Source organism: Fibrobacter sp. UWH5, from assembly GCF_900142505.1.
Lineage (GTDB): Bacteria > Fibrobacterota > Fibrobacteria > Fibrobacterales > Fibrobacteraceae > Fibrobacter.
Genome location: NZ_FRBB01000003.1, coordinates 173,014 through 230,482, shown reverse-complemented (window position 1 = coordinate 230,482; position 57,469 = coordinate 173,014). Strand labels below are relative to the sequence as shown.

At 47.6% G+C, this 57,469-nt stretch carries 54 protein-coding genes (2 of these 54 running past the window's edge); 23 read left to right on the top strand and 31 right to left on the bottom strand.

Annotated elements, in window-relative coordinates; all coding sequences use genetic code 11:
- The 4 genes from BUB38_RS04995 to BUB38_RS04980 all read right to left on the bottom strand — a co-directional run.
- Positions 1-324, bottom strand: partial view of a mobile mystery protein B gene (locus BUB38_RS04995; protein ID WP_073157885.1) — the 5' portion only. 282 nt of this gene lie to the left of the window's left edge; the window shows 324 of its 606 coding nt (coding positions 1-324); its start codon is at positions 322-324; its stop codon lies beyond the left edge, outside the window.
- Positions 324-767 (bottom strand): mobile mystery protein A, encoded by a 444-nt coding sequence (locus BUB38_RS04990; RefSeq protein ID WP_073157883.1) that lies wholly within the window; start codon positions 765-767, stop codon positions 324-326. Before BUB38_RS04990 ends, BUB38_RS04995 begins: the two co-directional genes overlap by 1 nt.
- A gap of 270 nt (positions 768-1,037) precedes the next feature.
- Positions 1,038-1,442, bottom strand: coding sequence for a putative toxin-antitoxin system toxin component, PIN family (locus BUB38_RS04985; RefSeq protein ID WP_139258244.1), 405 nt, complete (start codon positions 1,440-1,442; stop codon positions 1,038-1,040).
- Between the two features lie 11 nt (positions 1,443-1,453).
- Entirely contained in the window at positions 1,454-1,696 is a 243-nt protein-coding gene (locus BUB38_RS04980; protein WP_073157877.1) for an AbrB/MazE/SpoVT family DNA-binding domain-containing protein, read from the bottom strand.
- Positions 1,697-1,749: 53 nt separating this feature from the next.
- Here BUB38_RS04980 and BUB38_RS04975 point away from each other — a divergent pair, with 53 nt between their 5' ends.
- Together BUB38_RS04975 and BUB38_RS04970 are read left to right on the top strand one after the other, a co-directional pair.
- The gene (locus BUB38_RS04975) at positions 1,750-2,727 is read left to right on the top strand and encodes a hypothetical protein (protein WP_073157873.1); all 978 of its coding nucleotides are present in this window, start codon (positions 1,750-1,752) and stop codon (positions 2,725-2,727) included.
- Positions 2,728-2,754: 27 nt separating this feature from the next.
- Entirely contained in the window at positions 2,755-3,786 is a 1,032-nt protein-coding gene (locus tag BUB38_RS04970) for an alcohol dehydrogenase (RefSeq protein ID WP_073157870.1), read from the top strand.
- Between the two features lie 5 nt (positions 3,787-3,791).
- Here the strand turns inward: BUB38_RS04970 and BUB38_RS16725 are convergent, their stop codons facing one another.
- The gene (locus BUB38_RS16725; protein WP_083539622.1) at positions 3,792-4,586 is read right to left on the bottom strand and encodes a YecA family protein; all 795 of its coding nucleotides are present in this window, start codon (positions 4,584-4,586) and stop codon (positions 3,792-3,794) included.
- Positions 4,587-4,856: 270 nt separating this feature from the next.
- Here BUB38_RS16725 and BUB38_RS04960 point away from each other — a divergent pair, with 270 nt between their 5' ends.
- Positions 4,857-6,425 (top strand): GGDEF domain-containing protein, encoded by a 1,569-nt coding sequence (locus tag BUB38_RS04960; protein ID WP_083541934.1) that lies wholly within the window; start codon positions 4,857-4,859, stop codon positions 6,423-6,425.
- An 8-nt stretch (positions 6,426-6,433) separates the two neighbouring features.
- Here the strand turns inward: BUB38_RS04960 and BUB38_RS04955 are convergent, their stop codons facing one another.
- The 4 genes from BUB38_RS04955 to BUB38_RS04940 all read right to left on the bottom strand — a co-directional run bounded on the left by BUB38_RS04955 (position 6,434) and on the right by BUB38_RS04940 (position 9,903).
- Positions 6,434-7,252, bottom strand: a complete 819-nt coding sequence (locus BUB38_RS04955; protein WP_073157865.1) for a hypothetical protein — start codon at positions 7,250-7,252, stop codon at positions 6,434-6,436.
- Positions 7,252-7,848, bottom strand: a complete 597-nt coding sequence (locus BUB38_RS15975; RefSeq protein ID WP_139258242.1) for a hypothetical protein — start codon at positions 7,846-7,848, stop codon at positions 7,252-7,254. Before BUB38_RS15975 ends, BUB38_RS04955 begins: the two co-directional genes overlap by 1 nt.
- Positions 7,849-7,967: 119 nt before the next feature.
- Positions 7,968-9,278, bottom strand: coding sequence for a nucleobase:cation symporter-2 family protein (locus BUB38_RS04945; protein ID WP_073157859.1), 1,311 nt, complete (start codon positions 9,276-9,278; stop codon positions 7,968-7,970).
- A gap of 4 nt (positions 9,279-9,282) precedes the next feature.
- Positions 9,283-9,903 carry a xanthine phosphoribosyltransferase gene (locus BUB38_RS04940; protein WP_073157856.1) on the bottom strand — a complete coding sequence of 207 codons (621 nt, stop codon included), beginning with the start codon at positions 9,901-9,903 and terminating at the stop codon, positions 9,283-9,285.
- Between the two features lie 34 nt (positions 9,904-9,937).
- Between BUB38_RS04940 and BUB38_RS04935 the strand changes: the two genes are divergently transcribed.
- Together BUB38_RS04935 and BUB38_RS15970 are read left to right on the top strand one after the other, a co-directional pair.
- Positions 9,938-11,335, top strand: a complete 1,398-nt coding sequence (locus BUB38_RS04935; protein WP_073157853.1) for a Y-family DNA polymerase — start codon at positions 9,938-9,940, stop codon at positions 11,333-11,335.
- Positions 11,307-11,762: a hypothetical protein gene (locus BUB38_RS15970; RefSeq protein ID WP_073157850.1), complete on the top strand. Its 456-nt coding sequence runs from the start codon at positions 11,307-11,309 to the stop codon at positions 11,760-11,762. The genes BUB38_RS04935 and BUB38_RS15970 overlap by 29 nt, the downstream gene beginning before the upstream one ends.
- A gap of 11 nt (positions 11,763-11,773) precedes the next feature.
- Here BUB38_RS15970 and BUB38_RS04925 read toward each other — a convergent pair whose 3' ends face one another.
- Entirely contained in the window at positions 11,774-13,489 is a 1,716-nt protein-coding gene (locus BUB38_RS04925; protein ID WP_073157847.1) for a GGDEF domain-containing protein, read from the bottom strand.
- 47 nt (positions 13,490-13,536) lie between these two features.
- Here BUB38_RS04925 and BUB38_RS04920 point away from each other — a divergent pair, with 47 nt between their 5' ends.
- On the top strand, positions 13,537-15,543 hold the full coding sequence (locus BUB38_RS04920) for a GTP-binding protein (protein WP_073157962.1): 2,007 nt from the start codon (positions 13,537-13,539) through the stop codon (positions 15,541-15,543).
- 8 nt (positions 15,544-15,551) lie between these two features.
- Here the strand turns inward: BUB38_RS04920 and BUB38_RS04915 are convergent, their stop codons facing one another.
- Positions 15,552-16,442 carry a DUF58 domain-containing protein gene (locus BUB38_RS04915; RefSeq protein ID WP_073157844.1) on the bottom strand — a complete coding sequence of 297 codons (891 nt, stop codon included), beginning with the start codon at positions 16,440-16,442 and terminating at the stop codon, positions 15,552-15,554.
- A 114-nt stretch (positions 16,443-16,556) separates the two neighbouring features.
- Between BUB38_RS04915 and BUB38_RS04910 the strand changes: the two genes are divergently transcribed.
- Positions 16,557-17,396 carry a TIGR02452 family protein gene (locus BUB38_RS04910; protein ID WP_073157841.1) on the top strand — a complete coding sequence of 280 codons (840 nt, stop codon included), beginning with the start codon at positions 16,557-16,559 and terminating at the stop codon, positions 17,394-17,396.
- A gap of 125 nt (positions 17,397-17,521) precedes the next feature.
- On the opposite strand, the gene BUB38_RS04905 is transcribed toward BUB38_RS04910, so the two are convergent.
- Positions 17,522-18,316 carry a PrsW family intramembrane metalloprotease gene (locus BUB38_RS04905; RefSeq protein ID WP_073157839.1) on the bottom strand — a complete coding sequence of 265 codons (795 nt, stop codon included), beginning with the start codon at positions 18,314-18,316 and terminating at the stop codon, positions 17,522-17,524.
- A gap of 1,181 nt (positions 18,317-19,497) precedes the next feature.
- Between BUB38_RS04905 and BUB38_RS04895 the strand changes: the two genes are divergently transcribed.
- The 5 genes from BUB38_RS04895 to BUB38_RS04875 all read left to right on the top strand — a co-directional run bounded on the left by BUB38_RS04895 (position 19,498) and on the right by BUB38_RS04875 (position 25,809).
- Positions 19,498-20,427 carry a coiled-coil domain-containing protein gene (locus tag BUB38_RS04895; protein WP_073157836.1) on the top strand — a complete coding sequence of 310 codons (930 nt, stop codon included), beginning with the start codon at positions 19,498-19,500 and terminating at the stop codon, positions 20,425-20,427.
- A 10-nt stretch (positions 20,428-20,437) separates the two neighbouring features.
- Positions 20,438-23,647, top strand: a complete 3,210-nt coding sequence (locus tag BUB38_RS04890) for an ATP-binding protein (RefSeq protein WP_139258240.1) — start codon at positions 20,438-20,440, stop codon at positions 23,645-23,647.
- 3 nt (positions 23,648-23,650) lie between these two features.
- Entirely contained in the window at positions 23,651-24,268 is a 618-nt protein-coding gene (locus BUB38_RS04885; protein ID WP_073157831.1) for a hypothetical protein, read from the top strand.
- Entirely contained in the window at positions 24,269-25,072 is an 804-nt protein-coding gene (locus BUB38_RS04880) for a YaaW family protein (protein WP_073157828.1), read from the top strand.
- 107 nt (positions 25,073-25,179) lie between these two features.
- Positions 25,180-25,809, top strand: coding sequence for a hypothetical protein (locus tag BUB38_RS04875; protein ID WP_073157826.1), 630 nt, complete (start codon positions 25,180-25,182; stop codon positions 25,807-25,809).
- A 214-nt stretch (positions 25,810-26,023) separates the two neighbouring features.
- Here the strand turns inward: BUB38_RS04875 and BUB38_RS04870 are convergent, their stop codons facing one another.
- Entirely contained in the window at positions 26,024-26,545 is a 522-nt protein-coding gene (locus BUB38_RS04870; RefSeq protein WP_139258238.1) for a hypothetical protein, read from the bottom strand.
- A gap of 728 nt (positions 26,546-27,273) precedes the next feature.
- On the opposite strand from BUB38_RS04870, the gene BUB38_RS16590 reads away from it, so the two are divergent.
- The 3 genes from BUB38_RS16590 to BUB38_RS04855 all read left to right on the top strand — a co-directional run bounded on the left by BUB38_RS16590 (position 27,274) and on the right by BUB38_RS04855 (position 29,851).
- Positions 27,274-27,567, top strand: a complete 294-nt coding sequence (locus tag BUB38_RS16590) for a hypothetical protein (protein WP_199505695.1) — start codon at positions 27,274-27,276, stop codon at positions 27,565-27,567.
- 76 nt (positions 27,568-27,643) lie between these two features.
- Entirely contained in the window at positions 27,644-28,288 is a 645-nt protein-coding gene (locus BUB38_RS04860; RefSeq protein WP_073157820.1) for a hypothetical protein, read from the top strand.
- Between the two features lie 111 nt (positions 28,289-28,399).
- Complete coding sequence (locus BUB38_RS04855) at positions 28,400-29,851, top strand: AAA family ATPase (RefSeq protein ID WP_217650863.1); 1,452 nt, start codon at positions 28,400-28,402, stop codon at positions 29,849-29,851.
- Between the two features lie 252 nt (positions 29,852-30,103).
- Here BUB38_RS04855 and BUB38_RS04850 read toward each other — a convergent pair whose 3' ends face one another.
- Positions 30,104-32,527, bottom strand: a complete 2,424-nt coding sequence (locus BUB38_RS04850) for an AAA family ATPase (RefSeq protein ID WP_073157815.1) — start codon at positions 32,525-32,527, stop codon at positions 30,104-30,106.
- A gap of 148 nt (positions 32,528-32,675) precedes the next feature.
- On the bottom strand, positions 32,676-33,692 hold the full coding sequence (locus BUB38_RS04845; RefSeq protein WP_073157813.1) for a Fic family protein: 1,017 nt from the start codon (positions 33,690-33,692) through the stop codon (positions 32,676-32,678).
- A gap of 26 nt (positions 33,693-33,718) precedes the next feature.
- Between BUB38_RS04845 and BUB38_RS04840 the strand changes: the two genes are divergently transcribed.
- Entirely contained in the window at positions 33,719-34,564 is an 846-nt protein-coding gene (locus tag BUB38_RS04840; RefSeq protein ID WP_073157810.1) for a 50S ribosomal protein L11 methyltransferase, read from the top strand.
- 97 nt (positions 34,565-34,661) lie between these two features.
- Here BUB38_RS04840 and BUB38_RS16585 read toward each other — a convergent pair whose 3' ends face one another.
- The 10 genes from BUB38_RS16585 to BUB38_RS04790 all read right to left on the bottom strand — a co-directional run bounded on the left by BUB38_RS16585 (position 34,662) and on the right by BUB38_RS04790 (position 46,688).
- Complete coding sequence (locus BUB38_RS16585; RefSeq protein ID WP_073157807.1) at positions 34,662-37,529, bottom strand: FISUMP domain-containing protein; 2,868 nt, start codon at positions 37,527-37,529, stop codon at positions 34,662-34,664.
- Positions 37,530-37,546: 17 nt separating this feature from the next.
- The gene (locus BUB38_RS16260; protein WP_073157804.1) at positions 37,547-38,491 is read right to left on the bottom strand and encodes a hypothetical protein; all 945 of its coding nucleotides are present in this window, start codon (positions 38,489-38,491) and stop codon (positions 37,547-37,549) included.
- An 8-nt stretch (positions 38,492-38,499) separates the two neighbouring features.
- A complete protein-coding gene (locus BUB38_RS04825) occupies positions 38,500-39,192 on the bottom strand; it encodes a hypothetical protein (protein WP_073157801.1) in 693 nt (230 codons plus the stop codon).
- 5 nt (positions 39,193-39,197) lie between these two features.
- The gene (locus BUB38_RS04820; RefSeq protein WP_073157798.1) at positions 39,198-40,001 is read right to left on the bottom strand and encodes a hypothetical protein; all 804 of its coding nucleotides are present in this window, start codon (positions 39,999-40,001) and stop codon (positions 39,198-39,200) included.
- 28 nt (positions 40,002-40,029) lie between these two features.
- The gene (locus BUB38_RS04815; protein WP_073157795.1) at positions 40,030-40,551 is read right to left on the bottom strand and encodes a hypothetical protein; all 522 of its coding nucleotides are present in this window, start codon (positions 40,549-40,551) and stop codon (positions 40,030-40,032) included.
- 21 nt (positions 40,552-40,572) lie between these two features.
- On the bottom strand, positions 40,573-41,100 hold the full coding sequence (locus tag BUB38_RS04810; protein WP_073157792.1) for a hypothetical protein: 528 nt from the start codon (positions 41,098-41,100) through the stop codon (positions 40,573-40,575).
- 111 nt (positions 41,101-41,211) lie between these two features.
- A complete protein-coding gene (locus BUB38_RS04805) occupies positions 41,212-43,416 on the bottom strand; it encodes a YgiQ family radical SAM protein (protein WP_073157790.1) in 2,205 nt (734 codons plus the stop codon).
- Positions 43,417-43,546: 130 nt separating this feature from the next.
- Positions 43,547-44,944 (bottom strand): sugar porter family MFS transporter, encoded by a 1,398-nt coding sequence (locus tag BUB38_RS04800; protein WP_073157787.1) that lies wholly within the window; start codon positions 44,942-44,944, stop codon positions 43,547-43,549.
- 135 nt (positions 44,945-45,079) lie between these two features.
- A complete protein-coding gene (locus BUB38_RS04795; protein ID WP_083541932.1) occupies positions 45,080-46,237 on the bottom strand; it encodes a helix-turn-helix domain-containing protein in 1,158 nt (385 codons plus the stop codon).
- Entirely contained in the window at positions 46,197-46,688 is a 492-nt protein-coding gene (locus BUB38_RS04790; protein WP_083541930.1) for a substrate-binding domain-containing protein, read from the bottom strand. Before BUB38_RS04790 ends, BUB38_RS04795 begins: the two co-directional genes overlap by 41 nt.
- A 51-nt stretch (positions 46,689-46,739) precedes the next feature.
- Between BUB38_RS04790 and BUB38_RS04785 the strand changes: the two genes are divergently transcribed.
- Together BUB38_RS04785 and BUB38_RS04780 are read left to right on the top strand one after the other, a co-directional pair.
- Positions 46,740-47,432 (top strand): AzlC family ABC transporter permease, encoded by a 693-nt coding sequence (locus tag BUB38_RS04785; protein ID WP_073157778.1) that lies wholly within the window; start codon positions 46,740-46,742, stop codon positions 47,430-47,432.
- On the top strand, positions 47,429-47,767 hold the full coding sequence (locus BUB38_RS04780; RefSeq protein WP_073157775.1) for a branched-chain amino acid transporter permease: 339 nt from the start codon (positions 47,429-47,431) through the stop codon (positions 47,765-47,767). The genes BUB38_RS04785 and BUB38_RS04780 overlap by 4 nt, the downstream gene beginning before the upstream one ends.
- Here BUB38_RS04780 and BUB38_RS04775 read toward each other — a convergent pair.
- The 4 genes from BUB38_RS04775 to BUB38_RS04760 form a co-directional block, all read right to left on the bottom strand.
- The gene (locus BUB38_RS04775; RefSeq protein ID WP_073157772.1) at positions 47,748-48,371 is read right to left on the bottom strand and encodes a flavodoxin family protein; all 624 of its coding nucleotides are present in this window, start codon (positions 48,369-48,371) and stop codon (positions 47,748-47,750) included. The genes BUB38_RS04780 and BUB38_RS04775 overlap by 20 nt on opposite strands.
- Before the next feature lie 190 nt (positions 48,372-48,561).
- Positions 48,562-49,335 carry an SDR family oxidoreductase gene (locus BUB38_RS04770; protein WP_073157769.1) on the bottom strand — a complete coding sequence of 258 codons (774 nt, stop codon included), beginning with the start codon at positions 49,333-49,335 and terminating at the stop codon, positions 48,562-48,564.
- A gap of 135 nt (positions 49,336-49,470) precedes the next feature.
- Positions 49,471-49,701, bottom strand: a complete 231-nt coding sequence (locus tag BUB38_RS04765) for a DUF167 domain-containing protein (protein ID WP_073157767.1) — start codon at positions 49,699-49,701, stop codon at positions 49,471-49,473.
- A gap of 15 nt (positions 49,702-49,716) precedes the next feature.
- Complete coding sequence (locus BUB38_RS04760; protein ID WP_083538306.1) at positions 49,717-50,256, bottom strand: DivIVA domain-containing protein; 540 nt, start codon at positions 50,254-50,256, stop codon at positions 49,717-49,719.
- A 191-nt stretch (positions 50,257-50,447) separates the two neighbouring features.
- Here BUB38_RS04760 and BUB38_RS04755 point away from each other — a divergent pair, with 191 nt between their 5' ends.
- The 5 genes from BUB38_RS04755 (at position 50,448) to yidC (ending at position 54,260) form a co-directional block, all read left to right on the top strand.
- A complete protein-coding gene (locus BUB38_RS04755; RefSeq protein WP_073157764.1) occupies positions 50,448-51,530 on the top strand; it encodes a GGDEF domain-containing protein in 1,083 nt (360 codons plus the stop codon).
- Between the two features lie 117 nt (positions 51,531-51,647).
- Positions 51,648-51,803, top strand: a complete 156-nt coding sequence (rpmH, locus tag BUB38_RS04750) for a 50S ribosomal protein L34 (protein WP_073157761.1) — start codon at positions 51,648-51,650, stop codon at positions 51,801-51,803.
- 15 nt (positions 51,804-51,818) lie between these two features.
- On the top strand, positions 51,819-52,184 hold the full coding sequence (locus BUB38_RS04745) for a ribonuclease P protein component (protein ID WP_249506433.1): 366 nt from the start codon (positions 51,819-51,821) through the stop codon (positions 52,182-52,184).
- Positions 52,156-52,425: a membrane protein insertion efficiency factor YidD gene (gene yidD / locus BUB38_RS04740; RefSeq protein WP_083541928.1), complete on the top strand. Its 270-nt coding sequence runs from the start codon at positions 52,156-52,158 to the stop codon at positions 52,423-52,425. Before BUB38_RS04745 ends, yidD begins: the two co-directional genes overlap by 29 nt.
- Complete coding sequence (gene yidC, locus BUB38_RS04735) at positions 52,422-54,260, top strand: YidC/Oxa1 family insertase periplasmic-domain containing protein (protein WP_073157755.1); 1,839 nt, start codon at positions 52,422-52,424, stop codon at positions 54,258-54,260. The genes yidD and yidC overlap by 4 nt, the downstream gene beginning before the upstream one ends.
- Before the next feature lie 95 nt (positions 54,261-54,355).
- On the opposite strand, the gene BUB38_RS04730 is transcribed toward yidC, so the two are convergent.
- Complete coding sequence (locus tag BUB38_RS04730; protein WP_073157752.1) at positions 54,356-55,288, bottom strand: rhamnan synthesis F family protein; 933 nt, start codon at positions 55,286-55,288, stop codon at positions 54,356-54,358.
- A gap of 2 nt (positions 55,289-55,290) precedes the next feature.
- On the bottom strand, positions 55,291-57,469 hold the 3' portion of the coding sequence (locus BUB38_RS04725; protein ID WP_083538299.1) for a ribonuclease R family protein. The gene runs 194 nt beyond the window's last position; the window shows 2,179 of its 2,373 coding nt (coding positions 195-2,373); its start codon lies beyond the right edge, outside the window — the gene reads right to left on this strand; its stop codon occupies positions 55,291-55,293.

Here is a 57,469-nt window from a genome sequence, read left to right as displayed (position 1 = left end):
CCAGAATGATACGTCGTCGAACAGAGCCTTTAATTTTGTAGGGATATGATACGGAGCCACACCAATATTTCTTTCTGTAGAACGGTATTCTCCAGCCCATTTCCAAACTTGACCGAACATTTTCTTATGCAACTTTCGCAAAAACGAATCATTTAAAACATCAAGTCTTTTTTGATTGGTCAACCAAGTTTCTGCTTCCAGAATATTTCTTGTTTCCAGCTCGTTCAGTTCTTTACGAGTAGTAATCCACCTGGGTTTGAGACCTTCGCGTTCTTCTGGTGACAGAGGTGTGGAGTTGTCATCAGTCGAAAAAATATCTGCCATCAATCGTCCCAAATTTGCTTGATATTTTTATTGATCATGTCATTTGTCAAATCTTCTAGAATGTGCGGGTCTTTAGCAAGCTGATCTTCGAGAGCCATGTTCGAGTTGACAATTGATAACGTTTTGGCAGCTTTCTGTTGGGCCTGGTTTTGAATCATTTTATCTAAGGGTTCTTTTGGAACAAAACCATAAACGAAATCGCAGCCCAATCCACTTGCGATTTTTTTCATTGTGGAAATTTTGAGATTGTCCTCGTTCTGCTCCATTTTTGCAATACGAGGTTGACTAACACCAAGCCTATTTGCGAGCTGCAACGCAGTCATCCCAAGAGCCTGGCGGATGGACGAAATCCAGCCCTGCTTTGGCGGAACATGATCCACGACATTAGCAAAGCCCTCTATTTTGGTTGTGAGCGAGCGAAGGAGCAATATTCTTTGATTCATTATATAACTTTTAAGTTTTATTTTTCTGTATAAAAATAACAAAAAGATTATACAAACGCAATAAGAGCATAACACTTGTGTTATATATTCATGAAATCCATTGATATTGTAAGGAATGCTGATAAAGTTCAAGAATCCATCTCCTTCCCTGCGGACATGCGAAAACGGCAGGGCATAAACCAAAGTTTGTCAAATGCACTTTTGTGCACTATAAAAATATAGTTTAGAAAATTTTGGATGTCAAGGGGCAATAAACGAAAAGATTCCGGCTCAGTCCTCACTTTGCTTCGCAACGTACTTTTCTATGTACGCCGCCGGCGTCAGGATTTCTGGTCTAGCAAGATTCAGGTCCATAAAATCCTTGTCGCCTGTGACAAGGACATCAATATTCCCAGTAAACGCGCTCAGAAGCACCGGATAGTCATTTGGATCTCGGATTGGTACCACTTGTTTGAATTTTTCCGGGATGATTACAAATTCGAAAGATATAGCCGAGATGAATCTTTCTAAAGCTTCCGTCTTTGTCGAAAACTTTTTCTTGACGACTTTACGCAATTCATCAAGCAGAAAATTTGAAATCACAAGTTCATGAAAAGAGAAAACATTTTCAAGAAGCAAGTCAAATTTCTGCCCGGGGAATAAAAGCGCGGAAAGCAAGACGTTGGTATCGAGCATTACTCGCAATACTAATCCCGTTCATCCTTGATCATCTTTGTGACATCGTATTCGCACTTTATGTCGGCGGCCATTGCCATGCCGGAAAATTCAGACTGGGCTTGACGCAGAGCCAGCATTGATGAATTCACAAGAACAATCAGGTTGCCTTGCTCAACAAAAGCCACATGGGAGCCTTCTTGAAGGCCCAGTTTTTTGCGGATTTCGATGGGAATGGTTACTTGTCCCTTTGAAGATACTTTTGCTGTCTCCATAATTCTTTACTTTCCTTACTTTCTTTACCTAAATATAATAACATTATTCGACAATGGCAACAAAGGAAAGAAAAACGTTTAACTATATTCTCCTTGACATAGCTTGGCAGAAATGCCGGGCGTTCGGTTTTAGGGTATTTGTCCTTAATCTCGCAATCGAAATCTGGAAAATAGCAGAAAAGAAAATAATGAAGAAAATCCTCCTTATTCTAATGTCCTTCGCATGGAATGTTTTTGCCTTAGATTGCCTAAACATATTCGTTCATAATGACATTGGAGGAATGTATGCCTTTCCGGGTTATGTTTTAGACAGTACATATCGAACCTACCCAATGCAAGGTTGGGATGGCGAATCTTTTTTTACGGATTATTATTACGAAACCTCAAAATTCAAATGGAATGGCAATACGCTTTCTGAATTATGCAAATCAAAAAGAGTTGCCATGGACGATAAGGTTGAAGAATCGAACTACACGTGTGCGCCATCGCCGGCTACAATTTCATACCAGCAAAAAGACGAATACTTTTCTGTTGTTGGGAATTTCCCAGATAGACCATGGCTAGACCAAAGAATATTCAAGGATTCCATCTTTATTCTCAACTACGAGTATACTGTTGATTCCATTTACAAAGTCATAAAGAATGATTCGATATTTATATACGCAAACAGGGGCCCCGATGATGATGGGGAAAGTAGAGAAGATGAAAAACTCGTTATTGTAAGGGATCCAGCAAACAGCAAGCAGTGCCTGGAATACGAATACTACTATAATGGTGGCGATTGGAAAATAGAAAACAATGTCAGCAAAACCTATACCTTGGAAGAAACCGAAAATGGGTTTGTTGTCAAAGAGACTGCAAGTGACAACGACTATACAATCGTTTATTTCGTGAAGATTGATTCAGAAAATACGACATCTATTGCACGTAACAAACGTCCATCAAATATCAAGAAATTCCAATATTTTGATTTGCTTGGACGCCCTTCTGCAAAAAGAAGAAATCGTATCACGCCTGAGATTTTTTATTAAAGTAGAGCCAAAAATAACCCTACCACTATGAAAGCCTACGTCTATAAAGAACACAAGAAGTTTGAATTGATGGAAAAGCCGAAGCCTGAATTGCAGGGGCCGAGGGATGCCATTGTCCGTGTGACCATGGGGAGCATCTGTACCAGTGACTTGCACATTAAGCATGGTTCTGTGCCGCGGGCGGTGCCGGGAATTACCGTGGGCCACGAGATGGTGGGCGTTGTGGAATCCGTCGGTGCTGACGTGAAGAACGTGAAGGTGGGCGACCGCGTGACGGTGAATGTGGAAACTTTTTGCGGGGAATGCTTTTTCTGCAAGAAGGGTTTCGTGAACAACTGCACCGATAAAAATGGTGGTTGGGCTCTGGGCTGCCGCATTGATGGCGGCCAGACGGAATTTGTGCGGGTGCCTTTTGCTGATCAGGGCCTAAACAAGATTCCTGATTCCGTCAGCGACGAGCAGGCTCTTTTTGTAGGCGATGTTTTGGCTACAGGTTTCTGGGCGACCCGCATTTCTGAAATCAAGACTGAGGATACGGTGTTGATTATTGGCGCTGGCCCTACAGGCATTTGCACGCTGCTTTGTGTGATGCTAAAGAATCCGGCGAAGATTATCGTTTGCGAAAAGGATGAAATGCGTCGCGAATTTGTGCGCAAGCATTATCCCCAGGTGATTGTGACTACGCCGGAGGAATGTGGTGCGGTGGTGCAAAGGGAAAGTGCCCACGGCGGTGCCGACGTTGTCATTGAAGTGGCCGGAACCGAAGACACTTTCCGCATGGCCTGGGAATGCGCAAGACCCAACGCCATCGTGACAGTGGTGGCCCTTTACGACAAGCCCATGACTTTGCCCTTGCCCAATATGTACGGCAAGAATCTCACTTTCAAAACCGGCGGTGTAGACGGCTGCGACTGCGCCGAAATTCTCGCCCTCATTGAGCAGGGGAAAATCGACACCACCCCGCTAATCACCCACAAGTTCCCCCTGCAGGACATTGAAGAAGCTTACCGCATTTTTGAAAATAAGCTGGACGGCGTGATTAAGGTGGCTATTGTGTAGATGCTTTAGTTCATGTTTTTGCCGCAGCACTTCTTGAATTTCAGCCCGCTGCCGCAAGGACAGGGATCATTGCGTCCGACCTTAGGACCGCTATTTTGGAAAGGAATCCCATTTGCTAATCCGAATGGATTCGCATTGCTACCTGGTCTAGGCAAGCTAAGCGGAGTGTGCCCTAGGTTTGTCCACATTCTGCAATTGTTGTTGAATTCCTGCAACGGCCTAAGCACTCTTTCAACTTCGTTGATGTCCTTTAATTCAAGGCCGAATTCCGTCCGCAGGAATTCGATTTCCCTAAATGGATTTCTTCCTCGCATGCAGGACTCCAATAGATAAGAAGCGATGTCTAATGCTGTTTCTGGGTCCTTGAATTGCTTGACGGCGTTGAATAACTTTTCGTATTCAGGAATATATGTGTTGAGGTCCGTTTCAGCAAAACCCCAATGTTCGATTTCTTCGCGGGTTGGTTGATATATCTGCTTTCCCTTTTGCCCTTCCATAATCTCCGTGATTTCATCGCCGAACTCAATTCGGTAGTCGGTAAGACCACCGTTGAAGTAATGGAAGTACTTTGATACCTGGGCGCATTTTTCGATGTGCTTACACATGTCTTTGCCGGAAAAATTTGTGCCATGATCCCGGTTCCATAAATCCGCAATATCGGATGCCGTAGCCACCCCATAAAGTTCGTCTGGCAAGTAAGCCTTAAGATTATCCGCGTCCTTGCCGTAAAGGTAGAGTAGCCCCATTTCTGCCAGATATTTATGAGATTTGGTAAGATTATGATTATATATCTTTACCAAATGTATTGTTTTTGGCAAGATTTGGTAAATATTATGCTGTTGTGATCAAAGTGCGATTGTGTAGAGTTGTTTCTTCAGCAGATTGGAGTGGCTGCCTGTACGGGTAAGCGTCAGTACAAGTGGTGCTGTTTCTGAATTAGTTTGACATCGCTTTTGAAAGAGGGTGTCTTGGCAGAAAGTGTATACATCTTGGATGAATTTTGAAAAAATATCCGAGAGGTATGATGTAAAGTCTTTTTTTGAGTTGTTTTTTTGTTAGATTAACCCTGTATGGAAAATCATCTTTATTGGATTACTGATTTAGTTTATGTTGTTGTGCTTGCCATTATTTTAAGGCATTCGTATATCTATCGCGACGAAATTTCTCCCCTGAATCGAGCCTTTAGAAAATTGCTTGCCTGGAGTGTTTTTTTCTGTTTCCAGGATGCGGTCTGGGAACTGTCTAGTTTTGAGGCGGTAGGTATCCCCTCGTTGTTCTTTGTGACATCGACGGTGTTTCATGTATGCACAATCGTATCGGCTTATTTCTGGTTAGACTTCTTGCTGACCTTCCTGCGAAAAGGGATTCAGCATCAGAAGGCTTTTCGTGTTTTTGGCGTTGTGATCGTTTCTTTGCAATTGATCCTTGTTGTTCGCAATTTCTTTTACCCGACCATATTCTCTATATCAGAAGATAACGCCTATGTCGCCGAAAGCCTGCGCTGGGTGGCCATGCTGGCCCCGCACTTGATTATTGTGGTGGCCGGTCTTGTGATGGCCTACTTCTGTATCAAGAATAGTCGCAAGGATGATGGCAGACAATTCCCTGTTCTGATGTTCGTCATCATGCCGTTTATTTTTGGAATTCTCCAGTTGCAATTCTCGGGCTGTCCGTTCAACTCGATGAGCTATTTCATTGGTTGTTGCATCGTCCATATTTTTATTGCTGCCCGTGAACACAACGAACGTATGACGGTGGAGGCGAATACCGATGGCCTTACCAAGGTGTTTAACCGCCACGCCATGGAAGAAGACGCTAAACGTTATAGGAATGAGCCGTTGGAAGATTCTGCTATTGTATATTCCATAGACATTAACGGGCTCAAACAGGTAAATGATAGCCTGGGCCAGGAAGCCGGTAATGAATTGGTGTTGGCTGCTGCGGCCTGTATTTCCAGGGCATTCGGTTCCAAAGGAAAGGTTTACCGATATGGTGGTGAAGAGTTCATGGTCTTGGCTCGTTTTGATGGCGATGGAACCTTCTTTAAAACGAGGCTTTTAAATGAAGTCTCTCGCTGGCAAGGTCAAAAGGTGAAGGAACTTGCGCTGTCCATTGGCTTTGCCGAAAAGCGGAATTTCCCCATGTCAGATGTGGTTGAGTTAAAGGCTATCGCTGACAATATGATGCGATTGGACAAGAGTAACTATTATAGGAATAAGGGTGTCGACCGTCGAAAATTGCGTGAAGCCTTCGGGGCGGTCTGTAATTCCTATACGAAAATCCTGAAGTTGAATTTGGCTACGGATACTTTTGACATTGTCCAGATGGATCCCAGCGAAAGAGACCCGCGTCGAGGCTTTTCTACGGAACATTCCAAGTGGCTTGAAAATTACGCCCGACAGGGTCGGGTGTATATAGATGATGTGAAAAACTTTTTGCAACAGACCGATCTTGAAAATCTGCGCAAGCATTTTGTGAATGGGCGGAAATCCTTCTCGTTTGTCTATCGAAAGAATACCAAGCTAGGTGTAGAAACAGCCTTGATGGAACTCTTGAGAGCGTCCGATTACACCGATGAATCCCCTAACGTTTTTCTGTATGTTAAGAGCATGAACACATCGGTGAAGAAATCGGACTAGGAACTTGCTTAAATCTTGCAATCCTTGATTGCAGTAAGGGAGCCTGCGGCGTATGCCTTTTTGATGCAGTCGGCGATGGATTCGGCTGCATCAATTACTTCCTGGGAAATGATAGTGCCGTCTGATGTATCGGAAGGCTGGGAACTTGCCTTGATGATTGAATCTGCAACGGCTTTTGCAACGGAGTCTGCGATGGCGGCTTGAATGGAGTCAGCCCTTGCAGCATCTTCGATACGTTTGTCCTTGATTTCCTGATACATCTTCTTGCTGATGCGGTCGATATTGGTCCCGTTCTTGGCGACTATTCTGATTATGCCTTCTCTGGCGGCGTAGTAGAATTTGCCTACGTTACAGGAATCACCCTTTTTTTGGGGCGTTTCAAGGATAAGGACATTTTTGTAGTACGTGTCGTTAATCGAGACAGAATCCTTGTATTCACTTTTGAAAAACGGATTGTCCTGGTCGTTTTCGTCTATCGGGCGAGAGCTGACAAAAGCGTTGACTTCTCCGCAAGTGACAAAAATGGATCCTCCGTAAGTTGTTGCGTCTATTCTTAGTCCGAGTTCAATCGGCATGGTGCTTGCGACTCCCTCGTATTTCAATGAAGGAATGTCGTCTTCGGTAAAAGAAATAGAGTGCCTTATTTCATCTGTAAAACCACGGGAGTCCTTGAAGTAAATGGAACTATCCTTGGTAAAATGTTTATGACCATCGACGTATGGGATTAATGTGTCGGAGAAATATAGATGGTCGTTGGCTGAAGACGAAGAATCCGGGCAGCCGGTAAAATACAGTGCACTCATGGCAAGGATGAGAAATCTTTTCATTAGTATCCCTCCCTTTCGTTCAAGGTGATGGAACTTTCGTCTTCTAGGTCGATTCTTATGATTCCCGATTTCTGATTGTAGTAAACCATGGCTCCACTATTGAGGGAACTAAGGTCCTTGACCACGGCTACGTCGTGATAGGTATTCTTGTTGACTTTCAGCGATTCAATCAAAGTGTCTAGATTGTTAGATGTAGACGGATCGTCTAGATAGAATTCGTGCTTGCCTATGGTAGCCTTGATCGTTCTGATAGAAGTGCTTGAGGAATCGACGGAACTGGCATTCAGCTTGATTGATAAGATGGGGTAGTCGGATTCCAGCCAAACATCTCGAAAGACCTGGCAAGACATGCTGTCTGCGTCGTTAAGCGCCTTTGTGACGGTGAGAAAGATGTCTTGTCCGTCGGAATGCTTGAATGGAATTTTTTCGTTCAGTTTGTACTTACCGAAATTTTTCTGATAGTCATTCAGTGAAGAAACGCGACTGCAGGATCTGTATGAGCCTGTGGTTGTGCTGGTGTCGTCGGCACATGCGATGAAACATGCCGAAGAAAGGGCTATAATAGCGAGATGTGTTCCTAACCTTGTATTTTTCATGAAAATAAATATAGACAAAAAGAACGGCTTTCTGAAAGTCGTTCTCTTTTTTTTGCAAAAGATGATTTAGGTCACGAACTATTGTGCCTGATTGTAAACAATAGTTTGGAATTGGAGCCTTATGCTGTTTTTGTTTTGTCCTTGGGCAGAACAAGATTTAGAATTACCGCTAACACAAAAACCACAGCCACACAATTCTCTGCAAAGATGGTCTGGATAATTTGGGGGAATTCCTTGAACATGCCGGTTGCCTGGGTGAAGCCTAGGCCTACGCTAAGGGAGAGGCTGGTAATGATCATGTTACGCTGGCTAAAACCGCTCTTGGACATCATGCCGAATCCTGCAAAAAGAATGGATCCGAACATCATGATGGTGCAGCCGCCAAGCACAGCCTGGGGGATAGTTGTAAGCAACGTTCCCACCGGCGGGAAGATACCGCCCAGCAACATGATGACTGCTCCTGTAGCGATGGTGAATCGGTTCACGACGCCGGAGAGGGAAGCCAGGCCCACGTTCTGACTGAAGGAGGTGATGGGGGTACAACCGAAGATACCGGAAATTGTGCTGACAAAACCATCGCAGGAGATGGCGCCTCCCATTTCGACTTTGTGGATTTGACGCTTGAGTGCGCCGTTCACCAGGGCGCTAGAATCGCCCACAGTTTCTGTAGCAGAAACCAGGAAGATGGCCACCACAGAAAGGATGGGGCCCAAGTGGAATTCCGGAGTGAAGGGGAGTATCTTGGGAAGGGCGATGATGCTGCAGTTGGATAGTCCCGAGAAATCTACCATGCCCATGCAGAGGGCGAGAATGTAGCCAACAATAAGGCCTACCAGTACAGAAAGGGACCTGAGAAAACCCTTGGCGAACACTTGAGTGAGCAAGCAAGTGAGCAAGGTGACGCTACCGACAATCCAGTTGTGGGTGGCGCCGAAGTCTGCAGAACCTTGGCCGCCGGCGAAGGAATTTGCACCGATAGGCAAGAGAGAAAATCCGATGGCCGTCACCACGGTTGCAGCGACGATGTGGGGGATGAGCTTAAGCCAGTATTTTGCGCAGAGACCCAGCAGACCTTCTACGATGCCACCTACGATCACGGCGCCCATGAGGGTGCCCATGCCTTGGGTGGTGGCAATGCCGATGGAAACGGAAAGGAAGGTGAAGCTGATGCCCATGACGATGGGCAATCTGGAACCGATTTTCCAGATGGGGAAAAGCTGCACCAGGGTGCCGATACCGGCGATGATCATGCAGTTCTGAACGAGGGCCGCAGTCAGTCCCTTATCCAGGTTTACAACCCCGGCAAGGATCATGATGGGGGTGATGTTTGCGACGAACATGGCTAGCACATGCTGCAGGCCGAAAGGTAACGCCTTGAGAACTGGAACGCGACCGTCCAGCTGGTAAATGTTCTCTGATGAATTGTTCATACTGTTACCCCAGTTTCAAATTTGTATTCTGCAACGGCAGTTCCGGCTGTTCGCGGAACTTGATGGTCTGAGTTTCCCAGTCCATGGATTCGACGATGGCGATGGATTCTACGCGGTAGCCTTCGGCGCGGAGTGTTGCGCCTCCCTTCTGCTGACCCTTTTCAATGGCGATGCCTAAACCAGCCACAGTGCCGCCGGCCTGATGGACCAGGTCGATGAGGGCGTGGGCTGCGGCTCCATCTGCCAGGAAGTCGTCTACGATGAGGACTTTATCGGTTGCCTTCATGTAGGGCTTGGAAATGAACACGTTGTTCATCTTCTTGTGGGTGAAGGAGTAGGCCTGGGCAACGTACTTGTCGTCGGTGCTGTTTGCGGTCTGACTCTTCTTGGCGAAAACCACGGGTACGTCGTAAAGGTGGCCCAGCAAAGTGGCGATGGCAATACCGCTGGCTTCAATAGTCAGGATCTTGTTGATTTCCACATCGCGATAGCGACGCTGGAATTCGTAGGCCATCTGGCGCATAATATCAACGTCGATCTGATGATTTAAAAAACTGTCAACCTTAAGGATGTTGCCTTCCTTAATGTTGCCGTCACGGAGAATTTTTTCTTCTAGAAAGTTCATGCGGGAAAATCTAGGAAAATCTATATTTGACCTTATGGCAAATTCTCAAAGGCGCACCTTTATAGCGATCGACTTGAAGTCCTTTTTTGCCTCTGTGGAATGTGTCCTGCAGGGGCTGGATCCGCTTAAGGCGAACCTGGTGGTGGCCGATGCCAGCCGTACTGAAAAGACCATCTGCCTGGCGGTGAGCCCGAGCCTGAAAGCCTACGGAATTCCTGGCCGAGCCCGCTTATTCGAAGTAATCCAGAAATTAAAAGAGGTGAAACGTCGTACAGGTGTGGATGTGGATTACATTGTGGCTCCGCCCCGCATGGCGAAATATGTGGAATTTTCTACCAAGGTTTATAACGTCTACCTAAAATATGTGAGTGCCGAAGACATTCACAATTACTCCATCGATGAATGTTTTTTGGACGTTACCCAGTACCTCAAACTTTATAAGAAAACGGCCCGGGAATTGGCGAAGACCATGGTCCAGGACGTACTTGAAACTACGGGTATAACCGCAACGGCGGGAATCGGCAGCAACCTTTACTTGTGCAAGATTGCCATGGATATTATGGCCAAGCATGTAGATGCCGATGAAGACGGAGTCCGCATTGCGGAACTGGACGAAATGAGTTTTCGCAGGAACCTGTGGAATCATCGTCCTCTTACCAGTTTTTGGCAGATTGGCCGCGGGATTGCGGAACGTCTGGAAAATTGTAACCTGAATCGCGGTCGTGGAATTTATACCATGGGTGACCTTGCCCGTGTAAGTATCAAGAATGCCGATGCCCTTTATAAGATGTTCGGCATTAATGCCGAAATCCTGATTGACCATGCCTGGGGCTATGAACCTTGTACCATTGCCGAAATCAAGAAGTACAAACCAAAATCCAACAGCATTGGTGGCGGCCAGGTTTTGAGCTGCCCCTACACGGCAGAAAAGGCCCGCATTGTCGTTCGCGAAATGGTAGACTCCCTGACATTGGATTTGATAGACAAGAATCTGGTGACAAACAGTCTAACCTTGATGATGGGCTATGACCGCGAAAATGTGGACAAGGGAATTTATGTAGGCCCCACGGTTATCGATAACTACGGACGGGAAATACCGAAGCCCGCTCACGGATCTGCAAATCTGGGCCGCTATACTTGTTCCCAGTCCGCTATTGCCGAGGCGGTGATGAAACTGTTCGACCGGATTGTGAATCCGAAGCTGACCTTGAAACGTCTGAATCTTGTGGCTAACGATGTGCTGGACGTGAGTTACGAGGAAGTGGACCTTTTTACCGATGTTGAAAAGCAGGAGAAGGAAAAGAAACGCTTGAAGGCGGAGCTGCTGATCAAGAAACGCTTTGGCAAGAACGCCATTATCAAGGGCATGGACTTGCAGGAAGGAGCCACTACGGTGGAACGCAATGGACAAATCGGAGGTCATCGTGCCTGATAACTACGAAGACATTATCAATTTGCCTTACCCGCGGAACGACTGGAATTTTCTCATCAAGCATCCTCGCATGTCTATTGAAAATCGTGCGAAGATTTTTGCTCCCTTTGCCGCCCTCCGCGGCCATAGCGATGCCATTGCGGAAACTGCCGAAAAGAAGCTGACCATCCGTCAGGAAGAACTGATGGAGGATTCCCGCATTGAACTGGACGAGGCGTTGGCCGCCTTGTCGGAACGTCTGCAACGTGGTGAACATCCGACAATTCGAGTCAGTTATTTTGTGCAAGACAAAATCCTTGCTGCAGGCGTAGGGACCTACAGAGAAATTGAAGGTCTTGCCGCCAAACTGGACTTGAATACGGCAACGCTCCAAATTGTAGATACAAAAATTCCACTGAATGATATCCAGTGGATTAAGTTTGCTTAAGTGGTTTTGAATTATCCCATGGAGTTGGTCACGTTCTTGGTGGCCATGACAATCTTGTCGGGGTCGCTTTTCAGTCGGTAGAAGAGGAACTGGCTGTAGCTAATGCCCTTTGTGTTGTGGAAATCCGGCGTGGTGCGGAACAGGATTGAAGTCTGTTCCATTTTTTCAAGTTTAGAACGTACATTGCTGAAGTCCATGAATGCCGTTAGACGATCCTGGTCTTCGGGAATAACATATTTCTGGATGAACCATTTGACGACGGCATCGTAGTCAAGAACCTTCATGGCTGTAGTGACATTTTCGACGAGCGAAATATTCTTGTACAGCTGAACTTTCTTGGAGGCCAGTTCAATTCGGCAGATCATGGTGTAGTTCTTGCTGAGACCTTCGATAATCTGATGTTCGAATTGCAAATCGCGAACTTGTTCCAGTCGGGCGGCACGGCCATGGTCCACCAGTTCCAGGATGAATAGTGCCTTGGACGGTTCCCCATCAATTTCTTCGATGGTTCTGAAGGTGGCCTGATGCCAGTGTCCGGCGATGGTCTTGTATTCGTAAACGAGACTCTTGTTCTTTTTCAGATCACTTTTCAGGAACTGGATGTCAAAGAACTGGGCTACGATTTCCTTGTATTCGGGATCCACCAGCTGAATGGTGTCGTTCATGATTCCGGTAAAGGTCAAGGACTTGGGGGCGTTGGATTTTGCCAAGGTTTTTAAGACCCAGTAGCTGTTCTTTTCTAGGTCGATGGTTGCCATCAGGGCGTAAGAATTGGAAAGGCTGCGAAGGATGGCGTCAATTTCGCGCTTGTAGCTCAGTTCTGCAATGCCGCGCTTGTATTCGGGATGCTTCTCGTAGAAGGCTTCCTTGTCCTTATACATCTTGGTTTCGGCATCGCGGGCCACGTCTTCGATATGCTTGGGATTCTTGCTCCAGCTGCAGCCGATGGAGGCCTGGGGAACGGGATCCTTGCTCAGGTAGGCATGGAAGTTGTCGGCCAGGAATTGAACGTCTTCCTTGTCGCTTCCGTGGATCACGATCAGAAATTCGTCGCCGCTGATTCGGTAGATGAGTTCGTGCTTGAAATTTTCGACCAGCTTGCTGGTGAAGGAACGCAAGAAGTCATTGCCGGCGGCATGACCGCGAGTGTCATTAATCAGCTTGAGACCGTTTAGGTCGGCAAAGATCACGCCGATACTTTCTGGCTCCTGCTGGCTTGCGTAATTGCGGCACTGGGTCTGATAAGAGTAAAAGTTATTCAATCCGGTTAGAGTGTCATACTTGCAGAAATGCTCCAGTTCACGCTGCACTTCCATCTCGTGGACGTAGGAATCGTGAATGTCCTGGACAAACAGCCATGTGGACTGGTTCTTGTCGGTGTAGTCATCGGCCTTGATGATTTCCATGAACACCCAGCGGAACACGCCGTCGGTCTTTCGACGGTATCTTAGGCGGAAACGGTCGTTTTCCTTAAAGAAGCTGCGGAGGGAATCCAGGGTCAGCCTTGTTCGGTAGATATTTTCGTCTGCTTCGTAGATATTTCCCCTGTCGGCGAACATCATGAACCATAGAGAAATGCTCTTGATGTCGTTTTTCTGCTCGTCGGGGGTCTCTGTAGGGAGAATTTTGACCACTTGATAGGTATCGTCCGTCAAATTGACTTTCAAGACCTTGTAGTAGGTCTTGGCCAATGCGGAGATAGCGTTTGAGATATCGATAGTGGACATATATTAAAAAATATAAATGATTTTTTTTGATTTACTACCTTTGTGATATGCAACCCATAAGAAATATTGCCATTTTGGCCCACGTCGATGCGGGAAAGACGACCCTTTCCGAGCGTATTCTTTTTGCTGCTGGCGAAGTGCGTCGCCCGGGTAAGGTGGAAGAAGGTCTTGCCACCATGGATTATCTGCCCGAAGAAAAGGAACGGGGGATTACCATTGAAAGTGGGGTGGCTCATTTCGAGTGGAAAAACACCTGGTTCAATTTTATCGACACTCCGGGCCATGTGGATTTCGGAGCCGAAGTGGATATGGCCCTTACGGCTGTGGAAGGGGCTGTGCTGGTGGTGAGTGCTGCCAGTGGAGTGGAAACTCAGACGGTTGCCGCCTTTAAAAAATTACGGGCCGCAGGTGTGCCGACCATACTGTACATAAACAAGTTGGACAATCCTGATTATTCTCTGGACGAGACCCTCATTAACGTAGAAGAGATCCTGGGTGTGCGTCCGGTGCTGATGACGGTTCCCGAATATGAGAACGGTCAGATGGTCAGTGTGCTCGATGTGCTGAGCAAGAGTCGCTTGGTCCATTCAGACCGTGGCGAAGAAGTGGTGGACTCTGCCGATGTTCTTTCTGAAGGGTCTTCCTCTGAACGAAGTGAAGGATCTAGCGGTTCCAGCGCCGATTTGCTGGCCAAGCATTATAAGGAAGCGGTAGAATTCGCTAGCAACTTCGATGATGAAGTTCTGGAATTGGCCCTTGAAGGTAAGCCGGTTCCGCCCAAGGCTTTGCTTCGCGGTCTTAAAGGTCTTGCCCTGGATTCCGACTATGCGCTTTGCTATGCGGGTTCTGCCATGGCGGGCTTTGGCGTGCGCAGTCTTGTGACAGCCTTGAGCTTTTTCTTGCCCGAGGTTCCGCAGTTTGATGAACGGGAATTAGGCCAGGTTATCCGTCTGCGTCATTTCAAGGGCGTGGGGGAGATTTCCCTGTTCCGCGCCCACTGCGACATGGAGCGGAAGGAATGGCCTGCAGGTTTTGAGTTCTCACGTTTGAAGGCCAACCTTCTGATTCCCGTAGAAGAAATCCGTGCCGGTGACATTTACGCCATGCGTACACCTTTTGAAGCGGAGTTGGGTCAGGTCATTATGCGGGATGGCCATCTTCTGCAAGACGAAGAAGATTCGAAGGGCGAAAACATCCGCGACCGTTACCAGCCCTTGTTGCAGACCCGCGTAGAATGTCTTGCTACTGACGACTACCATCATGTAGAAAAGAGCCTGAATACCTTGAGCCGCATGGATCCTAGTTTCCGCGTGGTTCATGACGATGGTGGCTTCTGGTATCTGCATACGGTTGGCGAAGTCCAGCTGGATGTTCTGCTGGCCCGTCTCCGTCGTGAATTCGGTTGTGAAGTTCAGGCCGGCGATCCCGAGGTCCGCTGGCAGGAGCGCCTGTCCCATGAAGTGGATGCTGTAGAAAATTCCTTCCAGCTTGGCCCCCATAAAATTAGCATTAAACTATCTGCGTCCCCCATTCAAAATGATGTGGTGGAAAATTCCGCAGAGCTGCCCCAGAATCACGACATTCGTCTAACCGCAGAATTTTTGGAAACGGCTCCTCGCGAGATTCTTGCCGGTGTCCGTTCCGCACTTCTGGAAACGGCTGAAATTGGTGTGCTGGGCAAGGGCCCCCTGGTGGGTGTCCGCTTCGAAGTCCTGGAATTCAGCTGGACCGAAAATGCCCTGCCGCCCATGATCAAGAAGGCTTGCGCCGATGCGGTTACCAAGCTTTTCAAGCCGTCTGACATTAAACTTTATGAACCGGTCATGGAACTTTCTTTGGAATGTCCGGTGAACTTTGCCGGTAATATTACCAGCGATATTCAGGCCCGTGAGGGAAGGGTCAAGGAAATCGGTGGCGATGGACGTACCCACTTCCTAAAGGCGGATATTCCCCTGCGGAAGATTTTTGGATACGCTACCAACGTGCGCAGCATCAGCAAGGGGACGGCGTTGTACAGCTTGAAACTGCTGGGCTATCGACCCTGTGTTGAATAACTCCGCTGTTAGCTGCGGGCCATCTTGGCGCGGCGTCTGAAGTGCTCAATGAGCGGGGCCACGGTTTCCTTGAAGTCGTCGTGGGTCTCGATGCGAACAAAGTCAATGGACATGCGCTGGAATAAATCCTTGGTCTGCTTTCCCTGACGCTTTGCCTCTCGGGCGAAGGCTTCGCGGAAGGCGACGTCTCCGGTGTCAATGAGCAAGGTTTCGCCGGTTTCGGGGTCTTCCAATTCCACAAGGCCTGCAGGGGGCAATTCCATTTCGCGGGGGTCCACCACAGAAACGGCCAACACGTCGTGACGCTTGCGCAGGATCTTGAAGGCGTTCTCGAAACCTTCATCCAAAAAGTCGCTCATCACCACCACAACGGCCTTGCGGTTCAGAATCTTGCCGGCATATTCCAGGGCTACCTGGGTATTGGTGCCGTGGTGCTGGGGCTTGAAGTAAAGAATTTCGCGAATCAGGCGCAGCACATGTTTGCGGCCTTTTTCCGGCGGAATAAAAAGTTCTACCTGGTCGGTATAAATCAGCAGGCCCACCTTGTCATTGTTCTTGATGGCTGCAAAAGCCAAAAGGGCCGTGAGGGTGGCCATGACTTCGCCCTTCATCTGCTTTCCGCTTCCGAATTCGGAACTGCTGGAGGCGTCAACCATCAGCAGCATGGTCATTTCACGTTCTTCGATGAACTTTTTTACGTAGGGGGTGCCGGTACGGGCCGTCACGTTCCAGTCAATGGTTCGCACGTCATCGCCAGGCATATATTCACGGACTTCGCTGAATTCCATACCATTTCCCTTGAAGGAACTATGGTAGGCGCCGGTCATGACCGTGTCCAGCGTGCCGCGAACGCTCAATTCAATACGGCTGACGGTTTTTAGAACTTCTTTATCAAGCATTTTAATCTCGTTTTACGGGGAGTAATATACAAAAAATCATTTTTTAGAACATTCTATTTGACATTTTCCAAGCAATCTCCGATAAATATAAAGAGATAAAAAAGGTAAAATGCAATGAATGACAAATTAATCGAGATTTTCGAAGATACCATGGCCATGATCCAGGGGAACACCTCCTTGAAGAAGATTGTGGAAAATTCCTCCCAGGGAGCAAAACTCTACCTGGAGGGACGCGATGTCCCTGGTTTTGACGACGCCTGTAACAAGGTCTCGGATTTGATCCAGGACGACGGAACCGCCCCCAAAGTGACCGTTACCAGTCACCGTACTTTTGAAGCTGCCAGGAAACTGCATGAGAAGTATCCTGATAAACGTGTGGGGGTGCTGAATTTTGCTTCCGCTACTAATCCTGGTGGAGGTGTTACGAATGGAGCTGCCGCCCAGGAAGAATGCCTGTGCCGTTGTTCCACCCTCTATCCCGTCTTGAAAAGGGATGATTTTTTCCAGAACTATTATCGTTTTCATCGCAAACGCCATGACCATATCTATACGGATGCCTGTATCTATGTGCCCCATGTGGCTGTGGTAAAAAGCGATGTGGCTGAACCGAAGCGCTTGCCCAGCAGGGACTGGTTCGCGGTGGATGTGATTACCTGCGCCGCACCCAACCTGTGGTTTGACGCCAATGGCCTCAGTGATGAGGAACAGTTGGAAATCCACCTGAAACGTGGTGAAAAAATCCTCCAGGTGGCCATTGCGAATCATGTGGAAGTTCTTGTCCTGGGGGCCTTTGGATGTGGCGCTTTCAGGAATAATCCCAAGGTCGTTGCGGAAGCCTATCGCCAGCTTCTGGAAAAGTACGGAAAGTATTTTACGGCAGTTGAGTTTGCCGTGTATTGCAGTCCCCGTCATGGCATGGGTAATTATGATGCCTTTAAGGAGACTCTAAAATAAACGTAACCGCCGCAGGTGTGTTGTGTACTGCGGGCCGTCGGGGTGTTGTTCCCCGACATTTTTTTTATCATGCTGACGTAGGCCAGCATCAGCTGTCTCGTTTTCGAACCTTTCCCCAATAGATGCTATTCCCGATGCGATTCCAGTTCCTTGGCCTGCTTGATGATGTGGGCTTCACCTTGATTGCCGTTATCATGGCGCTGGTAAAGTGAGCTTTTGGCAACCTTTGATAAAAATTTGAGGGTAAAGATGAACATGAAGCCGATTCCTGCGTACCATACCATATACAGTACCATGTACATGGGACCTACGGTGATATACTTGGCGAGTGGCATGAAGGCGTCATAAAGGCCGTGAATTAGCGCGGGAACGAAAATAGCGCTTCTGGTGAATTCCCTGGATTTCTTGAAATTTCCAAGTAATGCCATTTCCTTGGATTTGCTGTAATAGTATCCCATGTAGACGGCAAAGCAGGCGTGCCCTGGGATGGCTGTCACCATACGGTCTATCGCGCAGGAAATCCCGTATTTTGAAACGTAATCGAAGTTTTCCAAAACAGCAAAGCCAAGTGAGACGAAAACCGCATATACGATGCCAGAAAATACGCAGTCAAAATTCTTGTTTTTCCAAGTGAGGACTCGAAGCATGATGTATTTGCCAAGTTCCTCACAGAAGCCGCAGATAATAAAAAACCTAAATAGAACATCCGCCAAGAAATAATCCTTAACATCGGTGAGGACGCTACGGAGAATCTCTAGGATGATTACAAAAATTCCGGAGAGCAAGGGCGATAGCGTTCCTAATCCAAAGCTCGCCAATAGCAAGAACTTCGGTTCTTTCTTGAGAGGTTCCATCATGTAGATGAACACCATCAGAAAGATTGCTGGAAAAACGATTAAGGAATATTCAAGAAGATACATAGGGCTACGTTGACCAAATATACATTTTTGATTGTGTCAAAATTTGTCTATATATTTTTTACATAATTCATCTATATTATGTTGAAAAAAGGAAAATGTACATGGCCAAGTTTTATTGCAAATTTTGTGGACTCTCGTTTCCGAGCGTATTCGCCCTGAGCAATGCACGGTGTCTGAACCACCCTGTAAAAGGTGGAAACCATCAGGTTTATGAAGGCTCAGAGAAACCGAAATACACCTGTAAGCATTGCGGATTATCATTTCCCTCGATTTGGGCAATGACGCACATTAGCTGCCTTAGACGTTCAGACAAGGGCTCCCACGAACCTATGTTGTAGTTTTTAACCACCTTGAAGTGTAAAATTTTCGCAACAAACGGGGCGCGTGAAAAGTAATAAGGGTTTCACCGCCCGCAAATGCCGGATTTAGGACTTTTTAGAAAAAAGTGTTTTTTTTCGTTAATTTTTGGCGTTTTTATTTATTATGTTTGGGAATGACGTCAGAAAGAATTCGAATTTAACACGGAGAAAACGCAAGGAAAAGTCGAACAAATTGACATAAAAGATTTTTGAGCTATAGCTCTTATTCCTCAATCAGAAATCTGGTAAATTTTAGGTACGCAGGAATTGGAGCGGACGCTCACACCTCGCTTGGGGGTGTGAGCCGTTTGCGTCTCCGCGTACAGGTTTACCAGAACCTCTGATTGGGCGGCGCTTCGGCTCATGCCCTTTTTTTGTTGGTGATGCTATTACAAGCTGGAATGAATGATCGCGAAAAATGGTATGTAACGAAATCGGGTGAATGTATTTTGTTTGAAAAGGGGTGGAAATGGTTATTTTTAACAAGCTGAAAAAAATGGTTTTCTAGGTCTCCTAAATTGCCGTACGGCTTAGGCACTCCAGGCGAAAGGGAATGTGAGGCTTACAAACACCGCTTTGTGGTGATTTACGGAGATGTGATTGCACCTCCAGTTGCAGCTCGTTGGAAGCACTATCCTTGTCCTAAGTGTGGCTCTGATCACACTAGAGCCATTGAACTAAAGATGAAGAAAAAAAATGAAACAAATATAACTCGAGGTTTAAGAACATTTTATACAATTAAAAAAGGACTCTGTAATGATTAAGACGAAAGAAGAATTGTTGAATATATTTTATAAATAAGTAAACAAGAGGTTTGTTTTTATGGATCAAGTTGCTGTGGTATTGAAAGATGATTATTTTCAATGTTTCAAGATAGATCGAGATTGCGAAAATATAGAATCTATACCAGTTCGTGGTGAAGTTCGTCCAGAATTAAAAGAATTACAAGCGTTAAAAGATGAAGTCTTGTCGCGAGAATACAAGGACAAACCGTTTTCCATTTTTGTTTTGAATATTTCTGATGTGCCGCAAGAAAAATATTCCGACTTTAAGAATATTGATGGCTGCAAAACTTTTTGGAGTCTTTCAAAAGAGTGGTTAAACTTGATATGCTCTATTTCTAATAACGATTCTGAAAATTGTCAAGGGGAAGATCTTGTAAGGACATGTTTGAATTTTAAAAAGAATGTACACGACTTGAAGATTCAAAAAGAAAACTTGCAAAATCGGCTGTCTGATGCTCAAAAACAAATTCAAAACTTAGAATCAGACATGAAGACGTCGCAAGGGGAAAAGTCCAAATCTGAACAAATGGCTCGAAAAAAAGAAAATAATTTGAGAGACGAAAAAAATCGCTTGCAAAGTGAAATTAACGAATTGAAAAATTCATTCGGCTTAAGGAATACTTGCTTGAAAAAAAGATTTGATTTTAGTGGGGAAATTTTTGTTGAGGTATTAAAAAAATGCAACCGATGCTATCATGCGACGTTTAAAAAATGGGAAGAAATAATTTGTGAACCTGGTTACAAGAACTATAAGTGGTTGATACAATCAGAATGCATAATAAAACCGGGTGAAGCTTATATTGAGTTTGAACGTTTGGATGGTAGTAAAAATAGAGTTTCCGTTAGAAGTGGTGGAATGCTGATTTGCCATTGTGGGCGGAAGGGGTCTGGATTGATTGGTGTAATTGTCGATGTTTCCGATAATGTACAGGAAGCGAAATCTGTACTTAAAATGTTGCATGAATGATGGTCCAAGTATGAACGCTAATTTGATGTCAAAAGAAGCGAATCAATTTATTGATGCAGTTTATGACTTTCAGTGGAACGAACGAAAGTATGATGTTCTCTCTCCTTGCAACGATTTCGTTGAGGCGAAGGATTGTCATTTTTATAAAATCACTAGTGTGTCTATGGAAAGTGATTTTCCTAGTAGGGAAGCATTTGAAAATGTTCTTGCCGCTGTGGATAATCATGACTATAACTTGGTGTATATCCTTGATGGTAAAGATTCTACGGCATCCTTGTATCTGGGCGTTGTAAAAAGAGATTCTAGTAACTTGCATCCCCATGAGTACGGAAGTCAGCTAGCCTCTATGGTGAAAGGCAATTTCAATGGCTGCGAGATGCAGGAAATGAATGTGGAGGATGTAAAAGAGATTTTTGATGCCGATGGTTTGGAATATGTAGGAGCCATTGTTGGAGTACCATCTTTTAACGAAGTAAAAACAAACGATAAAATAGAATACCAAGGTGTAGATCGACTAATAAATTCCATGAATTCTGGGTCGGATGGCCGAAAATTTCATTGGAGGGTGGAAATTGTTTGCGAAGTTGTTTCTAGAGAAGAAATTGTCAAATTGATAGATGAGACTTTTGATGTCTTGGGAATTGTGAATCGGTATGACACCCGCACCACTCAGAGTATTCGAGTCAATGCTTCAAATTCCCAAAAATTCGAAAATGAAACTCGAAATTCCTCGAGTGATGAAGAATTTGCGAATTCTTCTAATCGGAATGAAAAACGATTTCAGGATGACGAATCGGTTGAGGCGCAAAAACAAAAGACCGTAAAGCACAGCGATCATAGAGGAATAGATAGACAGCTTAGTGCAAATGATTCTGAAAATTCCATTACTGATCGTGAAAACTACGATGATCGTAAGGAACGTCAATGTATTTCCTCTTGGAGTAAAACTGAAAGGAATGAATATTTAGCATCGGAAACGATGGAAAAAGGAAAACGAAGAAGTCGAACAAAAGGAAAAGAAAACCTCGAAATAAAAGAGACATCTGTCGCCTCTGATGTTCAGCGGGAGATGAGTATTGAAGAGAAGGATGAACGCCTTGAGGAAATAAAAAAGTTTATCAAGGACGGTGATGAAAGCCTTTTGAATCGTCTTAGACTAGGCTTGGCTAAAGGGATGTTTAAAACTTCCGTATACTACTCTGCCGAAAATCCGATGATGTTTGAACGGCTATGCTCAAACATAAAATCCATCTTTCAGGGGGATCAAATATCGATAAGTCCGTTAACACATGTTGGCCTAGATTCAAGAAGTGAACTTAGCCCAAGAGAAAGAAAAGAGCGGACGAAAGAAGTTTTAGGTCATTGCAAATCAGCGTTTGATGTTGCGTGCGATTATAAAAAAGAAGATTTAAAAATTTATACTTTATTTTCTAGACCTTATTCAAGGAATGGAGAACAATCTATTGCGACATATTTGAATTCACGAGAGCTATCCCTCTATATGGGATTTCCTATGAAGGAAGTTGCAGGGATAAAGGTTGTGAAGAGTGTTGATTTTGGATTGAACATCAATCCTTCAAAAAATGCTTTTGATCAGAATAGTCGTATTGACTTGGGCTGTATCGTTCAAAATGGAAATAGTGAAAAAAATCTTCCTTTTGCGATTGAAAAGAAGAGCCTGATGAAGCATGTTTTTATCGCGGGTGTGACAGGAAGTGGAAAAACAACGACTTGCCAAAATTTGTTGTTAGGCTCCGACTTGCCTTTTATTGTTGTTGAACCTGCGAAAACTGAGTATAGGGGGCTTATTGAAAACGAAAAGGTTGCTGAAATAGCGAAGGACATACTTGTCTTTACTGTGGGAAATGAAAACTTGGTGCCTTTTCGTTTAAATCCCTTTGAACTGATTAAAGGGGAAAACATTTCATCTCATGTTGATATGTTGAAGGCGACTTTCACTGCGGCTTTCCCGATGGAGGCTTCCATGCCTCAAATTTTGGAAGAGGCGATGTATAAGTGCTATAGTGATGGAGGATGGAATGTAAACACCTCCAAATATGAGGCGGATCAGGAGGTTGATCCTTATGATGGTAGCGGTAAATGCTTCCCAAGAATAAGCACGCTTATCAAAAAGTTGGGAGAGGTTGTTGAGGAAAAGGGTTTTGGTCAAGAATTAAAGCAGAATTATATAGGGTCATTGGTAAGTCGCCTGTCTAATTTGACTGTGGGATCCAAAGGAGCTATGTTTGACTGCGCTGTATCCTATGATATGGATAAACTTCTTGATAAAAAAGTTATTCTTGAATTGGAAGAACTGCGCTCTCCTGAGGATAAAGCTTTGTTTATGGGGCTTATATTGAGTCGCTTGACCATCCTTGTCCGAGAACGTTATAAAAAGAATCAGTCCTTTAGACATTTGACTTTGGTAGAAGAAGCCCATCGATTGCTGTCAAAGGTGGACTATGGCGACTCTGGTGCAAAGAAGTCGTCTGTTGAGATGTTTTCTGATATGTTGGCGGAAGTCCGAAAGTATGGCGAAGGATTGATTATTGCGGATCAAATTCCGAATAAAATGGCTGTTGAGGTTTTGAAGAATACAAATACGAAAATTATACATCGTATATTTGCCCGAGATGATAAGGATGTTGTTGGTGATACCATGATGATGGAAGATGACCAAAAAATGTTCCTTTCTAATCTTGGCGTTGGTGAAGCGGTTGTTTTTTCAGAAAATACAGATGAACCAATTCGAGTTAAGATTACAGAGTTGACTTCGACTTCTGATAATCTTATTGATGATAAAAAACTCAAATCCCGTTGGGAAGAACATAAGTCGGATTTTATAGTTTCTGAAAATTTTCTGAAACTTTGTAAGATGTTTGATTGTGAAATTCGCAAGCATTTTGTTGGCGGAAACTATTACTCGTTCAGCAGAGATGGATCTTGTTGGAAAAATTTTCAAAAGAGCTTGAGTGAATGTGCGGAAGAATTTAAATGTGATTTGTCACAAATGTGGACTAGAGTTGTAAAAACTGTTTCTGGACAAAAAGCTTCGTATGCTCGGTTTCTTGAAAATGTGAAAACAGGGGAAATCCCAAAAAATTTTTTGGATGAACAGCTTTCATGTTTCTATGAGGTTATATTAGAAAAAAATCCAGATAAATGGTTTTTGGATAAGGATTTGACAAAACTGAAAAATTTAATTTTTAACAAGGAGTAAATTATGTTTCCTGCTGTTTTAGCACCTATTTTAATTGAAGTGGGAAAGCAAGCTTTGATGCTTGCTGTTGCCGAATTTGCACCTTATGCCGTGAAGGCTGTTGGAGGGGCGATAAAGGGTGTTCTTGATGAATTTGGAATCAACTTTAAGGATGGCCAAATCGAAATGCTCGGAGAGCGCCTTCTTCAGGCTCGGGAGAAAGGTTTGAAAATGGACGGAGAAGAAAGCTTTGAAGACTATTTTAATCGTTTAGGGGAAATGAATCTTGACGACTCAATAAAGCATTCTGAAAGCGAACAGTTGGTTGCGGCTACGCAGGCTTTGGTGGGAGCTTTGGTGGAAAAAATGCCTCAAGTTGAAGATTTCCTGGAGGTTTTTCTCAAGAATCCTTTGGATGGTTTGTTGACTGTTGACACAGTACCTGTGATGTCGAACCTTTTGAAAATGTATCTCCATGATGATCGCATAGAAACCATTGGTAAATACATGAAAGGCAAGGAAAGCTCTTTAAGTAAGATAGAAGAAGCCCAGACAGCTATCGCAGAAATTGAAAAGAAAGCGAATCCTGGTCTCTCTGACGCAGAAGCTCAAAAAATTGCTTTTCAAAGAGAAGGAAAATAGATGAATTTTGACGAAAAATTCATTTTAGAACACGCTTCACGAGAAGATCTTGAACTTCTCGTGAAGTATTTGAATGAAAGTTTTACGAATAATGTCAAAAAGGTTGAGCTTAATCGTCGCCAATTTGCCGTAAAAATTTTAAATGAAATTAGGGAAATGGGGGGCAATTCCATTTGTAATTTGATTCGAAGTAAAGATGCGGATGGCTGTGATGGACCGGCTTACGACGAAGTTGTTAAGGATGTGGCTGGACGATGTAATGTAAAATTTGAAAAAAAGGATGATGTTGAGACCGTAGAGCAGAAGCTTTTGGCTCATATTATTGATGAGGCTTATAATAAAGCGAAACCTGAAGAAAAAAGAAAAATGGAGGAAGCTCTTAAAGAATTTGAACCGAGCGAGGATTTTGGTTCGCTTTTGGGAGGGGGCATGTTGTTAAGTCAAGTTCTTGTGGGGGTGATGGGTGGCCTTGCTTTTAGAACAATGGGATTTTGGGCGACATTGTCTTTGGCCAGAAAGTTGGGGATAGAATATGCGACGGCTCAGGTTCTCGGTCGTGCCGCTGGTGTTTTTCTGGGGCCAATTGGATGGGCGGCTACACTCTTATTGACTCTTACTGATTTGGCGGGACCAGCCTACCGTGTGACTATTCCATGTGTTGTGCATATAGCCTATTTGCGTCAATGTTTTAAGTCTGTTTCTGAGAACACAAAAAAAGAAAAACTTTATCGAAAAAAGGATTCTTTGAATTTTGTACGGCTTGACGAAATTGATGATGATCTGACGATTGTGACATTAAATTAGTTCGGTGATATTTTAAATCTCAGAAGTTGGGAAAATAAATAACCATGCCACTATCCACTATCGAAACTTCTTTAAACTCCATCCCCTTCTACCAGACGCATCCGTATATGAAGCCGTTTGTTGGTCGCAACTACGAGTCTGCGCTTCATAAGAAGTTGTTGCTGGTTGGCGAAAGCCACTACTTGCCTGCGGGTTCCACTGTACAGCGTGATGTTGACGGGTGGTATTCCGGTTCTCCGACTCTTACCGAGGTAGAGGAGGGGTGGTGCAATACTCGTGGGACCCGCGAGTGGCTCAGTGGTAGCTATTGCAAAACGTTGAATTCTGCGTTAAAGTCTGTTGCTCCTTTTGCAGGTGAAAACGCATTTGACGAAGTGGCTAGCTACAACTACTTTTTGCGCCCTGCGGAGGAACAGGGTGATTCCATTGCGAATGTGTTGACAGCCAAGGATCGCGAGTATGCGATTAGAAACTTCATTGATGTTCTGGAGGCTACGCATCCGGACATTGTAATCATGACTAGTCGTCTTGTGGTGAATTGCGCGGAAGTTGATGATTATCCAAAGTATTTTGGCGGGCAGCTTTGGCACTATACAGACCGTATGAATTGCAAGTATGTATATGTGAACCATCCTTCCAGCCCGCACTGGAACATGGCAGAGCGCCCGGATTATTTCAAGGGGCTTACCAGCTGTCGGTTCTTTGTGAAGTTTTTGAAGGAAAATTGGCTGAAGTAGTGCAAATTAATGTCACTTCGGCTGATGTAAACTTTTGAACTGATGGATAAAATCAGAAGTTGATGCTTGTAATCCGAGCAACCGCAATTTACTGATACCTGTTTTCAGGTATCCTTTTGACACTTAACCCCAAATAAAAGATCTACGAATAGAAAATTTCTATTTTCCGGATTGGCGAATCCACCGCACCGGAATGTTTATTGTCCCGGTATGTTCACTGTTCTAGACTTTTCATCACAAGAAAAGCCCTATGTAAATGTGTAACGAGATAGTTCGCCAGGGCTTCCAAGCTTTCTATCTCATTCCATTTTTCAGAACTCACGCTTGTCTGCAAAATCATAAAACGTGTGTTCTGCCATACCTCTTCTATCGCGTTAGGAAATGATTGCTGGATGATGTTAATGTCCTTTTGTGAAATATCCAATCGTTCGGATTTATCATTAGGATTGATTTTTATGATTCCTATTCTGATGCTCCCCCCAGCCGGAGTGGTTGGGACTTGCAGAACAAGTTTGTAATTTGTTAGGTTGAAAGAACAATAGGCATGATCGTCGGGCTTAAAACCGCGTGCAAGCCCCTTATTTTTTATGTTGCTTTTTGCGTAAAATTCACCGATACATTCCAAAGAGCCTACATCTAGTTTTTTGCTCACAAGTCTAAAAAAATTACATTGGTTTGGGTAATTGTTGAGTGATCCGTCGTGGTTATAGTAGGCATTTATGCTATTTTTCTGCATTTTATACTCCTTGTTAGATTTTGGAATTTCTATTAAGGGGTTTGATTTCAAAAAAGCCGCTTTCATGCAAAAAATGGGTCAACAAGCTAATCGTCAATGAAGAACGAATATTTATTAAACATCATCTTCGTCTATAGGCAAATCACAAATTCGATATCCTTGGCCTTTTGCATTGGAATCGTCCTCATAAATTGTATTCATTGGCAAACTGCCTATCCGATATCTGAATCCAGTAGGATTTTTTGGTTTCTTCTTTTTAACCACGCGAGTTCTTGTGGGTAAATCGCATATTCGTGTAGTATCGCCGTCCAAAACAATGGTTTTATTTGACAGTGAACTTACATTTCTCCCTCCCCCCATATTTTTAGCCTCCGTATAGATGCTCGTGTGATGCTACAACGATAGATGCTTGGTTTTGTTCTGCAATGAGCATTTTTTTATCTAGGAAGGTTTCCATGTATCGGAAGCAAGACGGTAAATTAATGAAGTTCTTGGATTCCAATTACGATTTGGCTGTTGGAGAAAAATTCTAGGAATGGAATTAGCTCGATCATAGGCAGAATTGTATTTGTCAACAATAAAAATGAAATTGAAGCTGCAAAATCATTAGTTCGTTGGCAAAATTCTAAGGCAGCAATGTCGGGTTTCGTAATGGAAATGGGAGGATTGATTACAATTCCTGTTACTATTCCTACGGATGTTGCCTGTGTAATGTTTTTCAGATTAGAATGATTGCTGCAATCGCTCATATAGAAGGCTATGATTTAAAAGATGATCGTGTTAAATCATTGGTATTTGCTTGTTTAGTTGAGAAAGGGGTTTCTAATCTTGTAAAACCTATTGGTGTGAAGCTTGCAGAAAATGTAGGAACTTCGCTAAGTTGTCGAATTCCAAGCGGCGTTATCTCAAGTGTAAACAAGGCTGTTGGACAGAAGGGACTTGTTAATCTTGTAAAATTGGTTCCGTTTTTTGGAGGCTTAGTTGGTGCTGCATTTGATAGTGTCACAACTAACATTATTTGAAACGTTGCTATTAAAACGTTTATTGACGTGAAAGAATGATTAAATACATCCTTTTCAATCTCAAGGAAATTTTACCATGTTTTCCATATCGAACGTTGCCAGTCTTTTTGCTCACGCCAAGGCTGTAAATTTCTACCCTTATGTGGGGCAGGGGTATCTTTCTGCGCCTCATAAAATTCTGGTTCTTGGCGAATCTCATTATGGCCCGGATTCCAACAACAGCTACCGGGAATGGACCATCGAGGTGGTAGAGGATTTCTATATGGGCTGTAAGTCAAGGGGAGAATCCATCCCGGATTGGGCGCGCTGTCACGACAATACGGCACGTGTGATTGCGCCTGTTGCTGATGCAAATTCCTATTTGGCTTATAAGGATGTCGCTTTCTATAATTTCTTCCAGAGATCAGTTGGCGAAGGTAACCACCGTGCAAAGGATAAGGTTACTCCAGAATTGGTTGCTTTATCCCGGCAGGCTTTGGGTGAAGTTCTGGATGTGTTGAAACCGGATTTGGTGATTGGCTGGGGCTACAGTAAATTGGAGTGGACGTGGCTTCCTGAAGACCGTAAGCAGATTTGGGAGCTTCCGAAGCGGGCACACTTGTTTACCCTGGATGGCTATCGCCAGTGCCCTATTTGGTGTATGAAACACCCATCAAGTTGTTTCCCGATTAGTGATCATCGTGAAATCTTCGAAAAGATTAAGGAATATTTGGGCTGGTAAGTCCCTAAAAAGGCTGAAATAGGAGAATAATTTCCAAAAGTGGGGTAAAATACCGAGATTTGGAAATTATTCTATAGAATTATTACCAAAACTATGTGAAATTATGTAGATTTGGAAATAATTCTCTGTGGAGGTTGTATGGCGGAGTTTATTGGCCGTATTGATGAAAAGTCAGAAATCACCAAGTGCATGGAGTCGGACCGCTCCGAATTCGTGGTCGTTTATGGCCGTCGCCGGGTTGGCAAGACTGCGCTAATTCGCAATTACTTCAACGATTCTTACGATTTCCGCTTTGTGGGGGCCAGGAATTGTTCCACAGCTGTGCAGCTGAAAAACTTCAGCGACGAGTTATCCAGATTTTCCAAAGAAACTTGTGCGGTTCCGTCTTCATGGATGGAAGCGTTTCGCTTGCTGGAGGGCTACCTTGAAAAATGCGATTCCCAAAAGAAGGTGATCTTCATTGATGAAATGCCTTGGATTGATAACAAGCAGTCCGGTTTTGTACAGGCGCTTGAGTACTTCTGGAATTCCTGGGTCGCATTCCGTGACGACATCGTCTTGATCGCATGCGGTTCGTCATCTTCATGGATGGTGAATAACCTTGTAGAAAATCAGGGAGGACTTCACAATCGAATCACAAGGCAGATCCATTTGAGTCCGTTCACATTGCATGAGTGCAAATTGTACTTACAGAGCCGCGGGTTTGACTGGGACGACTATCAGATTGTCCAGTGCTACATGACTTTTGGCGGTGTACCATTTTATCTGAGCTTATTGGATCCTGTTCTAAGTCTAGAACAGAATATCAATCAATTGATGTTTAAAAATGGTTCTAGCCTGCAGCGGGAATTTGACGAACTTTACACGGCACTTTTTAACAGTGCCGACAAGTATGTTGCAGTGGTAGAAGCTCTTGCGCAAAAAAGGAAGGGCCTGCAAAAAAAAGAAATTGCAGAAATCACGGGTGTTACAGGGGGGCGACTAACGCAAATTCTCTCAAACCTTGAGCGTTCTGATTTTGTAATGTCTGTATCCCAATTCGGAAAAAACACCAAGGATGCAACTTACAAATTGGTTGATTTCTATACGTTGTTTTACTACAAGTTTGTAAAAACAAATAACACGAAGGATGAAAATTTTTGGTTGCATCATTTTAATGACGCGTCCGTTGTTTCCTGGCGAGGGTTCTCTTTTGAACAGGTCTGCCTGCTTCACCTTAGGCAGATAAAGAAGGCTCTCGGTATTTTGGGAATGGCAACATCGGTGAGTACATGGCGCTATGCGCCGACGAACGAAAATGAGAGTGGAACTCAAATTGATTTGCTCATTGATCGAGTTGACAAGATAATCCATCTTTGCGAAATCAAGTTTACAGACGGTCAATACACAATTAGCAAGGAATATACTGAAAAATTGAGAACCCGAGCATTGGTCTTTAAGGCCGTGTCAAAAACCCGTAAAAGCCTTGTGCATACCTTTGTGACCGTTGATGGCGTCTTGAAAAACAACCATAGTTCATTGCTGCATTCCGAGGTTACTGCAAAGGACCTTTTCGAGCCTTAAAGATGTGAAAGACCCCGTAGAATTTCTTCTGCGGGGCCTTTTGCACTAGGAGGTTATATGGAGATGCGGGATCCCCGCCTTCGCGGGGATGACAATGGTCGTATCGGGGATGATAACGGTCGTGTCAGGGACGGCAATTGAGTGTCGGGGACGACAATTGAGTGCAGGGGTAACAACAGGGGCGGGGGATGACAATTGTGGATGGGGTGGCAACAGGGGGCTTGCCCCCGTGTTGTCAATGGTAGGGGTGGGTTAGAACCCCATGGTTCTTCCGGCCTTGTCGTCCTTGCAGCGCAATTCCTTGCGGAGTTCGGCTTCGATGCGGTCGGGAGTCTTGCTGCTGGTGGGGAAGTAGCGAAGGCGTCCGTTGACGGCGTTGAAGTCGCCGGGGGTGAGCATGGGAATCTGTGCCACGGAATCGGGGCAGACGGTATCCGGGAAGAAGACGTTCCAGATGTGACGTACACCGGCGGGCTTCAGGTAATCAAAACCCAGCTTCAGGGCGAAACGGCGGGAACTTGCCGGGTCCAGATGCTTTTCGAAGTTGGTGGCCGCCACAAAGATTCCCTTGAAGTTTTCCATCTGGGTCAGCAGTTCGTTGACCTTGCTGACTTCGTGGTTCTGGAATGCTCCGGCACGGTCATTCAGCAGGCTGTCTGCTTCATCGAAGAACAGAATGGACTTGGTGCGATTGGCTTCCTCGAAGGCGGCGGCAATTTGGGCTTCGGTCTGACCTACAAACATTCCAAGCAGGTCGCTGGCGCGCTTGATAATCAGGTTGCGGCCGAGGGCGCGGGCCATGTAGCGAACGAATTCTGTCTTGCCGGTTCCCGGAGGACCGTAAAGCAGGATGTTCAGGGAGTTGGGCGCGTCATCTTCTTCCAAGGTGTTCCAGACCTGATCGTAGTTGTGAACCACTTCCATAATTTCTTGAGTGGAACCTTCGATGTTCAGACCTTCCAGGGAGTAGTTGGGAGCATGGCTTTCGACGTCCTTCAAGTTTCCATTGCGGATTCCCATGAGCTGTGTATGTGCCTTGAGAATTCTGGCGACCGTCTTGTAGCTGTCTGCAGCACCGGTGGCTCCGCAGTCTATAAGACTCTTGGTGCGCTGTACGGCCAAGGTGAGGCCGCCAGCCATGGCAGGATATTCCACCACAAGTTTCAGCTTTTCTTCGTCGGTGAGCAGGCTTTCTGCTTCCTGGGCTTTCAAAACGGAATTCAAGACGCTCAGACGTTCATCTTTTGCCAAAGGCTTGAATGCCATGGAAAAGTCGAAGCGTCGGCGGGTGCTGTCTTCTACCAATCCCGTCTTGTTGGAAATCCAGATGACGGGTGTGTGCAATGTTTCAAAGAAGTGATTCAGTGAACCTTTTTCGCCAAAATTCAGCACCATGTCCGCTTCGTCTACCAGGATAATTCCAGGATTCTTTTCGCAATGCCAGTCGGCCAGGGTGACGGCACGAAGGCGGTACTGCAGAAGATTGTTGTTGCGGGAATCCAGACGGCGTCCGCCGATTTCTTCGTCATCCACGTCGATGCTCACTTCCCAAAGGGGGACCTTGAGCTCTGCGGCTAAAGCCTTTGCAAGCTCTGTCTTGCCGGTGCCGGGAACACCGTACAGCAAGACGTTCAGCGGGCTTTTTCGGTCATGGTTCTTGAGCATGGTCAACAGCAGGCGGGCATCGGGGTTTTTGCCCTGGAGCTGTTCAAAGCTGACGGTGGCCGGTTCTGCTGCAGAAAATGCCTTCATCTGGGCACCATCGCTGTAGCCGCTCAGATACTTGCAAACTTCGTTGGGCAAATCCAGGTTGTCGCTCAGCAAATTCAATCGGCTCAGGGCGCTGTTCTTTCCCAGAAGTTCCGTGATGCGCTCCGTCGAGAAACCGGTGGCGCGGGCGATGTTCATGAGGCTATTCACATTGTTGTCGTTGTCGCGGAAACGGCGGTGACGCAAAATGGAACGTTCCGATTCCTGGATTTCAAGATCCGGGCTGTCGCGGAGCCAGAGGTACAAAAGCATTTCCAACTCATCATCGTTAAGGCGATAAGTATCCTTGACTTTCTGGACCCTTACAAAAGAGGAATCGTTCTTCTTGACGCCCTTCTTGATAGTGCTCATGGCATAATTGGTGAAATGTTCGCCGATGGTACGCTGCAGTTCCTGGAAAAGAGTAGGATGCATGTCGTCGGAATCCGTATTGCTGATGACCTTCAGCAAGTTGTTTACCGCCTTGACATGACAATCGGGCTTGTCTTCATCGACGAATCGCTTGATGGCGCGGAGGAATGTTCCGCTGCAAATGTCGGTTCGGAAACCGTCATCGTCATCGTCGTCATCTGCGTCTGAATTGAGCAGGGCCTTGAGTGCTTCGGCATCGGATTTCTTCCTGGAATTCTTTGCCTTGGATCCCTTCTTCTTGAGCAACGGGATGAACATCTTGACCACGTCTTCCGTGAACTTCATGGTGTGGGATTCGTCCATGAGGCGGATGGCCACGGACGTGTTGATGCATTCGGGATTCTGCTGCAGAATTCGAATCCAGTACTCCAGAATTTTCAGTGATGAAAAGACTACCGGATCCGGGCGCTTGATTTCGCCGCCCTTTTCCAGCTTGGAATGGATGTTGTTGAAGTACTTGGTGCTGCTGATGTTGCTGTTTGTGTTGACTGTCATAAAACCCTTGATATAACCCTGTCTGAAAACCTAGAACGGGGATCCCCTCCCCACGAGAGTATATCGTTTTGAGTTTTATAATTGTATACTGGAATTGCAGTTTTTTTTGGTGTGACTGCAAAAGAAGAACGTCTAACTAAAAAGGGTATTAAAAAAGGGAATAGCGCTGGCTACGTCCGCCCTTCTTTTCGGCCTTGAAAACGCCTTTTTCTATTAGGGACTGAATGTCTCGCAAAGAGGAGTCGTGGCTTACATCTGTAAGGGCTGCGGCTTCCTTGACTGAAAAAGGAACGCTCAATGCGCCTGAAAGGGCTGCTTCAAGTAAACGCCTTTCACGGGGGGTGAAGTCCATCTGGCTGAACTTCAGACGGACCTGCATATTCTTTAATGCTGGCGCAAGTTCTGTCAGACGTCTTTCAATGGAGTCGCGCAAGTTTTTAAGGAAGAATAGAATCCATTCCGTAAGGTCGCCGTTGCCTGCCTGGGCTTGGGATAGAATGCGCCTGTATTCGTCGCGGTGTTCTGCGAAAAGTTTGTTCAGCGGGTATTGGCATCGGGCGGTTTCTTCGCTGCGGGCCAGCAGCATGGCGCTGAGGGTGCGGGCGATTCGTCCGTTGCCGTCGTCAAAAGGTCGAATGGTCAAGAACCAGAACTGGGCAATGGCTGCCTTGATGGCTCCGTCTACAGAGGCGGTCTCGAACCAGTTCAGAAAACGTTCCATTTCGTGGGGGATACGGTCTGGACTCACGCCGACGAAAGTGCGGTTCTTATCGCCGTCCTGAAAGCGGATCGAACTTTCCTTGCTGCGGAATTTGCGGACCTTGTTTTGTCCGATGGCGGCATGCCATGCGAAAAGGCGGTCTTCTGTAAGAGGCGAGTTTGCGTTCTGCAGCGCGCCCAGAATATTTCGGACGGCGTCTACGGCGCCATTTCTCTTTGCGATTTCCTGCTTTATCTGTTCTGCGTCGAGGACGTATCCATCCAGTGAAAAGTTGGCGGCAATGTCCTGTGCAAGAATGGACGTTTCTTCTTCTGATGAACTCACCAGGTCTGCGGTACCGACCAGCTTACCCTCCAAAAATCGGGTCTGGCCCAGAGCGTCGGCAACACTTTGGTGGTTGTAACGGAAGTTAGTCCAGTCGGGATATTGGTGGATGTAAAGCATTGACGAAAAAATATTAAATTTTAACCATGCAGAAAATTGATACTTGGTATAAGGCACAGGGCTACTGCCCGGTAGAAGAATATGAAATCGCAAGCTACCTGCTTTTTGAAGCCGGTGTTGCTACTCTCGAAGAATTGGATCCGGTGGAAGATGGTCGTACCGACTTCTGCTTCTATACCGGCGATAAGGAAGAACGCGACCGTATTGTGGCCGAGTTCCCCCAGTATCATTTTGAAGTCACCGAAGAAGAAGCCAAGGATTGGGACAAGTGGTGGCGTGACCGTGCCCAGCCTGTTTCCGTGAGCCCCCATCTGGTGGTGCGTCCGCCTTGGGTTGAATATACTCCCGAAGATCCGCAGACCGTTGTTCTGGAACTTGAGGCGAAGACCGCCTTCGGTACCGGCGAACACGATACCACCAGCAGCTGCGCCCATCTGATGGAAGAAATCGATTTCAACGGAAAGACCGTTCTGGACATCGGTACGGGTACTGGCATCCTGGCTATGTTCGCCCGCCGCAAGGGTGCAAAGCTTGCCGTAGGAACCGAAATCGATCCGCTGACTATTCCCTGCATTACCGAAAATTTTGAACGTAACGGCTTTGATCACAGCGAATGCGTGCTGGGCTTTTTGGATTCCTTCAAGGATGGCGTAAAGTTCGACGTGCTGCTCTGCAACATGATCCGCAGCGAACTGTGGCCCATGCGCGACGACATGGAAGACCTGCTAGCTCCCGGTGGCCAGATCATCATTTCCGGCCAGCTCCTGACCGAAAAGGACTACATCCTGAAATGGTTTGAAGAAGCCGGCTTCACCGTCCAGAAGGAAAGAATTTCTGGTGAGTGGTGGAGCGTTTTGGCACAAAACGCGTAACCACGAATTTCCCGAACTTGTTCGGATAATTATTTCATAATGGAAAAAGTCCTTCGGTTTGACCGAAGGACTTTTTTACTGTCTATTTTTTTTCAGTTTAGTTGTCCTTGACGCAACGGACGCTGAATTGTTTCATCTTGTAGTAGACGGAAATGCTACGACCGCTACAGTCAACTCCTGTTGCTGAGAGTACATCTTCTCCGCAGAGCCCGATTTCGCCTGCACCAAAGTAGTAAGAGAGCATGTCATTGAATTCATCGGCAGTCCAGAAGAGTGCTGCCTCACCAGATGCCCTGTAATCCTGTTCGTATTCATCAAAGTAGCCAAGTTTTGCGGCGTTGAAGTGAACGAAGTCCTTTCCTCCATCATTTTCAGAAAGCAGACTTTCGTAGACGTCTTCATTGCCGTTATGCGCTTCGATGAAAGAAATTAGGGTTTGCCATTCTGCCTTTGTGGGGATATGCCATCCTGTGGGGCAAATTCCCAGGGTGCTTCCTGTGGGAGCGCATGATTGATCCTTGCAATCTTCGGCACTCAGGTTGTTTGCTGCAGTCCAACTATAGAGATAACCGTTTTCCTGGATGCATTCTTCATTATCTCCAGAGCATTTCTCGGGAGCGGAGAAGAGATTTACATCAATGTGTTCAGTACCATCATAATCTGTATAGGAACCAACAAGATTGGGCGTTGCTGTATTGTTTGCGAAACGCAAGTTCTGAGTCATCCAGGTTTGTGTACCTATTGTTGCAGTGGTGTAAGTGCTGCCGTCACGGGTATCGGTGAACAAACCTGGAGTGATTGCCAATTGCCAGTGAGTCCCATTGCATTTATAAGTGTAGGAATCTTTTTCTATTTCAGTATCTGTGTTTGCTTCTGTGCAACTAGCTTCTAGGTAGTTTTCGATACCTTCGGCCAAGCGGAAATTCCATCCGTCTTCGCTGTTGCCTTGGCATACCCAGGTAGATTTGCAGATGTTGCTTCCGTCATACGAATCAATTCTGCATATCTTTTTGGTAACGAAAGATCCGCTATTTTCTGCATCGCAGGTTCCCAGCAGGCTTAAGTCGAAGTCTTCTGCTTGATTGTTATTGACGCTGACCCAGCCGTTTGCGGAACATTGCCAGTAGCTGTGACTCGTACCGAGATAATTGTAGAGTTCCTCATATTTTAAGTCACCATTGTTTTCGGTTCCGCATTCACCTAGAGCACTTGTGTCGTAGACCTTTAGTGCTTCAATGATTGTATTAAGGTCGCTAGGATCAATAGAGGAGGCCGCTGTTCCGTTCTTGATGAATACGGTGTTCTCTCCACAGGTCAGGTTGAATCCGTCGTTCTCTGAGTCTTCTGTAACGGTACAACCTTCGCCAGGGTTGCCTTTTTCGCCGGGGTCACCATTTTCGCCCTTTGCTCCGTTTTTTACGAGTACGGTATCGGTTCCGCAGATGAGGTTGTAACCGTTTTCGGTGGCATTGGGTTCAACAGAGCATCCTACTCCATTGGTGCCGTTTGTTCCTGCATCACCTTTGTCGCCCTTATCGCCCTTTTCTCCCTTGGTGCCGTTAGCGATAAATACCGAATCCTGTCCACAGATGAGGTCGTAGCCATTTTCAGCGGTATTGGGTTTGACAGAGCATCCTACTCCATTGGTGCCGTTTGTTCCTGTATCACCTTTGTCACCCTTATCGCCCTTTTCACCCTTGGTGCCGTTAGCGATAAATACCGAATCCTGTCCACAGATGAGGTCGTAGCCATTTTCAGCGGTATTGGGTTTGACAGAGCATCCTACTCCATTGGTGCCGTTTGCTCCTGTATCACCTTTGTCACCCTTATCGCCCTTTTCACCCTTGGTGCCGTTAGCGATAAATACCGAATCCTGTCCACAGATGAGGTCGTAGCCATTTTCAGCGGTATTGGGTTTGACAGAGCATCCTGCTCCATTGGTGCCGTTTGTTCCTGTATCACCCTTTTCTCCCTTTTCGCCTTTTTCACCGGTGTCACCTTTATCACCCTTGGCTCCATCCTTGCCGTTATACAGAGTGCCTGCGAGTTCGGTACCGCAGTAAATGTTGTAGCCGGAAGCGGTGTCGTTAGAGAACTCCTCAACTCGGCAGCTGGTTCCGTCAACACCTTTTTCACCGGTGTCACCCTTTTCGCCTTTTTCGCCTACGTCTCCGTCATCACCTTTTTCACCGGTATCGCCTTTGTCGCCCTTAGCGCCATCCTTACCGTTATACAGAGTGCCTGCAAGTTCGTCGCCGCAGAAAATGTTGTAGCCGGAAGTGGTGTCGGTGGAGAACTCTTTGACGTAGCAACTGCTTCCGTTCTTGCCGTCAAGGCCGTTTGTTCCATTAGAAAGGTAGCCTGCTTCCTCTCCGTCGCAGAAAATCTTGTAGCCATTGCCATCTGCGGATTCCTGTGTCGTGCAAATGGAACCGTCCTTCCCGTTGGATCCATCTTTACCGTTGGATCCATCCTTTCCGTCTTGCCCGTCGCTTCCGTCTTTTCCGTTGCTCAGGGTTCCTACGACTTCTCCGTCACAGACAACTTTGTAGCCGTTTTCAATTTCTTCAGTGATACAGATCGATCCGTTTTTTCCTTGGTCTCCCTTGGGGCCTTGTTCGCCATTCAGGATGGTTCCCATGACTTCGCCATCGCAGAGGATCTTGAAACCTTCTTCTACGGGAACAGCTGCGCAGCCGGCGCCATCTGTTCCGTTGACGCCATCAACACCATCCTTGGCCGAGAACTTTGACCAGGAATTATTGGCACAGTAGAAAATGGCTGCGGAGTCGTTTAGATAAATCATGTGACCCGCGTTTTCTGCATTACAGTCTGGCAAATCTTCTACGTTTTGCAAGATGGACATTGCCGCTTCCGGAATGTCGTTAGAAACAGTGTCATCGGCACAGGCTGCCAGGAGGAGCGCTGCTGAAAACGGTACTAATATCGAGTTGTTAATCTTCATATTATACCTTTAATCGATTAGCATTTGCTGGGTCTTCTAATGACTTGAATTTTACTGATGGCGAATCCGGATAAATCCGCTCCACCTTTAATCGTGAAGTTTACGGTTTCGGAGGCATCGCAATAGTTTACGATTTCTGATTCCCAGGTCTGAACTTCGGAATTCAGATTTATGGCGTATTCCATAAACTTATTGTCGTCGCTGGAAATTTCTACGTAAGCTGACGCACCGAATGCAGGAATGTCTGCCGTGCCATTTATGATAATCTGGTAAGCGTAACCGTAATGGAGTGTTACGGAATGGGAGGCCTGCAAAATCCATTCCCCTTCAATGGTTTCTTCGGTAGAGAATTTTAGCTCGCAGGCATCATTGTTGCTGAGCCCAATCTTTATGGATCCTAGATTTTCTTTTACGGTTGTTTCCCAGTCGCCTGTGCTGCAGGTCTTCTGGAAGTTTCCGCCGGAAAGGACGTTTGTTCCTTCAATGTATGCCGGGGGAGGGGGCGCCACGCTGCTTGAACTGGGCGTGTAAGGAATCCGCTCGTTGTTAATGCAGATAAAGTATTGTGGCTCTTCGCCGTCAATAAATGTTATCTCGCCCTCGTTGCAGATGCGTTCTTCTAAGGGTGGCTCTTCTGGAGGAACCTCTTCAGTTGGCGGAATTTCAACTGGCGGTTCTTCGATAGGGGGATTATCGATGATTTCATTCCAGGTGTTGTTGTAACATATGAAGTTACGTGTAATATACTCGTAGCCATATCCGGTGTCGTAATAGTCGGAAACCATTTGAACGTCACCTTCGTTGCAGACGAAGTTTTGTTGTTGTTCCTGGAGCTGCTGTTGATATTCCTGTTCCTGCCAGACAGCATCCTGGGCACTCCAGGATTCTTCCCAGTTTGCCTGATAGTCTGTACAGGCCATAAGACCAATGACAGGTACGGTAAGGAAAATTTTCTTCATCATAATTCTCCTTAGAAGAGGAAAGTGATTCCCATGCCCACAAGACCTGCTGCGGCAATTCCGATAGCGATGTTTCGTTGGTTCTGGAATTTGCCTGCGTCATCATAGGCTTGTTGATAGGATCCGTGGTTTACAGGGATGCCTTCTGTTGCGGTCTTTGCCTTGTTGTCAAATACATATGCAAGGATTCCGCCGACAATGGTGACTCCGGCGCAAATGGATAGCGGAATCCAGTGAATTTTGATGCTTGACTTACTTTCCGCTTTTGCAGGGGCGGGGGCTGCCTGGGCTGCTGCTTCTTCTTGAGTCGTTGCAGTCTGGTCGACCATATTGTCTTCCATAGGCACGAATGTAATTTGGTCGTTCTGTCCCCATTCATTAAAGCCGTCATTCTGTTGCGGTTCAGGAGACTGAATTTCCGCTGGTTGTTCAATAGATTGAGGCTGGGCGATGGGTTGAGGAGTCGTTGTTTCCTGAACGACTGGCTGCTGAACGATTGGCTGTGCATTCGGTTGCTGCGTCGTCTGCAGCCGTACTATTGCAGGTTGCTGTACGGTAGGCTGGGGTGCAGCGGGTTGTTGAGCCTCTGACTTTCCATCATCATCCCAGAGAGATGTGGCTGGCTCATCATCCCAAAGGCCGTCTGCAAATGCAGCGCCCGAAAAAAGCAGAATGGCTATGAAGAAAATCAGGTGCTTGATCATAAGATTTAGAATGCGTATTTCAGGCTAGTCTTAAAGGCGAGTCCGTTGTCAGTATAAGTGTCGCCGATGGGAATGAGCATAAAGGATACTTCTTCCTGTATGAACATTCCCTTGCTCAGTTCCAGACTTGCTCCACCAAAGACCTTGAAACCGATATTAAAGTCATCATCTAAAGTATAGGTGTAGCCGTAGTAGTTGTCTTCAAGTTCTGATGAGGAAATTGGCATTTCCAGGTTTGCTCCTGCAAACCAGATGAAGCTGGGCTTGGAATTGAAATCTAGTTCTGTGGCAATATGGATTCTGGAAGCGGGGTTTATGGTGCCGTCGTCCAGACTTTCGCTAAAGAACATCTTGTACCCGATTTCGGAACTCCAGGAGAATCGCGGCTTTAGGACAAAAGCATGCTGATATCCCAGTTGAAGGAAGGATGCTACTCCTGTGTAGACGTATTTGGCTAGGGTCTCGAAATCATCGTTGTATTTACTTACGTCGAGACCGATGGGCAGGGCATATTCTGCGAACACCAAAGACTTTTCACCTAGTTGGTAACGTGCGCTTAGCACGGGATTCTGTAGACCACTCGGGTCTGAAATCTGGAAGCCGACATTCAGAAGGGCAATTTCAAGAGACGTGCCCAAGACGTATCTGACGTCGGCATTGAAATAATGGGTGTCGCTATCGCCAAAGCCGATGTAGTGATTGGCTCTGACTTGCAGACCGGAATCCGATTCCTGCAGAGGAAAATATCCCCATGTGGCAAAGGACAGGCTTGCACCGAGGAGTGTAGAAACGATGATCTTTTTAGACATGGGAATATCTCTCTATCTGGAATTAGGATTAGTTTTCGGGCTTGTAGTAGTTGTTCGGGTTGATGTTGCTGCAGGGCTGGCATCCGCAAGTAACGCATGCGCAGGGAGTGCAGGCAGGAACAGGAACTTCCTTGATTTCGGTCTTTACGGGAAGAGGCTTCTCTTCAACCTGTTCGGACTTCTTCCAGGCGATGCTTTCGTTGAGGGTCAGCGGAGTGTAGGCGATTGCCAGACCGGAGTACTTACAGCTGTAGGTCTTGGTAGAACCCCTGGTAATTTCGGTTTCTTCCATGTGGACGTTGATCATGTCGTCTGCATCGGGGTAGAGCTTGGTGATGAACTTGAAGAATTCCACAGCGGAGCAGGGACCGTCTGCCTTGGTGGCTGCCATGCCCAGAACATCGATACGTTCGTTACCGTAAGCTTCGAAGGCGGCGTTGCTTACCGGTTCGATGGGGCTGATAACCTTAGTGTTGTTGCTTTTGATCAGTGCACAACCGGAAAGCATGAGAGTGCTGAGAGCAGCGAGTAAAAGAGCTTTGATTTTCATAGTGAATACCTTCCTTTCGTCTTATCTTACGTAGAAACCGTTAGTTGCGGCTTCAGTTTCTGCAGGCTGTTCAGCTGCTTCGGTATTTTCGTAATCCTGATTTTCGGGCACTGCGGTGGGTGCGACTTCTGCCGGAGCTTCTTCAATAACGGTCTCGCTCTTTTCGGCAAAGAGGGCGCGCCACTGCTTAGCTTCTTCCGGAGTCACGATCTGGTAGTTGACGGCCAGTGCAGAGGACTTACAGGAATAAGTGGTGTTTGATCCGGAAACCTGTTCCGTTTCTTCCATACGGATGTTCACCAGGTCGGAGACGTTCTTGTACTTGGCGCTGGCGGACTTGGCAATATCAGCCAGGGAGCAGCGGTCTTCGGTCTTGACGAACACGGGACCCAGGGTCTTCATGTTGGCAACACCCTTGGCACGAAGATGTGCGGCCTGTTCGTGGTTAAGGGAGTTGATCTCCGTGACTTTGATGGATGAACTGGAAGCGCAGCCGCTCATGGCGATGGCGGACGCTGCAGCCAAGGTGAGTGTGACAAGTTTATTCATTTCAATGGATCCTTTGTAAAGAAAACTTTAACTGTTAATATAGTTTTGTAATGTTTTTTTAGGAATACCATATGAAAAAAAGCCTTTCGGATTTCCCGAAAGGCTTTAAAATCATCTACCGAATCTTCGTTTTGACGTGAAGTGGACGGGGCTATCGTCTCTTCTACGGGGGGGATTGTTCGTGTTGCTTCTTTGCTGACCGAACTTATTGCGGGAGCCATTGTCGCGACGATCATCAGGACGGTAATCGTCCCGTCGACCCTCACGGCGTTCGTGTTTTGGAGTCCAGGTCTTGTCTCCAAATTCGGCCTGTCTGCGTTCGCGGCGGGCGGAGTTTTCCCAGCGGCCCTTCTCGCCAGACTTTTGCGGGACGATGGAAAGGCTGCTGCGTTCGGCTCGCTTCTGCAAATCCTTTTCGCGGAATTCCGGATTTTCTTCACGTTCCTTGCTGGGGCTGAAGCTCTTACCTTCGGCGATAGCCGTGCGGCTTAAAAGGAGACGTCCGATTTTGCCCAGTTTGAGGCGTTCCAAGGTGGCGCGGATCTGCGGGCGGTTCTCAGGAATGTACCAGAAGAAGAATTGCTTCTGACTCTTTTTCTGTTCCGGAGTTTTTGCCACATACAGGGGCGTTCCATCCGGTTTCATTTCGGCATAGAACATTTCCGTGGCGATGGTCATGGGCGTCGGCGTAAAGTCCTGGACCTGCTCCAACTGGAATCCCAATTGCTTTGTTTCCAAGGCCAGCTCCGCCATGTCGGCTTCGGTACAGCCTGGATGACTACTGATAAAGTAAGGAATCAGTTGCTGTTTCTTGCCGATGCGCTTGCATTCCTCGTCAAAGAATTCCTTGAACTTGTGGAACAGCGTAAAGCTAGGCTTGCGAATCAATTTCAGAACCGCTTCCACCGTATGTTCCGGTGCCACTTTCAAGCGGCCACTGACGTGGTAGTCGATTAGGTCACGAGCGTATTCCTCGTGTTCCTTCTTGATCTTTTCATCGCAGTTTTCCTGCAAGAGCAAGTCGTAACGAACACCGCTGCCAATGAACAGGTGCTTTACCTTGGGGTGGTTGCGGACTTCGCGGTACAAGTCGATCAGTTCCCGATGACTTGTATTCATGTTGTCGCAAATATTGGGGGTACAGCAACTGGGGCGCGCACACTTTGAACAGCGGCTACGATCCTTGCCCCGCATCTTGTACATGTTGGCGCTGGGACCGCCCAGGTCCGTAATGGTACCTGCAAAGCCTTCCATCTGGGTAACGATTTCTACTTCCCGCAAAATGCTCTCGCGGCTACGGCTGGCAATAAACTTGCCTTGCTGTGCGTTAATGGCGCAGAAACTACATCCGCCAAAACAGCCGCGGTGGGTGTTGATGCTGTACTTGATCATCTCGAATGCAGGAACGTCACCGCGCTTCTTGTAGCGGGGGTGGGGGGCTCGTGCATAGGGGTATTCAAAACTTTCATCCAGTTCGCCGTATTCCATGGGCGGGTAGGCGGGGTTAATGACAACGGTCTTGTCGCCAACGTCTTGCAAAACACGGCGTTGGAACATCTTGTTGCATTCGATGTCCACCTTGTTGTAGCTCTGGATTTGCGTTTTCTTGCTGGCTACACATTCTTCGTGGCTTGGCAGGCGCAGGTCTTCCCAGGTGGTTCCCAGTTCCTTGTGCTTGCCTGGTGTGGGCAATTCGCCCTTGTTCACAAGAACCGCCGTCTGGGGAATATTCTTCAGGCTGCTAAAGGGAACGCCCTTCTTCAAAAGTCTTACGATTTCCTTCAGGGGTTTTTCGCCCATGCCGTACACTAGAATATCGGCTTCCGTTTCAGCCAAAATGCTGGGCTTCAGTCTATCGCTCCAGTAATCGTAATGGGTGACGCGACGAAGGCTGCTTTCCAGACCGCCAATCAGAAGCGGTACATCGGGGTAAAGCATCTTCACAATCTTCGCGTAAGTGTAGGTGGCGTAATCCGGACGGAAACCTGCCTTGTTGCCAGCGGTAAAGGCGTCGTCATGACGGAGGCGCTTACCAGCCGTGTAATGGTTCACCATACTGTCCATGCCGCTACTGATGGCGAAGAACAGACGGGGCTTACCCAACTTCTTGAAATCGCGAAGGTCGTCGCGCCAGTTAGGCTGCGGCAAAATAGCGACCCTCAAACCCTCGTGCTCAAAAAGCCTTGCCACCACGGCGTGGCCAAAGCTAGGATGATCCACATAACAGTCAGCGCTTATCACGATGACGTCAACATAATCCCAGCCAAGTTCGTCCAGGTCTTCTTTGCAGATAGGTAAAAATCGAGGATCGTACATATGAAAGAAAGATAGAAAAAGTTAATTCATTCAGAGGTGAGTTTCGATGACTAATTAAAACACCAAAAGCCCCCCGCACCATGTGATGCGAGGGTCTTTTTTTAAGGAGGACTCTGATTGGAGTTTCTGATTACATGCTTTCCAAGGTCTTGCCCTTGGTTTCAGTAATGAACTTTGCGACAAAGAAGATGCTGATGGTGGCGAAGAGAGTGTAGAGCACATAGGTGGGGCCAACGCCAATTCCATTCTTGCCGGTGAGAACCGGGAAGGACCAGCTGACCACAAAGTTGGCGCCCCACTGAGCCAATCCGCACACAGAGATTGCCACGGCACGGATGCGGTTGTTGAACATTTCGCCAAGCATCACCCACATGACCGGGCCCCAAGTGGCAGCGAAGAAGGTCACATAGAGGTTTGCTGCGATGAGGGCGATAACGCCGCTTGCACCGACCAGGCTGCCGCTAGCGTCTGCACCGCAGATGAAGCAGAGGGCGAGAGTGCCGAGAGTAACAGCCATGCCGATAGAACCAATGAGGAGGAGCGGCTTACGGCCAATCTTGTCAATCAGGAGGATTGCTGCAATAGTCATGGTCAGGTTGATGCCGCTGGAAACAAGGCTGGTGAGGAAAGCGTCGCTTTCACCGAAACCAACGCTCTGCCAAAGCATGGTGCCGTAGTAGAAGATGACGTTAATACCGACCAACTGCTGGAGCACTGCAAGACCGAGACCTGCCCAAACGATGGGAGCGATACGCTTCTTGCCGCCAATCTTTTCGAAAAGGTCGCTGAGCTTTGCGGGCTTTTCATTCTTGAAGGTTTCGTGAATCTGGTTGATTTCTGCATCCACGCCTTCAGAGTCAATCTTGGCCAGAACTTCCTTGGCTTCGTCCAGACGACCCTTGCTTACCAGGTAGCGGGGAGATTCCGGAAGACGGAGGGCTGCGAGACCATAAAGAGCTGCAGGAATAACTTCCACCCAGAACATGATCTGCCAAGCCTTACAGCCGCCGATAAAGTCAGCACATGCAGAACCAGCCTTCACCACGATAAGATAGTTGGAAAGCAGAGCCACAAAGATACCGATCACGATAGCGAACTGCTGCATGGATCCCAGACGACCGCGAAGATGTGCGGGAGCAGTTTCTGCAATGTAGATGGGAGCGATGATACTTGCAACGCCGATGCCTACGCCACCGATAACACGCCACATAATAAAGTCAGGAATTCCAAAGGGAATGCCAGAACCGATGGCACTGACCAGGAAGAGGGCGGCAGCAGCCAGCATGCAACGGACACGGCCAAAGGAATCAGCCAGGCGACCTGCAAAATAGGCACCCACAGCGGCACCGATCAAAGCCAGGGACACAGCCCAAGCCAACTGGACGTCGGTAGCATTAAAGTGTGCCTTGAGGGCCCCGTTTGCACCGTTAATCACGGAGGAGTCGAAGCCAAAGAGGAAGCCGCCAATTGCAGCGGACAGGGTAACCAGCACAATGTGCTTGAGATTGGATGTCTTTCTGTTTTCCATGGTGAACCTCACTTGTTTTCCCTTAAACTATCCCGGGGCAAGGGGTCACGTTATCAATTATGTTTCAAAGGCACGGACTTTTGTTTCCTTGAAACATTTTTCGGCCTTTTTGTAACATTTTTTGCTGTTTATGCACTAGGAACGGGGATTTTTACCGAAAAATTCCTTGTAGCACTTGGTAAAATAGGAGGGAGCGGAGAACCCGACGCGGTAAGCCACCTCGGAAATGCTAAGGCTCGGATCCTGCAAAAGCTCGCTGGCCCGTTGCAGACGACGCTCGCGGATAATCTCCACAGGGGACTTCTGGGCTAGACTTTTCACCTTGCGGTACAGCTGAACGCGAGAAACACACATTTCCTGGCTAATATCCTCTACGGAAAGAGTGGGACTGTCCAGCTTTTTATCCACACAGGACAGGAATTTCTCCATAAATTCGTTCTTTTGAGGGATTTCTGCAGACTTTTCCGGTTCAGCCGGCTGATTTTCAGTCAAAGTTTGGGTCGTTGCGTCCAAAAGTTGGTCTCTTTGTTCCTCAAGTTGGTCTCTTTGCTGTTCCACACGGGCCTTTTCAGCATCAAGTTCCTCATTTTTGCGGATCAGTTCGTCATTTTTCTGACGAAGTTCCTCATTCAGGCAGTCTTTTACACGATTTGCATGAATAATCAGGATCAAGAAAACGAAAACAACGCCAGTGAAAAGGCACATGGCAATGCTAAGCATGGTTTGAGTTTCCGATTCATCCTTGATTTTGCCAACCAGGTTGTGCATCTTGGCGATATAGCCCGCCCTTTTTTGGACTTCGCGGTACTGAAGCAGCAAAACATTGGCATTTTCCTTGGTAACGATGCTGGTTTCTAGTACATTGTTCTTTTCATAGGGTTCGCCACGGAGAATTTTTAACGCAAGTTCAATCAGCTCATCGCCGCAGATGGGGTAAATGCCTGAAGCGATCAGCAGACCGTCACGGACATTTTCCATACCGCCATCGGGAATAGGCAGGGCGTCCACACCCAAATACAGAACTTCATTTTTCTGACCATCCAACTGCCCGCGGGACGAAAGCACCTTGCGAGCCCCCAGGGCCATGCGGTCGTTATCCCCAAAAACCAGGTCGATGGGGCCATCATAATACTTGAGGATTTCCTCCATGGCCTTGGCACCGGATTCTTCCTTCCAGTCGCCCTCGGCGTAACCCACAATTTTCAGATCCGGATATTTTTTGATGGCATCCGCGAAACCCTGATGACGTTCCTTAGCCGAGAGAAGAACCCTTGAGGCCACCGATTTCGGCAATGTTTCCCTTGCCTTTCAGCTGGGCTGCCGCAAATTCTCCCATCATGTTTCCGATGGCGTAATTGTCTGCACCCATGAACGCTGTAAATTCCACGTCGTTCATCTTGCGATCATAAAGGATCACAGGCACCTTCATGTCCTGGGCCCGCTTCATACTTCCAGAAAGGCCCTTCACCTGATTTGGAGATACAATCAGAAGGTCTAGTCCTGTATTCAGAAGAGAATCGATTTGATTGCTCTGCTGTACGTCGTCATCGTCAGCAAAGGCCATACGGATTTCCACATCCTCATTAAAATAGGATGCCAGCACCAGCTCATCTTTTAGCTGGTAACGCCAATCCGTTAGCGAACACTGAGAAATTCCAATCACATACTTGTGTTCGTGACTGCCACAGCCCATAAGGGTCGCGCACACAAACGTAACAAATAACGCCCCAAACATTTTCATCATGTTTCCAATATACAATAAATTTTCGGTTCTGTTTTCTATATTCCCACTACAATGCAGCCGACTCAATCCTCATTCAAGAATTCTCTGAAGATCGCCTTCAAGCGTTCCTTGCCAGTACTTACAGGGTACTGGTTTCTGGGCATTACTTATGGGGTGTTGGCGGAGTCCATGGGCTTCAGCTATCTTTACCCGCTGAGCATGGCGCTGTTTATTTTTAGCGGGTCTGCGGAGTTTCTTGGCCTGGGAATGCTTGCGGCGAATTTCAATCCGCTGGCCGCTGCAAGTATGGCTCTGGTGGTGGGCGCACGTCATCTGTTTTACGGAATTTCCATGCTGGACCGTTATCGCGGTATGGGGTGGCGAAAGCCCTTCCTGATTTTCTGGCTTACGGATGAAACCTTCGCCATCAACTATAACGCCAAGGAATCAACGCCTACGGAAATGCTGTTGGTGAGCCTCCTGGATTACCTTTACTGGATATCCGGCGGCTTTATGGGCTACATGTTCGGTTCCCTTCTGAAGGTGGATATTCACGGTCTGGAATTTGTGGTGACCGCCATGTTTGTGGCCATCTTCATGGATCAGTTCCTGAAAGAAAAGGAGCATCGACCGGCGTGGATTGGAATCGGTTGCACGGCGGCGGCGCTGTTCATTTTTGGAAGTCAGTACTTTGTGATTCCTGCCATGATTGGTATTCTTTTGCTGTTGACCACTTTCCGTAAAAAGTTAGAGGTAAACCTTTGACATCCCAACAACAAATATTGACCATTGCCATTCTGGCCTTGATGACGGTGTTGACGCGAGCCTTGCCTTTCATCATCTTTTCGGAAGGGAAGTCCCGGAAAAAAGAAACGCCCAAGTATATTCAGTACCTGGGCAAGGCTTTACCGCTAGCTGTTTTTGGAATGCTGGTGGTGTACTGCCTTAAGGATGTTCAGTGGCTTCAGGGGGTGCACGGCATTCCCGAGGTAGTGGGCATTTTGACTACCGCGGCAGTTCATGTGTGGCGTCGTCAGCTGTTCCTCTCCATGGCTGTAGGAACCGCGATCTACATGATTCTTATTCGCGTTCTGCAGTAGCCTTCATCTTCTTTGCGAAATCTGCCATGCGTTGCAGGTCGTTTTCGTTAGGTCGTGTTGCTGCATCGGCCCAGCGTTTCTTGCAGGCTTCAAGGTCTTCGCCCCTGTGGCCGGGAACGCTTCCTTCGAGGCGTCGCTTGATTAGTGCCGGGTTGACGGCTCCCTGGCAGCTGAAGGTCCCGAGGATCCTGTTGCCTGGTCCCAGCATGGAACCTGCCCGGGCAAAGGCCGTGATGGTGTGTTCCGTTCCGTCGTAGGCACCGTGGGTCTGGAACAGGGCGACCTTCTTGCCGGAAATTCTAGAAAGTAAAATGGAGGACTTACGGTCGGGAGCCCCCTTGCGGAGCCAGTAACCTACCATGACTCCATCGTAGCCGGAAAGTTTTTCTTCCAGCTTTCTGTCGAGAGTTTCCGATGAAATGGCGAGACTGTTTCTGCAGACGTCGATGGAGACAGATTCCTCATCGTCTTCTTCGCGAATATCTGCGGATCCAATAATTTCCTGAACGTTCAATAAATCGGCACCCATTTCACGGGCGGCCACTTCAGCCAGTTTGCGGGTGTTCCCCGTAACGCTGGAATAAACAACAATCCATTTCACCATGTCCCTAATCTAATACCAAAAGCGCGGGACAAAAATCATTTTTTTCTTATTGTTGAACATAAAAAACGCCCGCGTTTCCGCGAGCGTTTTTAGCTTAAAGGTTAAAGCTTAAAGTTTAAAGGTTAAAGGTTAAAGGAAAGCGGATTTTTTTCTGAATTTCTTTCCGCTTTACTCTATCCGCTTTCACCTGCTACATGCAGGTGTAGCCGCCGTCAACCGGAACCATGATGCCGGTAACGTAGCTGGAAGCCTTGGATGCAAGGAAGATTGCGGCGGTATCCAGTTCGCCTTCGTTTCCATAGCGTTCTGCCGGGATCATAGTCTTGGCGTTTGCCTGGAAGAAGTCGGAATCCAGGGTTTCCTTGGTGAGCGGGGTGTAGAAGTAACCCGGGCAGATGGCGTTAACGTTGATGCCCTTGCTGGACCATTCAGCGGCCAGGGCGCGGGTCAGGTTAACAACTGCGCCCTTTGCGGCGTGGTACGGTGCAGAACCGCAGATCTTGTTACCAACAAGGCCGTACATAGAGGCGATGTTGATGATACGGCCATACTTTGCCGGGAGCATTGCCTTCTTGGCGACGGCGCGAGCCATCTTGAAGGTGCCGCCCAGGTCCACGTTCATTTCGTGGTTCAGCTGGTCGTCGGTAATGTCTTCTGCCGGAGCGACAGCGCCGGTACCGGCGTTGTTGATCAGGATGTCGATGCGGCCAAGCTTTGCGAGGATTTCGTCAACGGCTGCTTCGACCTTGGCTGTGTCGGTAATGTCGCACTGGACTGCGATAGCTTCGACGCCGTAGGTTTCAGAAATTTCCTTGGCGACAGCTTCGATCATTTCCTTGCGGCGGGCGATTGCAACAATCTTTGCGCCCTGATTTGCAAGTGCCTTGGCCATCTGAACGCCAAGACCAGTGGAACAACCAGTAACAACTGCGACCTGACCGGTCAAATCGAAATAATTCTTCATCTTTATTCCTTGTGTGATGATTTTTTTTAAATGCGAAAATAAAATACACTTTAAAACCTTTAAAGTGCTACAAATTGGAGCGATTTTTCAAAAAAATTACGGAAATTCGTTGAAAATCACAAAAAAAAGACCCGATTACGGGTCTATTCCGTCGATCTCGACGACTTTCTTGTTGTTCGTTGAGCCTAAAACCACCCGAACATCCCGCTTGTGAACCTTAAAATGGTCTGCCAGCAGCTCGCAGATGGCTTCGTTGGCGGCACCCTCTACCGGCGGGGCCTTGACTTCCACCTTAAAGCTGCCGTCGGGCTGGGGCGTTACCGATTCCCGCTTGCTGCGGGCGTGAACCTTGATATTGATTCTCATGGGGTTCCTGCGGGCCTAGGCCAGGACGTTTCCCATGGTGGGAACATTGACCTTGGCAGGAGCCACGCGCTTGGGTTCCCGTTCCAGGGCTTCCATTTCGCGCTGGTCGTTTTCCATGGCGGTCAGCAGGTCCTGCTGGCCCTTGATCAGGGCGCGGCAGCGGATGAAGTAGTTGGTGCGCAGCTGTTTCAGCTGTTCGATTTCGGCGCGGAGGTCTTCGGCTTCACGCTTGGTACTTTCCACTTCGCGGACGGCGCGGGCCTTGGCTTCGGCGATAATAATTTCGGCTTCCTTTTCGGCGGTAGACTTTACTTCGTCTACAGTCTTCTGCATGGTCACTACGGCGTCCTGGATTGTCTTTTCAATCTGGCGGTAATAGTTGACGCGCTCTTCGGCCACCTTCAGACGTTCAGTCAGGTCGGTTCGCTCCCTGGACATCTGTTCAAAGGCGTTGGCTGCCGTTTCCAGGAATGCCTTGACTTCTTCGGGGTCGATGCCGCCAAAGCTCTTCTTGTGGAAAGTCTGATTTCGGATATCTAGAGGTGTCAGTTCCATAATTAACCTTGTAAAGTTGGAAGTCCTTTTTAAGACGTGTAGAAATATAATAATAAGAATTCCCAATTTAGTCCGTCTAACTTTATAAAGTGGGTTAGAGGTGCCGAAAATTGAAAAAAATTCAATTAAAAATGTGGACTTTTTTTGTTTTCTGCAGAATTCGTTTTATATTTTGGTGCAGGATAGGATTGATGAGAATAATAAAGAATTTCTGGAAACAGCAGAACACCCTGGAAAGGAAACTTTTCTGGTCGATTCTTGTTGTGGTGACCCTTGCTTCTACGGGTTCGGCTATCTTTACTGTAGCTGAAGGGATGAGCGCCATAGCTGCGGCCTGTGGCTTCGGCTGTGTACTTGTCTGCTTGATGGTGGCTGCCGTTGCAGTAAAAACTTCCCTGTATAACCAGTGTTATCTGGTGATGTGCTGCCTGCTCACCTGCTTTTTGATGCCGTTGCTGTTCTTGTTCTGCGGCGGTATTACCAGCGGAATGCCTCTTTACTATGTGACGGCCATTGCCTTGATCGCCTATGCGGCGCGGGGGACGGCCAAGATCGTGGCTTTTTCTGTGTCGGTCCTGGTGAACGCCATTGTGTTTTTGGCGTCCTGGGTCTACCCGAACCTGGTGGTGGCGGAATTGGATCGGGATGGCGCCTACCTGGATATTCTGGTAACGAGCCTCTTCACTTCGTTGACCCTTTTTGCTGTGGGGGCGTTCTCTTTGAGGGCTTATGCCGAAGAACGCAAGAAGTGTGAAGTTTTGCTGTATAAATTGGATTATTTATCGCAGCGAGACCCGCTAACCGAGATTTATAACCGCAGGCACTTGATTTCCCACTTGCAGGATGTGGTCTGGCGCCGTCGAAATGAATTTTACCTGCTGATGCTGGACCTGGATGACTTTAAGCGGATAAACGACCGTCTTGGACATCCGTTCGGGGATCAGATTATCAATGCCGTGGCTCGAATTCTGGCAAATCATCAGGACGAAGGTTGTGGGGAATGTGTTGCCCGTTACGGCGGCGTTAATTTTGTGTATGCCATGAACGCTTCGTCCGAAGGCGAGGCTTTTGCCAGGGCGGAAGCTATCCGCAAGGAAGTTCGACAGCTCCAGTTTGAAGATTTTCCAGACGTTTCCGTGACTATAAGCGGTGGTTTTGTGCCTTGTTCTGGGCGGTCTTTCTCTGATATTCGGCAGGTTTTGAGCCACGTGGATGAACTTCTGGTATTTGCGAAAACCCATGGAAAAAATCAAATTCGCAATGGGGCTGATTAAGAAATTCGTGGAAAAGGTGTTGATAACCCCGATTTCTTAGACTACCCCCCTTGATTTATCCTTGAACTTTACTAAATTTGCATTTCAAAAATTTGACTTTTAATAAAGGTTACTACAATGAAAAGAACTTTCCAGCCTCACAATCGTAAGCGTGTCAACAAGCATGGTTTCATGACCCGTATGGAAGACCGTTGGGGTCGTGCTGTTTTGAGCCGTCGCCGCGCCAAGGGCCGCAAGCGTCTGACCATCAGCGACACTATCTACAAGAAGTAATTTGGGAATTGGCTCGTGGCCAGTCTACGTTCTTATAGGCTGCCCAACCAGCCCGCTTACCGGCAAGTAGCCGTCCAAGGGAAGTATGTCCGCGGTTCATCGTTCTCGATGAGGTGGATTGATAGTCCGGACGGTTTTTGTCGTTTCTGCTTTTTGGCAAAAAAGAAAAACGGTAATGCCGTTTATCGCAATAGGTGCCGCAGACTTCTGCGCCCGTTGTTCTATGGGATGGTTCCCCAGATCACCAAGCCTGTTTGGGCTATGATCATCGTAAACGATAAGGCCGAAGAAGTTACTTCGGAACGTTTCCGCGAAACCGCCGAGAAAATCTTCAAAAAGATGGAATGGAGCCATGCAGACTCCGACGTCAAGAATGGATAAGATACGGGATGTTGCCCGGAGCGTGATGATTGCTCCCATACGTCTGTACCAAATTATCCATCCTTTTTTCTTTAGTGGCGTCTGCAGGTTTCAGCCGACCTGTTCTCAGTATGCAATTGAGGCTATCCGCGTCCACGGAGTCTTCAAAGGTTTCTATCTTGCGGTTTTTAGAATTTTAAGGTGCAATCCATTTTGCAAGGGCGGCTACGATCCCGTACCCCCTAAAAAGGAAAGAAGATGAACAAGAATACCCTAGTCGGAACTATTCTTATTGTAGCCATCATGATCTGGTGGTTCAGTACCAATGCCGCTAATAACGAGGCCGCCATGGCTGCCAGGGCCGCCCAGAAGGCTGCTGCAGATTCTGTTGCTGCCCTCCAGGCCGAACAGTCTGCCTCTAATGGTAGCCTGGTTCTCCCGGTAACGGGAAATACGGAACTGAAGGCCGCTCCGGTTCTGGGTGGTGCTCCTGCGGTTGCCGCAGCGGATTCTTCTGCCAAGGATTCTGCAGCTGTTGATTCTTCCGCTGCACCTGCCAAGGTGATTGAAGCCCGTTCCGTCGTGGTGGAAACCGAAAAGTTCGTCATGACCCTCACCAACAAGGGTGCAAAGATCCAGAGTGTGATCGTGAAGGCCCTGCCGGATTCCGCAGGCAAGTTCCCCGAACTGATTCAGGATACCACCCTCGGTGCCCTGGACCTGAAGATTGACGGTGCTGACCTGAGCGAAGTGCTGTTTGATGCTGGTGAAGTTCCCGCTAAGATTGATGTGGCTTCCGATACTACAGTGCAGTTTGTTTTCAAGGACGCCAATGGTAACCAGGTTATCCGTAGCTATGGCTTTACCAAGGATGGTGCTGCTGTTCGCCAGTCCAACAAGGTGGTGGGTTTCCGCGCTAACGGTTATGAACTATCCTGGAAGGGCGGCATGAAGGAAACCGAAGACATTCCTCAGGGCAAGAGCTTCGGTGGCGCCTCCTACTTCTTCAGCGAAGTCGTCTACAATAATACCAGCAATGTGGAACGCGAAATGGTCCGCGAAGAAACTTCCTTCAACGATGGCCGTCTTTCCTGGGCTGGCCTTCGTCGCAAGTATGTCGCCATGACCATGCAGTTTGACACTCCGGTTCCTGCGACCCTCAAGGCAAAGCCCATGAAGGTGATGGAAAACGACAAGGATCCCGGTACCTACAAGCTGACTGTTTCTGATGAATTCCATGGCGACGAACTGGCTTACAACTTCATGGTTCTCCCGCTGCAGTGGAACGAAATTGAATCCCTGAACCAGGACTACGAAAAGATCATCGTCAGTGGCTGGACCTGGTGCGGAGCAAACGTTTGGTTCGTATGGATCTGCAAGATGTTGCTGAAGCTCCTGAACCTGTTCTACAGCATGTTGCCCAACTACGGTATCGCCATCATTCTGGTGACCTTCATTGTCCGCGGTATTACCACTCCGTTTACTGTCAAGCAGATGAAGTCTACCAGCGCCATGAGCAAGCTGAAACCCCAGCTGGATGAAATCAACGTGAAGTACCGTAGCGATCCTCAGAAGAAGCAGGCCGCTATTATGGAACTTTACCAGAAGAATGGCGTGAACCCGCTGGCTAGCTGCACTGGTGGCTGCCTCCCCATGCTGTTCCAGATGCCGGTGTTCATGGGCTTGTTCTTCGTGCTTGGCCGTGCTGTGGAACTCCGCGGTATGCCGGCATTCCTCTGGATTACCGACTTGAGCCGTAGCGATGTTATTTTCGATGGCTTCAGCATTCCGTTCCTCATGCCTGCCGGTCTCGCTGTTCTCCCCTGGATCATGGTGGTTACCACCTATTTCCAGACCAAGGTGACCATGGGTAGCAACTCCGCGATGGATCCTGCCCAGGCTAAGATGATGGCTTGGATGATGCCCGCCATGATGTTCCTGTTCAGTGCCGTGATGCCTTCTGGCCTTGTGCTCTACTGGATTGTTTCTAACATCTGGTCCATTGTCCAGTACAAGATCATCAAGCGCGATCAGAACGGCTCCGATTCCAAGACTATTAAGGGCAAGAAGGTCCAGGACGCTGAAATCGTCAAGTAGTCTGCTGGCTTTCTAGACTGTAGTCTTATAGAATTGAAAAACTCCCGAGGTCTTGAACTCGGGAGTTTTTTTATAGTATGAATTTTTCCGTTTGACTACTCGTATTCTGCGCCGTCTAATTTGCGGCCGAGAATCTTGTATTTCATCTTGATTGCCTTCCGCAAAATGGGCCAGCCGATTTTATGGAATCCCTTTTCCAGCAGGGTGTCTCGGGTCTGGGTGATGATGTTCCCTGCGGGCTTGGGGAGCCATTCTTCCTTGAAATCGTTTGCGAGACCTGCTTCCTTGATAAGGGCTGCGTAGTCTGCCGAGAGGGCGTCGTAGGCCTTGTTTCGGATAAAGTGCATTCTTTCCTTGGCGTCGAATCGGTGCTGCAGGAGTTTGCGCTTTACAAAACCGCAACCTTGTGCGATCAGTTCCGGATAGGCGAACATGACAGGTCGTTCTGTGTAGAAAAGACTTTCCGTCTGAACTTCAGCTTCTAGGAATGCGCTGGAAAGCCCGATTTCAAGACGATGGACCACATCGTAGAAAGTTTCCTGTTCGGGAGTTTCCATGAGGTGCATATAGAAGGCCCCAAGTGCTTCCTGTTTTAGATAAAGGAAGAAAGACTGCAGGTGGGGAGTGACTTCGTTGTTCATGGTAAGAGAAACCGCGTCGGCAGTGCTGGTTTCGGCCCGCTTGATAAAATCGGCGAAACGGTTCTGGTAGTAGACGATAGAATCGTTTACCAGCAGGATTCGTTCGATACTGGTCAATGGGGCAAACTTGCCTTTGCCTTGTGCCAGATCCTTGAGAAAACGGTGCCACATGCCGAAGTCGAAGCCGTGGTTTTCTGTAAGGTAAAGCCTGATCCCGTTTTCTTCGAGGAACGTGTTTGTTTCTGCAGAAAGCGGACGGTTATTTGTCAGAAGGACCACGGTAAAGTCGGTTTCTGCCAAGTGCTTTAACGCAAAGCGGACGTAGCCGGGGAGGTCTTCCCCGACTTGGTACGAAGCGTATAGGACTAGCTTGGAACTTGTAGGCATGATTACCTGCGGCGGGTGCGGACCTTGCCTTTACGGGGCTTTTCGCTGCGGCTTCTGGGGGTAGCGCGAGTTTCCTTGGCGGCTGAACTGTGTCCGCGGTCGGCTCTGCCTCGGGCGGCACGTCCGGTGCGTTCGAAGCTGGGTGCGTCCATGTCGGAACCACGGCGGCCACGACGTCCTCGTCCGCGCATGCCTGCGGAAAGGAATGCCGGCATGCCGTCATCGCGATCGTCATCGTCGGGCTGACTCAGGTAGCCCATGGCTTCTGCGGCTTCGGCTCGGTCCATGCGTTCGTTGTAGTTGCGAGCGTCTTCTTCCACGTCGCGGCGGGTGCGGCGCTGCTTCTTGGGCTCGGGAGAGAGTTTCTCGATAATGGAGAAGTCCACCTGGCCGCGTAGCGGGTCCACGCGGAGCAACTGAGCCATCACCTTGTCGCCACGGCGGAAGGTGCGGCCACTGCGCTTGCCGAAGGCAAGACCCTGATCCGGATTGTATACGTAGAAGTCATCGCCGGCGATGTCGCGGTAGCGGCACAGACCTTCGGCGATGGGATCGTTAATGGAAAGGTAGATGCCCCATTCCTCGATGCCGTTGACGGTGGCCTCGAAGTTGTCGCCGATGCGGTCCTTCAGGAGCCAGGTAGAGCAGACCTTGATGGCCTGGCGTTCCACCTTCATGTTCTTGATTTCGTTGGCGGAAATCAAGTCGCATACGTCAATGACGCTTTCCTTGCGCTCTGCGGAAATTTCCTTGCCCTTGCGAGCCAGTTCGCGATGGCACCAGAGGTCGGCGTAACGGCGGATGGGGGAGGTAAAGTGAGAGTAGTCCTGCCAATTCAGGGCGAAGTGGCCGAAACTGTTGCTGTCGTAATGAGCCTTCTGCATACTACGCAGAATACGGTTCATCAAGGTCTCGTCGTCACCAGCCTTCTGCACCAGGTGTTCATAGAGCTTGAACGCGGTGGGATTCAGGTTGGTGTCGCCGCTGCGGGGTTTGCCCAGATCGCGAAGCATCACCGGAGCGCCCTGGAACAGGTTGGGGTACATATAGTACAGTTCCATGATGTCCTTGGTGTCGGGGGCTTCGTGAATACGGTAGATGCCCTGCAGACCGCGCTTCTTCAGTTCCTTGGCGCAGCAGTTGTTGGCAATCAACATACATTCTTCAACCCAGGAGTTGGAGATGTCTGTGGTGCGGGGGTAAATGTCAGTGGGTTCGCCGGCTTCGTTGAAGTGGCAGCCCAGTTCGGTACTCTTGAATTCCAGCAGGCCTTCCTTGGTACGGTTGGCTTTCAGCTTGGCGGTAACTTCGGCCAGGTCCTGCATATCCTTGTCACCTTCTTCCCACAGCTTCTTTGCTTGCTGGTAGGTGAGGGAGCGGGTAATGCGGACGATACTGCGATGGAAATCCCAGCTGAGAACATTGGCGTTCTTGTCCAGCATGATCATGCAGGTGTGGGCGCAGCGGTCCACATCTTCGTGGAGGGAACAGATGTCGCTGGAAAGTTCGTCGGGAATCATGGGGACTGCGGTCCAGGGCAGGTACTGGGTGTAGCTGCGTTCCATGGCTTCCTGGTCCAGGGCGCTGCCCTCGGGAACATAGTAGCTTACGTCAGCGATATGGACTCCCAGCTTGTAGCCGCCATCTTCTGTACGTTCGATAGAAATGGCGTCGTCATGGTCCATGGCGCCTTCGGGGTCGATACAGAGGATGGTGGTCTTGCGGTAATCCACGCGACCCTTGAAATCTTTTGCGGTAGGAGCCTTGATGGTCTTGATGTAATCCTGGATTTCCTTGCTGAAGCCCTTGGGAAGGTTAGACTCTTCCATGAACTTCTGGGTAATCTCGGACCAGGAAACGTTCAAGATTTCGGCGGAATGGTCCACCTTGGCTAAATAGCTGTGCTTCAGACGGGGGTGGGGGTACAGGGTAAAGCTGATGACTTCCCCTTCCTTACCCGGAGCCTGACGGCGGTGGCACATTTCGAACTGCTGTTCTGAATCCAGTTCGGTGACGATCCAGGATTCTTCGCCAGTCTGGTGCAGTACGCCTCGGCGGACGCGGGTGCTCTTATCGTCGGTGGTCTGGCGGCGGCTACGGGCTCCCGGACGGCGGTTGTCGCCATCGCTTGCTTCTGCCAGCTTTTTCAGGCGTTTTTCACGCTTTTCTTCCAAAGGTTCG

Excerpts from the sequence above, each read along its gene's own strand:
- BUB38_RS04980 (WP_073157877.1), bottom strand. The coding sequence starts at position 1,696 with ATGGAGACAGCAAAAGTATCTTCAAAGGGACAAGTAACCATTCCCATC.
- BUB38_RS04955 (WP_073157865.1), bottom strand. The coding sequence starts at position 7,252 with ATGAAAAGATTTCTCATCCTTGCCATGAGTGCACTGTATTTTACCGGC.
- BUB38_RS04960 (WP_083541934.1), top strand. The coding sequence starts at position 4,857 with ATGGAAAATCATCTTTATTGGATTACTGATTTAGTTTATGTTGTTGTG.
- BUB38_RS04905 (WP_073157839.1), bottom strand. The coding sequence starts at position 18,316 with ATGTATCTTCTTGAATATTCCTTAATCGTTTTTCCAGCAATCTTTCTG.
- BUB38_RS04800 (WP_073157787.1), bottom strand. The coding sequence starts at position 44,944 with ATGGAAAACAGAAAGACATCCAATCTCAAGCACATTGTGCTGGTTACC.
- BUB38_RS04790 (WP_083541930.1), bottom strand. The coding sequence starts at position 46,688 with ATGATGAAAATGTTTGGGGCGTTATTTGTTACGTTTGTGTGCGCGACC.
- BUB38_RS16260 (WP_073157804.1), bottom strand. The coding sequence starts at position 38,491 with ATGATGAAGAAAATTTTCCTTACCGTACCTGTCATTGGTCTTATGGCC.
- BUB38_RS16590 (WP_199505695.1), top strand. The coding sequence starts at position 27,274 with ATGATTGCTGCAATCGCTCATATAGAAGGCTATGATTTAAAAGATGAT.
- BUB38_RS04755 (WP_073157764.1), top strand. The coding sequence starts at position 50,448 with ATGAGAATAATAAAGAATTTCTGGAAACAGCAGAACACCCTGGAAAGG.
- BUB38_RS04915 (WP_073157844.1), bottom strand. The coding sequence starts at position 16,442 with ATGCTTGATAAAGAAGTTCTAAAAACCGTCAGCCGTATTGAATTGAGC.
- BUB38_RS16585 (WP_073157807.1), bottom strand. The coding sequence starts at position 37,529 with ATGAAGATTAACAACTCGATATTAGTACCGTTTTCAGCAGCGCTCCTC.
- yidC (WP_073157755.1), top strand. The coding sequence starts at position 52,422 with ATGAACAAGAATACCCTAGTCGGAACTATTCTTATTGTAGCCATCATG.
- BUB38_RS04885 (WP_073157831.1), top strand. The coding sequence starts at position 23,651 with ATGTTTCCTGCTGTTTTAGCACCTATTTTAATTGAAGTGGGAAAGCAA.
- BUB38_RS04945 (WP_073157859.1), bottom strand. The coding sequence starts at position 9,278 with ATGAACAATTCATCAGAGAACATTTACCAGCTGGACGGTCGCGTTCCA.
- BUB38_RS04845 (WP_073157813.1), bottom strand. The coding sequence starts at position 33,692 with ATGCTTTACATCCACCAATATCCCGACTGGACTAACTTCCGTTACAAC.
- yidD (WP_083541928.1), top strand. The coding sequence starts at position 52,156 with ATGCAGACTCCGACGTCAAGAATGGATAAGATACGGGATGTTGCCCGG.
- BUB38_RS04815 (WP_073157795.1), bottom strand. The coding sequence starts at position 40,551 with ATGAAAATCAAAGCTCTTTTACTCGCTGCTCTCAGCACTCTCATGCTT.
- BUB38_RS04765 (WP_073157767.1), bottom strand. The coding sequence starts at position 49,701 with ATGAGAATCAATATCAAGGTTCACGCCCGCAGCAAGCGGGAATCGGTA.
- BUB38_RS04870 (WP_139258238.1), bottom strand. The coding sequence starts at position 26,545 with ATGCAGAAAAATAGCATAAATGCCTACTATAACCACGACGGATCACTC.
- BUB38_RS04770 (WP_073157769.1), bottom strand. The coding sequence starts at position 49,335 with ATGAAGAATTATTTCGATTTGACCGGTCAGGTCGCAGTTGTTACTGGT.
- BUB38_RS04895 (WP_073157836.1), top strand. The coding sequence starts at position 19,498 with ATGGATCAAGTTGCTGTGGTATTGAAAGATGATTATTTTCAATGTTTC.
- BUB38_RS04935 (WP_073157853.1), top strand. The coding sequence starts at position 9,938 with ATGGCAAATTCTCAAAGGCGCACCTTTATAGCGATCGACTTGAAGTCC.
- BUB38_RS04860 (WP_073157820.1), top strand. The coding sequence starts at position 27,644 with ATGTTTTCCATATCGAACGTTGCCAGTCTTTTTGCTCACGCCAAGGCT.
- BUB38_RS04840 (WP_073157810.1), top strand. The coding sequence starts at position 33,719 with ATGCAGAAAATTGATACTTGGTATAAGGCACAGGGCTACTGCCCGGTA.
- BUB38_RS04760 (WP_083538306.1), bottom strand. The coding sequence starts at position 50,256 with ATGGAACTGACACCTCTAGATATCCGAAATCAGACTTTCCACAAGAAG.
- BUB38_RS04775 (WP_073157772.1), bottom strand. The coding sequence starts at position 48,371 with ATGGTGAAATGGATTGTTGTTTATTCCAGCGTTACGGGGAACACCCGC.
- BUB38_RS04990 (WP_073157883.1), bottom strand. The coding sequence starts at position 767 with ATGAATCAAAGAATATTGCTCCTTCGCTCGCTCACAACCAAAATAGAG.
- BUB38_RS04730 (WP_073157752.1), bottom strand. The coding sequence starts at position 55,288 with ATGCCTACAAGTTCCAAGCTAGTCCTATACGCTTCGTACCAAGTCGGG.
- BUB38_RS04925 (WP_073157847.1), bottom strand. The coding sequence starts at position 13,489 with ATGTCCACTATCGATATCTCAAACGCTATCTCCGCATTGGCCAAGACC.
- BUB38_RS04810 (WP_073157792.1), bottom strand. The coding sequence starts at position 41,100 with ATGAATAAACTTGTCACACTCACCTTGGCTGCAGCGTCCGCCATCGCC.
- rpmH (WP_073157761.1), top strand. The coding sequence starts at position 51,648 with ATGAAAAGAACTTTCCAGCCTCACAATCGTAAGCGTGTCAACAAGCAT.
- BUB38_RS04985 (WP_139258244.1), bottom strand. The coding sequence starts at position 1,442 with ATGCTCGATACCAACGTCTTGCTTTCCGCGCTTTTATTCCCCGGGCAG.
- BUB38_RS04805 (WP_073157790.1), bottom strand. The coding sequence starts at position 43,416 with ATGTACGATCCTCGATTTTTACCTATCTGCAAAGAAGACCTGGACGAA.
- BUB38_RS04890 (WP_139258240.1), top strand. The coding sequence starts at position 20,438 with ATGAACGCTAATTTGATGTCAAAAGAAGCGAATCAATTTATTGATGCA.
- BUB38_RS04820 (WP_073157798.1), bottom strand. The coding sequence starts at position 40,001 with ATGTCTAAAAAGATCATCGTTTCTACACTCCTCGGTGCAAGCCTGTCC.
- BUB38_RS04825 (WP_073157801.1), bottom strand. The coding sequence starts at position 39,192 with ATGATCAAGCACCTGATTTTCTTCATAGCCATTCTGCTTTTTTCGGGC.
- BUB38_RS04850 (WP_073157815.1), bottom strand. The coding sequence starts at position 32,527 with ATGACAGTCAACACAAACAGCAACATCAGCAGCACCAAGTACTTCAAC.
- BUB38_RS15975 (WP_139258242.1), bottom strand. The coding sequence starts at position 7,848 with ATGAAAAATACAAGGTTAGGAACACATCTCGCTATTATAGCCCTTTCT.
- BUB38_RS15970 (WP_073157850.1), top strand. The coding sequence starts at position 11,307 with ATGGACAAATCGGAGGTCATCGTGCCTGATAACTACGAAGACATTATC.
- BUB38_RS04875 (WP_073157826.1), top strand. The coding sequence starts at position 25,180 with ATGAAGCCGTTTGTTGGTCGCAACTACGAGTCTGCGCTTCATAAGAAG.
- BUB38_RS04785 (WP_073157778.1), top strand. The coding sequence starts at position 46,740 with ATGCAGCCGACTCAATCCTCATTCAAGAATTCTCTGAAGATCGCCTTC.
- BUB38_RS04910 (WP_073157841.1), top strand. The coding sequence starts at position 16,557 with ATGAATGACAAATTAATCGAGATTTTCGAAGATACCATGGCCATGATC.
- BUB38_RS04975 (WP_073157873.1), top strand. The coding sequence starts at position 1,750 with ATGGCAACAAAGGAAAGAAAAACGTTTAACTATATTCTCCTTGACATA.
- BUB38_RS04940 (WP_073157856.1), bottom strand. The coding sequence starts at position 9,903 with ATGAACTTTCTAGAAGAAAAAATTCTCCGTGACGGCAACATTAAGGAA.
- BUB38_RS04880 (WP_073157828.1), top strand. The coding sequence starts at position 24,269 with ATGAATTTTGACGAAAAATTCATTTTAGAACACGCTTCACGAGAAGAT.
- BUB38_RS04920 (WP_073157962.1), top strand. The coding sequence starts at position 13,537 with ATGCAACCCATAAGAAATATTGCCATTTTGGCCCACGTCGATGCGGGA.
- BUB38_RS04970 (WP_073157870.1), top strand. The coding sequence starts at position 2,755 with ATGAAAGCCTACGTCTATAAAGAACACAAGAAGTTTGAATTGATGGAA.